The organism is Ruegeria sp. YTSA072, from assembly GCF_059610285.1.
The window spans coordinates 1-55,631 of sequence record NZ_JBXWNI010000005.1; the positions used below are offsets into that span (position 1 = coordinate 1).

Annotated in this window: 57 protein-coding genes, 1 tRNA gene, 2 pseudogenes and 1 riboswitch (1 of these 61 running past the window's edge); of the genes and pseudogenes, 28 read left to right on the forward strand and 32 right to left on the reverse strand. The window is 57.3% G+C overall.

From position 1 onward, the window contains the following. Both AC2FIB_RS10345 and AC2FIB_RS10350 read right to left on the reverse strand, forming a co-directional pair. Positions 1–134: pseudogene (locus tag AC2FIB_RS10345) on the reverse strand (Phasin); the annotation flags it as partial. A gap of 131 nt (positions 135–265) precedes the next feature. Continuing rightward, positions 266–2,068, reverse strand: a complete 1,803-nt coding sequence (locus AC2FIB_RS10350) for a PHA/PHB synthase family protein (RefSeq protein WP_496736364.1) — start codon at positions 2,066–2,068, stop codon at positions 266–268. A gap of 110 nt (positions 2,069–2,178) precedes the next feature. Here AC2FIB_RS10350 and phaZ point away from each other — a divergent pair, with 110 nt between their 5' ends. Next, entirely contained in the window at positions 2,179–3,450 is a 1,272-nt protein-coding gene (gene phaZ / locus AC2FIB_RS10355) for a polyhydroxyalkanoate depolymerase (RefSeq protein ID WP_496736362.1), read from the forward strand. Between the two features lie 5 nt (positions 3,451–3,455). Next, positions 3,456–4,040, forward strand: a complete 585-nt coding sequence (locus tag AC2FIB_RS10360; RefSeq protein WP_496736360.1) for a DUF6151 family protein — start codon at positions 3,456–3,458, stop codon at positions 4,038–4,040. Here the strand turns inward: AC2FIB_RS10360 and AC2FIB_RS10365 are convergent. From AC2FIB_RS10365 to AC2FIB_RS10385, 5 genes are all read right to left on the reverse strand, one after another. Continuing rightward, on the reverse strand, positions 4,031–4,747 hold the full coding sequence (locus AC2FIB_RS10365) for an alpha/beta fold hydrolase (RefSeq protein WP_496736358.1): 717 nt from the start codon (positions 4,745–4,747) through the stop codon (positions 4,031–4,033). The two genes, AC2FIB_RS10360 and AC2FIB_RS10365, sit on opposite strands and share 10 nt — an antisense overlap. Before the next feature lie 84 nt (positions 4,748–4,831). Beyond that, positions 4,832–5,446 (reverse strand): hypothetical protein, encoded by a 615-nt coding sequence (locus tag AC2FIB_RS10370; protein WP_496736369.1) that lies wholly within the window; start codon positions 5,444–5,446, stop codon positions 4,832–4,834. A 17-nt stretch (positions 5,447–5,463) separates the two neighbouring features. Beyond that, complete coding sequence (locus AC2FIB_RS10375) at positions 5,464–5,892, reverse strand: VOC family protein (RefSeq protein ID WP_282120052.1); 429 nt, start codon at positions 5,890–5,892, stop codon at positions 5,464–5,466. After that, positions 5,892–6,887, reverse strand: a complete 996-nt coding sequence (locus tag AC2FIB_RS10380; protein WP_496736357.1) for an alpha/beta hydrolase — start codon at positions 6,885–6,887, stop codon at positions 5,892–5,894. The genes AC2FIB_RS10375 and AC2FIB_RS10380 overlap by 1 nt, the downstream gene beginning before the upstream one ends. Then, on the reverse strand, positions 6,884–7,633 hold the full coding sequence (locus AC2FIB_RS10385; RefSeq protein WP_496736368.1) for an alpha/beta fold hydrolase: 750 nt from the start codon (positions 7,631–7,633) through the stop codon (positions 6,884–6,886). Before AC2FIB_RS10385 ends, AC2FIB_RS10380 begins: the two co-directional genes overlap by 4 nt. A 195-nt stretch (positions 7,634–7,828) precedes the next feature. Here AC2FIB_RS10385 and thrS point away from each other — a divergent pair, with 195 nt between their 5' ends. From thrS to AC2FIB_RS10410, 5 genes are all read left to right on the forward strand, one after another. Further along, positions 7,829–9,787, forward strand: coding sequence for a threonine--tRNA ligase (thrS, locus tag AC2FIB_RS10390; RefSeq protein ID WP_496736355.1), 1,959 nt, complete (start codon positions 7,829–7,831; stop codon positions 9,785–9,787). 222 nt (positions 9,788–10,009) lie between these two features. After that, positions 10,010–10,312, forward strand: a complete 303-nt coding sequence (locus AC2FIB_RS10395) for a BufA1 family periplasmic bufferin-type metallophore (protein ID WP_058275886.1) — start codon at positions 10,010–10,012, stop codon at positions 10,310–10,312. Positions 10,313–10,382: 70 nt separating this feature from the next. Continuing rightward, positions 10,383–11,240: an MNIO family bufferin maturase gene (bufB, locus tag AC2FIB_RS10400; protein ID WP_496736353.1), complete on the forward strand. Its 858-nt coding sequence runs from the start codon at positions 10,383–10,385 to the stop codon at positions 11,238–11,240. Next, complete coding sequence (locus tag AC2FIB_RS10405) at positions 11,237–11,998, forward strand: HvfC/BufC family peptide modification chaperone (protein ID WP_496736352.1); 762 nt, start codon at positions 11,237–11,239, stop codon at positions 11,996–11,998. Before bufB ends, AC2FIB_RS10405 begins: the two co-directional genes overlap by 4 nt. Beyond that, complete coding sequence (locus tag AC2FIB_RS10410) at positions 11,995–12,513, forward strand: DoxX family membrane protein (RefSeq protein WP_282169248.1); 519 nt, start codon at positions 11,995–11,997, stop codon at positions 12,511–12,513. Before AC2FIB_RS10405 ends, AC2FIB_RS10410 begins: the two co-directional genes overlap by 4 nt. Before the next feature lies 1 nt (position 12,514). Here the strand turns inward: AC2FIB_RS10410 and AC2FIB_RS10415 are convergent, their stop codons facing one another. Together AC2FIB_RS10415 and AC2FIB_RS10420 are read right to left on the reverse strand one after the other, a co-directional pair. Beyond that, positions 12,515–12,883 (reverse strand): hypothetical protein, encoded by a 369-nt coding sequence (locus tag AC2FIB_RS10415; RefSeq protein WP_496723624.1) that lies wholly within the window; start codon positions 12,881–12,883, stop codon positions 12,515–12,517. Positions 12,884–12,922: 39 nt separating this feature from the next. After that, positions 12,923–13,240 carry an ArsC/Spx/MgsR family protein gene (locus AC2FIB_RS10420; protein WP_496842006.1) on the reverse strand — a complete coding sequence of 106 codons (318 nt, stop codon included), beginning with the start codon at positions 13,238–13,240 and terminating at the stop codon, positions 12,923–12,925. 215 nt (positions 13,241–13,455) lie between these two features. Between AC2FIB_RS10420 and AC2FIB_RS10425 the strand changes: the two genes are divergently transcribed. Next, the gene (locus AC2FIB_RS10425; protein ID WP_010439113.1) at positions 13,456–13,662 is read left to right on the forward strand and encodes a cold-shock protein; all 207 of its coding nucleotides are present in this window, start codon (positions 13,456–13,458) and stop codon (positions 13,660–13,662) included. A 230-nt stretch (positions 13,663–13,892) separates the two neighbouring features. Here AC2FIB_RS10425 and thyX read toward each other — a convergent pair whose 3' ends face one another. After that, positions 13,893–14,804: an FAD-dependent thymidylate synthase gene (thyX, locus tag AC2FIB_RS10430; protein WP_496736348.1), complete on the reverse strand. Its 912-nt coding sequence runs from the start codon at positions 14,802–14,804 to the stop codon at positions 13,893–13,895. A 175-nt stretch (positions 14,805–14,979) separates the two neighbouring features. Between thyX and AC2FIB_RS10435 the strand changes: the two genes are divergently transcribed. Genes AC2FIB_RS10435 through AC2FIB_RS10445 form a run of 3 tightly spaced genes read left to right on the forward strand, consistent with a single transcriptional unit; the run spans position 14,980 to position 16,828 of the window. Continuing rightward, the gene (locus AC2FIB_RS10435; protein ID WP_282169246.1) at positions 14,980–15,408 is read left to right on the forward strand and encodes a VOC family protein; all 429 of its coding nucleotides are present in this window, start codon (positions 14,980–14,982) and stop codon (positions 15,406–15,408) included. Further along, the gene (locus AC2FIB_RS10440; protein ID WP_496736346.1) at positions 15,405–16,109 is read left to right on the forward strand and encodes a DUF1194 domain-containing protein; all 705 of its coding nucleotides are present in this window, start codon (positions 15,405–15,407) and stop codon (positions 16,107–16,109) included. The genes AC2FIB_RS10435 and AC2FIB_RS10440 overlap by 4 nt, the downstream gene beginning before the upstream one ends. Beyond that, the gene (locus AC2FIB_RS10445) at positions 16,106–16,828 is read left to right on the forward strand and encodes a DUF1194 domain-containing protein (protein ID WP_496736344.1); all 723 of its coding nucleotides are present in this window, start codon (positions 16,106–16,108) and stop codon (positions 16,826–16,828) included. The genes AC2FIB_RS10440 and AC2FIB_RS10445 overlap by 4 nt, the downstream gene beginning before the upstream one ends. Here the strand turns inward: AC2FIB_RS10445 and AC2FIB_RS10450 are convergent, their stop codons facing one another. The 3 genes from AC2FIB_RS10450 to AC2FIB_RS10460 form a co-directional block, all read right to left on the reverse strand. Continuing rightward, positions 16,829–17,326, reverse strand: coding sequence for a MarR family winged helix-turn-helix transcriptional regulator (locus tag AC2FIB_RS10450; RefSeq protein WP_496842007.1), 498 nt, complete (start codon positions 17,324–17,326; stop codon positions 16,829–16,831). Positions 17,327–17,404: 78 nt separating this feature from the next. Then, positions 17,405–17,623 carry a succinate dehydrogenase assembly factor 2 gene (locus tag AC2FIB_RS10455; protein ID WP_108860430.1) on the reverse strand — a complete coding sequence of 73 codons (219 nt, stop codon included), beginning with the start codon at positions 17,621–17,623 and terminating at the stop codon, positions 17,405–17,407. Positions 17,624–17,658: 35 nt separating this feature from the next. Next, complete coding sequence (locus tag AC2FIB_RS10460) at positions 17,659–18,051, reverse strand: helix-turn-helix domain-containing protein (protein WP_058274142.1); 393 nt, start codon at positions 18,049–18,051, stop codon at positions 17,659–17,661. A 91-nt stretch (positions 18,052–18,142) separates the two neighbouring features. Here AC2FIB_RS10460 and AC2FIB_RS10465 point away from each other — a divergent pair, with 91 nt between their 5' ends. Both AC2FIB_RS10465 and AC2FIB_RS10470 read left to right on the forward strand, forming a co-directional pair. Further along, complete coding sequence (locus AC2FIB_RS10465) at positions 18,143–19,345, forward strand: pyridoxal phosphate-dependent aminotransferase (RefSeq protein WP_496842008.1); 1,203 nt, start codon at positions 18,143–18,145, stop codon at positions 19,343–19,345. A 10-nt stretch (positions 19,346–19,355) separates the two neighbouring features. Further along, a complete protein-coding gene (locus AC2FIB_RS10470; protein WP_282119881.1) occupies positions 19,356–19,757 on the forward strand; it encodes a hypothetical protein in 402 nt (133 codons plus the stop codon). A gap of 11 nt (positions 19,758–19,768) precedes the next feature. On the opposite strand, the gene AC2FIB_RS10475 is transcribed toward AC2FIB_RS10470, so the two are convergent. Together AC2FIB_RS10475 and ppk2 are read right to left on the reverse strand one after the other, a co-directional pair. After that, entirely contained in the window at positions 19,769–21,133 is a 1,365-nt protein-coding gene (locus AC2FIB_RS10475) for an MATE family efflux transporter (protein WP_282169240.1), read from the reverse strand. Between the two features lie 105 nt (positions 21,134–21,238). After that, positions 21,239–22,162: a polyphosphate kinase 2 gene (gene ppk2 / locus AC2FIB_RS10480; protein WP_496736338.1), complete on the reverse strand. Its 924-nt coding sequence runs from the start codon at positions 22,160–22,162 to the stop codon at positions 21,239–21,241. A gap of 126 nt (positions 22,163–22,288) precedes the next feature. Between ppk2 and AC2FIB_RS10485 the strand changes: the two genes are divergently transcribed. Next, positions 22,289–23,164, forward strand: coding sequence for an alpha/beta fold hydrolase (locus AC2FIB_RS10485; protein ID WP_496736336.1), 876 nt, complete (start codon positions 22,289–22,291; stop codon positions 23,162–23,164). Positions 23,165–23,170: 6 nt separating this feature from the next. On the opposite strand, the gene AC2FIB_RS10490 is transcribed toward AC2FIB_RS10485, so the two are convergent. After that, a complete protein-coding gene (locus tag AC2FIB_RS10490) occupies positions 23,171–23,779 on the reverse strand; it encodes a carboxymuconolactone decarboxylase family protein (RefSeq protein WP_496736335.1) in 609 nt (202 codons plus the stop codon). Positions 23,780–24,110: 331 nt separating this feature from the next. Here AC2FIB_RS10490 and AC2FIB_RS10495 point away from each other — a divergent pair, with 331 nt between their 5' ends. The 4 genes from AC2FIB_RS10495 (at position 24,111) to AC2FIB_RS10510 (ending at position 27,951) form a co-directional block, all read left to right on the forward strand. After that, positions 24,111–24,692 (forward strand): 2OG-Fe(II) oxygenase, encoded by a 582-nt coding sequence (locus AC2FIB_RS10495; protein WP_496736333.1) that lies wholly within the window; start codon positions 24,111–24,113, stop codon positions 24,690–24,692. A gap of 120 nt (positions 24,693–24,812) precedes the next feature. Continuing rightward, positions 24,813–26,771 (forward strand): DNA topoisomerase IV subunit B, encoded by a 1,959-nt coding sequence (gene parE, locus AC2FIB_RS10500; protein ID WP_496723650.1) that lies wholly within the window; start codon positions 24,813–24,815, stop codon positions 26,769–26,771. Positions 26,772–26,804: 33 nt separating this feature from the next. Next, positions 26,805–27,389 carry a hypothetical protein gene (locus AC2FIB_RS10505; protein WP_496736332.1) on the forward strand — a complete coding sequence of 195 codons (585 nt, stop codon included), beginning with the start codon at positions 26,805–26,807 and terminating at the stop codon, positions 27,387–27,389. A 280-nt stretch (positions 27,390–27,669) separates the two neighbouring features. Then, positions 27,670–27,951, forward strand: a complete 282-nt coding sequence (locus AC2FIB_RS10510; RefSeq protein ID WP_496736330.1) for a hypothetical protein — start codon at positions 27,670–27,672, stop codon at positions 27,949–27,951. Between the two features lie 18 nt (positions 27,952–27,969). Here the strand turns inward: AC2FIB_RS10510 and AC2FIB_RS10515 are convergent, their stop codons facing one another. From AC2FIB_RS10515 to AC2FIB_RS10560, 10 genes are all read right to left on the reverse strand, one after another. Further along, a complete protein-coding gene (locus tag AC2FIB_RS10515) occupies positions 27,970–28,740 on the reverse strand; it encodes an alpha/beta hydrolase (RefSeq protein WP_496723656.1) in 771 nt (256 codons plus the stop codon). Between the two features lie 68 nt (positions 28,741–28,808). After that, complete coding sequence (locus AC2FIB_RS10520; RefSeq protein WP_496723667.1) at positions 28,809–29,648, reverse strand: EamA family transporter; 840 nt, start codon at positions 29,646–29,648, stop codon at positions 28,809–28,811. A 74-nt stretch (positions 29,649–29,722) separates the two neighbouring features. Then, a complete protein-coding gene (locus AC2FIB_RS10525) occupies positions 29,723–30,868 on the reverse strand; it encodes an iron-containing alcohol dehydrogenase (protein WP_496736328.1) in 1,146 nt (381 codons plus the stop codon). Between the two features lie 67 nt (positions 30,869–30,935). After that, positions 30,936–32,318: an aldehyde dehydrogenase family protein gene (locus tag AC2FIB_RS10530; protein ID WP_496736327.1), complete on the reverse strand. Its 1,383-nt coding sequence runs from the start codon at positions 32,316–32,318 to the stop codon at positions 30,936–30,938. Positions 32,319–32,412: 94 nt separating this feature from the next. Beyond that, on the reverse strand, positions 32,413–33,774 hold the full coding sequence (locus AC2FIB_RS10535) for a glutamine synthetase family protein (RefSeq protein ID WP_496736325.1): 1,362 nt from the start codon (positions 33,772–33,774) through the stop codon (positions 32,413–32,415). Between the two features lie 50 nt (positions 33,775–33,824). Beyond that, complete coding sequence (locus AC2FIB_RS10540; protein WP_496842010.1) at positions 33,825–35,510, reverse strand: Na/Pi cotransporter family protein; 1,686 nt, start codon at positions 35,508–35,510, stop codon at positions 33,825–33,827. A gap of 148 nt (positions 35,511–35,658) precedes the next feature. Further along, positions 35,659–36,693 (reverse strand): TRAP transporter substrate-binding protein, encoded by a 1,035-nt coding sequence (locus AC2FIB_RS10545; protein ID WP_170417601.1) that lies wholly within the window; start codon positions 36,691–36,693, stop codon positions 35,659–35,661. 50 nt (positions 36,694–36,743) lie between these two features. Then, a complete protein-coding gene (locus AC2FIB_RS10550; protein WP_496736321.1) occupies positions 36,744–38,063 on the reverse strand; it encodes a TRAP transporter large permease in 1,320 nt (439 codons plus the stop codon). Continuing rightward, a complete protein-coding gene (locus tag AC2FIB_RS10555; RefSeq protein ID WP_496736319.1) occupies positions 38,060–38,644 on the reverse strand; it encodes a TRAP transporter small permease subunit in 585 nt (194 codons plus the stop codon). Before AC2FIB_RS10555 ends, AC2FIB_RS10550 begins: the two co-directional genes overlap by 4 nt. Further along, positions 38,641–39,396 carry an N-formylglutamate amidohydrolase gene (locus AC2FIB_RS10560; protein ID WP_496736317.1) on the reverse strand — a complete coding sequence of 252 codons (756 nt, stop codon included), beginning with the start codon at positions 39,394–39,396 and terminating at the stop codon, positions 38,641–38,643. Before AC2FIB_RS10560 ends, AC2FIB_RS10555 begins: the two co-directional genes overlap by 4 nt. 136 nt (positions 39,397–39,532) lie before the next feature. Between AC2FIB_RS10560 and AC2FIB_RS10565 the strand changes: the two genes are divergently transcribed. Then, a complete protein-coding gene (locus AC2FIB_RS10565) occupies positions 39,533–40,420 on the forward strand; it encodes a MurR/RpiR family transcriptional regulator (RefSeq protein WP_496736315.1) in 888 nt (295 codons plus the stop codon). Between the two features lie 78 nt (positions 40,421–40,498). Next, a pseudogene (locus tag AC2FIB_RS10570) lies at positions 40,499–41,254 on the forward strand (hypothetical protein); the annotation flags it as partial. Positions 41,255–41,261: 7 nt separating this feature from the next. On the opposite strand, the gene AC2FIB_RS10575 reads toward AC2FIB_RS10570, so the two are convergent. Next, a complete protein-coding gene (locus tag AC2FIB_RS10575; RefSeq protein WP_496736313.1) occupies positions 41,262–41,936 on the reverse strand; it encodes a TIGR04283 family arsenosugar biosynthesis glycosyltransferase in 675 nt (224 codons plus the stop codon). Positions 41,937–42,010: 74 nt separating this feature from the next. On the opposite strand from AC2FIB_RS10575, the gene ygfZ reads away from it, so the two are divergent. Further along, positions 42,011–42,748, forward strand: coding sequence for a CAF17-like 4Fe-4S cluster assembly/insertion protein YgfZ (ygfZ, locus tag AC2FIB_RS10580; protein ID WP_496736311.1), 738 nt, complete (start codon positions 42,011–42,013; stop codon positions 42,746–42,748). A gap of 106 nt (positions 42,749–42,854) precedes the next feature. Beyond that, a complete protein-coding gene (locus AC2FIB_RS10585; protein ID WP_496736310.1) occupies positions 42,855–43,799 on the forward strand; it encodes an ABC transporter transmembrane domain-containing protein in 945 nt (314 codons plus the stop codon). Between the two features lie 58 nt (positions 43,800–43,857). Here the strand turns inward: AC2FIB_RS10585 and efp are convergent, their stop codons facing one another. Then, a complete protein-coding gene (efp, locus tag AC2FIB_RS10590; protein WP_058274164.1) occupies positions 43,858–44,421 on the reverse strand; it encodes an elongation factor P in 564 nt (187 codons plus the stop codon). 218 nt (positions 44,422–44,639) lie between these two features. On the opposite strand from efp, the gene AC2FIB_RS10595 reads away from it, so the two are divergent. Then, complete coding sequence (locus tag AC2FIB_RS10595) at positions 44,640–44,960, forward strand: DUF6280 family protein (RefSeq protein ID WP_008757056.1); 321 nt, start codon at positions 44,640–44,642, stop codon at positions 44,958–44,960. A 67-nt stretch (positions 44,961–45,027) separates the two neighbouring features. On the opposite strand, the gene AC2FIB_RS10600 is transcribed toward AC2FIB_RS10595, so the two are convergent. After that, positions 45,028–45,597: a cobalamin biosynthesis protein CobQ gene (locus AC2FIB_RS10600; RefSeq protein WP_496736308.1), complete on the reverse strand. Its 570-nt coding sequence runs from the start codon at positions 45,595–45,597 to the stop codon at positions 45,028–45,030. Positions 45,598–45,657: 60 nt separating this feature from the next. Between AC2FIB_RS10600 and AC2FIB_RS10605 the strand changes: the two genes are divergently transcribed. Next, positions 45,658–47,115: a cobyric acid synthase gene (locus AC2FIB_RS10605; RefSeq protein WP_496736306.1), complete on the forward strand. Its 1,458-nt coding sequence runs from the start codon at positions 45,658–45,660 to the stop codon at positions 47,113–47,115. Positions 47,116–47,118: 3 nt separating this feature from the next. On the opposite strand, the gene AC2FIB_RS10610 is transcribed toward AC2FIB_RS10605, so the two are convergent. From AC2FIB_RS10610 to AC2FIB_RS10620, 3 genes are all read right to left on the reverse strand, one after another. Further along, complete coding sequence (locus AC2FIB_RS10610) at positions 47,119–47,883, reverse strand: hypothetical protein (protein ID WP_496736305.1); 765 nt, start codon at positions 47,881–47,883, stop codon at positions 47,119–47,121. A gap of 74 nt (positions 47,884–47,957) precedes the next feature. After that, the gene (locus tag AC2FIB_RS10615; RefSeq protein WP_109313935.1) at positions 47,958–49,376 is read right to left on the reverse strand and encodes a TolC family outer membrane protein; all 1,419 of its coding nucleotides are present in this window, start codon (positions 49,374–49,376) and stop codon (positions 47,958–47,960) included. 95 nt (positions 49,377–49,471) lie between these two features. Further along, positions 49,472–50,125 (reverse strand): protein-L-isoaspartate O-methyltransferase family protein, encoded by a 654-nt coding sequence (locus AC2FIB_RS10620; RefSeq protein WP_496736304.1) that lies wholly within the window; start codon positions 50,123–50,125, stop codon positions 49,472–49,474. Between the two features lie 227 nt (positions 50,126–50,352). On the opposite strand from AC2FIB_RS10620, the gene AC2FIB_RS10625 reads away from it, so the two are divergent. From AC2FIB_RS10625 to cobN, 4 genes are all read left to right on the forward strand, one after another. Continuing rightward, positions 50,353–50,426: transfer RNA gene (locus AC2FIB_RS10625), tRNA-Cys, on the forward strand. 287 nt (positions 50,427–50,713) lie between these two features. Next, a riboswitch (cobalamin riboswitch) is annotated at positions 50,714–50,923 on the forward strand. 84 nt (positions 50,924–51,007) lie between these two features. Further along, positions 51,008–51,397, forward strand: a complete 390-nt coding sequence (locus AC2FIB_RS10630; protein WP_496736300.1) for a DUF1636 family protein — start codon at positions 51,008–51,010, stop codon at positions 51,395–51,397. Next, positions 51,394–52,449, forward strand: a complete 1,056-nt coding sequence (cobW, locus tag AC2FIB_RS10635) for a cobalamin biosynthesis protein CobW (protein WP_496736299.1) — start codon at positions 51,394–51,396, stop codon at positions 52,447–52,449. The genes AC2FIB_RS10630 and cobW overlap by 4 nt, the downstream gene beginning before the upstream one ends. Before the next feature lie 3 nt (positions 52,450–52,452). Then, positions 52,453–55,631 carry the 5' portion of a cobaltochelatase subunit CobN gene (gene cobN, locus AC2FIB_RS10640; RefSeq protein WP_496842011.1) on the forward strand. It continues 115 nt past the right edge of the window, so the window shows 3,179 of its 3,294 coding nt (coding positions 1–3,179); it begins with the start codon at positions 52,453–52,455; its stop codon lies off the right edge, out of view.

Sequence of the window (55,631 nt, forward strand, 5' to 3'; positions counted from 1 at the left end):
TCCAGCGCAACACCCGACAGCTTTTCGTTCAGCGTCGCGGTCGATTTGAAAGCACCTTCCAGAGCGGTGGTGTCAACAGGGAACGCGCCCATAACGTCTTTCAGGGTCGCGGTGAAGTCTTGCGTCTTTGCCATGTCTAAAATCCTTTTGCCGAACCGAGCCCACCCCGGTTTTCATCAGCTTGAGGACAATATGGATGCCGCAATGCAGCATTGCAAGATTTTTTTTGCTGCATTGCGGCATAATTCTGCAAGGCGCATTGAAATCAAATAGTTGCCTTGACCCGCACATAGGTCCCAGGCGCCGGGGCCAGGACAGGATGGGCCGAATCGCCAGTCGCACGCGCGGGCACCTGTTTACCCGACCGCTTCTTTAACCAAGCCTCCCACCGGGGCCACCAGGAGCCTTCGTGATACGTGGCCTCTTTCAACCAGGTCTCCGGATCTGCCTTCAGGTCGGTGTTGGTATAGTGACCGTATTTCTTTTTGCTGGGCGGGTTCACGATGCCCGCAATATGCCCCGACTCCGAGACGATGAAGGTCTTCGACCGCGACCCCATCTGCTGCACACCGCGATAACACGCCTTCCACGCCGCGATGTGATCGGTCTCGCAGGTGATCGCCATCAGAGGCACGTCTACGTCGTGCACGTGCAGCTTATGCCCCAGCAACTCGAACCCGTCGGTGACGAAGTCATTGCGCTGACACAGGCCGCGCAAGTACTGCACCGCCATGCGGCCCGGCAGATTGGCCCCGTCCCCGTTCCAGAACAGCAGATCAAACGCGGGCGGCGTTTCGCCCATCATATAGCTGCGGATCGCAGGCCCATAAATCAGGTCCTTGGAGCGCAGAAATGACATCGTGCGCCCGATGATCCACGCTTTTAGTACACCGTCATCCGAGATCTGATCCTCGATCCCGTCCACAAAGTCGTTCTGCAGGAAGGGCGTGAACTCTCCCTGGTCTCCAAAGTCGGTCAGGGCCGTGAAGAACGTGGCCGACTTAATCGACTTGTCGCCGCGTTGCTTGAGCAGCGACAGCGTCAGGCTGAGCGTGGTGCCCGCGATGCAGTAACCGACAGCGTTGACCTGTTTGACCTTGCAGATCGATTTGACCTCTTCGATCGCGGTCAGGAATCCGTCCTGGATATAATCCTCCATGCCGATATCGGCATGGGATTCATCGGCGTTCACCCAGCTGACCACAAACAGGGTATAACCCTGCTCGGTCACCCATTTGATCAGGCTATTCTGCGCCTTAAGATCCAGAATGTAGAACTTGTTGATCCACGGCGGGAACAGCACCAGCGGCGTTTCATGCACCGTCTCGGTCGCCGGTTTGTATTGGATCAGCTCCATCAACCGGTTGCGATAGACCACATCCCCGGGCGTCGTCGCGATATTGCCGCCCACCTCAAAGGCGCTGTCATCGGCCAGCTTCACAACCATCTCGCCATCATTGGCCTCGAGATCGGCCACCAGGTTTTCCAGACCCTGGATCAGTGACTGACCTTCCGTCTCAACCGCCTTTTCCAGCGCATCCGGGTTGGTCGCCAGAAAGTTAGTCGGAGACATCATGTCGATGATCTGCTGCGAGAAGAACGCCAGCCGTTGCTTGTCCTTCAATTCCAGATCCTCGACCGAGGCAACCGCCTGCGAAATCGCTTCGGCATTTGTCTGATACTGCTGACGGATGAATTTAAAATACGGGTTGGTCTCCCACAAGGGGTTGGAAAACCGCTTGTCCCGGGGTCCGGATGCGGCCTCTTCTGCCTCGCTGCCCACCAGCGCCTGCTGCGCCTCGGCAAAGTTCATAACAGACTGACCCCAGAACTCGATCTGCTGCTCCATAAGCCGCGCAGGATTTTGCATCGCTTCAGCCCAATACGCCGATGCTGCCTTTGCATAAAGCTCTTGATTCGGACCGTCCAAAGCAGGGTTATGACCCTTCTTTCCCGACATCGCATCAACAAGCCGCTTCGAAAGCTCCTCCACCTTGTCCATATTTTCTTTAAGCCTCTCAAGGTGTTCCGGGGATAGCTCCGGTGTCTGGTGTTCACTTGTTGTCATTTTAACAATTCCCCCTTAACCTCGCTGCTACGCAGAATAATCGTCGTGGGCTTGGGGAGCAAAGCGACGAATGGTCCGACACTCACACCGGCAGCCAGGAGGCCCCCTATATGCGCTACATGATGACCTACGACCTTATGGAAACCATGCGCAACACGAACCAATGGATGGGGGCAACAGCCAGTGCTATGGCGTCTTACCCACTGTTCTCCATGATCCCCAACCCAGCGTTCAGCATGATGGCCGCATGGGGCGAAGTGACCGAGCGCACGTTTCAGCGCATGATCGCAAAGCCGGACTGGGGTATTCGAACGTTCACGTGTGAGGATGGCAAAGACCACCTTGTTGATATTGTTCCCGTAATGGAGCGCCCATTTGGCGACCTGATACATATTCGCGTCAACGGACGGGAAGAACAACCCCGTAAGGTACTGTTGGTTGCACCTATGTCGGGGCACTACGCGACTTTGTTGCGCTCGACAGTCAAGAGCCTGCTGGTCAATTGCGAGGTTTACGTAACCGATTGGCATAATGCGCGTGATATTCCCGTTTCCGAAGGCAAGTTCGATGTCGAGGATTACACGCTGTATCTTGTCGATTTTATGAAGGAACTGGGCTCGGACACTCATGTTGTTGCCGTTTGCCAGCCCGCTCCTCTGACGCTTGCCGCAACCGCTTATCTGGCCGAGGTCGAGCCCAAGGCCCAGCCCAACACATTGACCCTGATCGGTGGTCCGGTTGACCCTGATGCAACCCCGACCGACGTAACCGATTTCGGCCGTCGTGTGACCATGGGACAGCTGGAAGAAACCATGATCCAGCGCGTCGGCTTCAAATACAAAGGCGTCGGCCGCATGGTATACCCAGGCTTGCTGCAATTGGCGTCTTTCATGTCGATGAACGGAGATCGCCACTCCAAAGCGTTCACCGATCAGATCCAGCGCGTGATGCGAGGCGAAGCGTCCGATCACGATGCGCATAACCGCTTTTACGATGAATACCTGGCGGTCATGGACATGCCCGCCGAGTTTTACCTTTCCACGGTCGAGCGCGTGTTCAAAGACCGCGAGATCGCCCGCAATGAGTTCGTTGTCGCAGGCCACAAGGTCGATATCGGGAAAATCACCGATGTTGCGGTCAAAACGGTTGAAGGCGCAAATGATGATATCTCGGCGCCCGGCCAGTGTATTGCCGCGCTTGAACTCTGCACCGGTTTGCCGGATGCAAAAAAGGCAAGCCACGTCGAACCCGGCGCGGGTCACTATGGCATTTTTGCAGGCCGCAGCTGGCGGGATAACATCCGGCCGCTTGTGATTGACTTCATGAATGCAAATACGCGCAAACCAAAGCGTCGCGCCGCAAACAAAAACAAAGTGGCTTAAAAATCATGAGCGGGAAAGTGGCGAAAGACATCCCATTTTCCTGCTCTTGCGGTTCCCTACATGGACGGATCAGCGCCGCAGGCGTGAAACACGGCACACATGTCGTGTGCTACTGTCACGATTGCCGCGCGGCTCAGTTGTATTTTGGGCAACCCGATCCTGCCCCCGGTCCTGTTGAAATCCTGCAGATGCTTCCGGAAGAGATCCTTTTCGACGGCGGTGCCGAGCATCTCGCGCTGATGCAACTGAGCCCCAAAGGGATGATGCGCTGGTATGCCAGTTGCTGCAATGCGCCACTGGCGACCACACCAACAACGCCGAAGTTCCCATTCGCAGGTTTTATCGTTAAACGTATCCCCGACCCAAGTGGTTTGGGGCCGATCACCACGCGCGGGTTTATTCCCAAAGGCCACGGCAAACAGACCCATGAAAAGATTGGGTCGGCCGTTTACGGGCTGGCGATCCGCGTCGCGAAATCGCGGATGTCAGGCAGTTGGAAGAACACACCCTTCTTCGACCCAGGTACCTTCGACCCGGTTGTCGAGCCTGTGATCCTCAGCAAATCCGACCGTGCAGCCCTTTACCCATAAGTGGTTCGCGCAGGCATGTTTAACCAGTTCTCAAGTGCTTCATTGACAACCTGAGGCGCTTCGAGCGTTGGCAAATGCCCCGCGTCCTCAACCACATTTAGTTCCGAATTTGGGATCAGATCTGCCATAAATGCGTGCTTTCTTACTGGTGTCAGCAGGTCATGCGCCCCACACAAGACCAGCGTGGGAACCTTGATCATTCGCAGCACACCTTGCTGATCCGGACGCCGCTGCAAAGCGCGCATCTGGCGTTCGAACACATCTGCCCCCTGATCCAATGCCATGGCAGTCACGTCACTCAGAATGGGAACGCGCCTTGGCCCAGGGGCCAACGTATCTGACCCAAGGATCTTTCGCATAACCTCTTCAAGCCGCCCGGCCTTGGCACCAACCATATACTCTTCTCGTGTCGCCGCGATCTGCGGCGTGTCGGACTGCGCATCGGTGGCCATAAGGCACAGGCGCGAAATCCGATCGGGTGCGCGACGAATAAGTTCAAGAGCCACCACACCACCCATACTAAACCCCGAAAGCGCAAAGCGGTGTGGCAGTTGATCCAAAAGGCCCGAGGCGATCTCTTCAATCCGCTCGCCCAGCGAAACCGGCGCAACCGTGACCGCACGCTGACGGGAAAAGTGCGCGATCTGAGGGGCGAATACCCTAGAATCGCACATCAATCCGGGCAATAGAACCAGCGGCTCGATCAATCGCGGCCTCCTTCGTCTCAGCTTCTTGAGTGGCTTTGTTTTTTAACAGGATGAGAGTTTTTTTCGGCCTGAGCAAGTTAAACTTCACGGATAGGCAATACCGCGAAACGTGGGGAAATCCGCATAGCGCTTTTGACGAGTCTTCAGGTCTTCGCCCGGATTTTCGCCCGCACGCAACAGGCTCCCGCGCGGGGCGATGTAGCTGTCGATACGCCTTAGGGGAATTGGCCGCCACACCAGATTGAAAGCACAGAGTTTTGGGAAAAACCAAATCTCGGAATATTCCAGATGATCGTGCATCCACCACGCCAGATCGCGCCAATCCCGGCCTTCCGCGTAACGATCCGCGAACCACGGAATGACAATCGACGCCCCGGCAATCCGATCATCGCCGGTGCCCCAATCCCAGATATGGCACTCCAGTGGATTATCGTTTCGGGCGCAGTTCAGCCGGTTTTCATTGCCAAATTGATTCAACGACGGCGATCGGTAACCGGAACGGACTGCCACGCGTCCGAACGTCTCTTCTAAAGGGTCCAGCAACGTCTGGCAAAAGGCTCGGCCGGTTTCGATGGCAAGATCAGGATTGTCGGGAAGATTTTGTTTTTCATGGAAATTTCCAATCTCGGAATACAAGAAATCACGCATGAAAAAATGCCGGGACAGGCGCACGCGGCCAAGGTTTTCAAGGCTCCACATGCTACCCGGCTTACGCATCACCCGTACCCGTTCCAACGAAACGCCCCATCAGGCGCCAGAGGTGAGAACGGGTTGAAAGCGACCTCCCATATCGTCCCCTCGGGTGCGCGGAAATAACCGTGATGCCCGCCCCAGAACACATCCGAGGCCGGTTTAAGAACCTCGGCACCAGCGGCTTGAACCTTGCTTAAAACCAGCGCGACATCTTCCTTTGACCGGCAGTTATAGCTAAGCGTCAGCGCCCCACGGCCCAAGGTGCCCACGTCAACACCAATCTCATCGGCAAGTGCCGGCAGAGGATACAGCCCCAGCGTCTGCCCGATCAGATCAAAGGCAATCACACCGTCCGGGCTGTCGACACGTTTCCAGCCGATCTTTTCATAGAATGCAGCGGCGGTTTCAGGGTCTTCCACCCCGACAGTGATTAGGCTGACGCGCTGTTCCATCATTCGATCCCTTGCTCTTTCAACCATGCCAGAATTCCAGCGACGGCGGCATCGGTCTGTCCCGGAGACATCAAACGTCCGGCAATGACATGGGACGATGGGTCATCGCCCGGCCCCATCGTAACCGTCTGAACACTAGCAGGTCCGCCCCAAGCTTCGGCCACCTTGTGGGTCAGGTCCGGGCGCACAACCTGATCATCGTCCGAGAACCAAAACAACGCCGGGACACGCGCCTGCGAGAAGTCCATGGCATAAACAGTCTCAACCAAGGCGGTCATAGGCACAACTGCCTCCCACGGATAAACCGACGACCAGTACTTGTTCTTCTCGGGATCCGGGCCAGAGACGTCCCGCTCTTCCCCCATGATCAATGGCAACCAGCTCCGCGCCCATGGAAGGCCCGGTATCCAGGCGCCGGGCGTGTTCACACCGAAATTCGGAGAGACAAAGACCAGCCCTGCAACGTTTTTCATCAGCGCGTCGTCCAAAGCCGCTGCTGCAGCCAATGTTCCTCCGGTCGAGGTTGAAATCACGACGACCTGATCGCCCACTGCACGAGCGGCGGCCAACCCTTCGGCCATATCCTGCATCCAGCCCGAGGCGGTGCCTTCGGCCATCGCCTCCCCGCCGCGCCCATGACCCTGCAAGCGGGTGTAGACCAGATTGGCCCCCAGCGCATCGGCGACCATGTCCGGGACAGGGCGAATTTCCTCCAACGAGGCGGAAAACCCATGCAAATACAATATGGAAACCGGGGTGCGCTGCTCCTTGAACCCGTCTTGCCAGACAACCCGTTTCTCGACACCGGGTGTGATGTCATTGAAAGTGGACTCAACACTTTCGAAATATACCTGCACCCCCTCACCAAACTTGCGTGGCTCGAACGTCGGGTTCAGGTTCACCTCTTCGCGCGGACCGAACCAATAGATCAATGCTCCGGCTGCAATCAGCACAAAAAGAACGCGACCGATGACTTTGCCGAACACCCGGATCATTGCACGCCCATCACTTCAAGCACGGCGTTTTCGATGATCTCAAGGCATGCCCCGTCCGAGAACCTGTGGTCAGCGTCCTTGACCAAAAGCAGGCGCATGTCAGGTCCCGTGGCGTGGTCCAATAGACGCATTGCGGTTGCACGGGAAACCGCCGTATCTGCAGTCCCCTGCAGAAAACGAACCGGAAAAGGAAGGTTCATTCCATCCCGCAAAACCAGCTGTTGTCTTCCATCCTCGATCATACGCTTTGTGATGATGTAGGGCTCCATATAGTCCGAGGGTAACTCGACATAGCCTTCAGTCTCCAACACCTGTTTTTGCGTGTCAGTGAATGATGCCCAATACCCGTCCTCGGTAAAGTCCGGGGCCGCGGCGATTGTAACCATGCCCGCAATCCGGTCCGGTATCGCTTTTGCCAGCAAAAGCGCCTGCCAGCCGCCCATCGACGATCCGACAACAAGCAGCGGCCCCACAGTCAGTTCCTCCACGGCAGCCAAGGTATCCTCATGCCAGTCACTGATGCAGCCGCCTTCGAACTTGCCAGAACTTTCGCCGTGGCCGGAATAGTCGAACCGCAGGAACGCCTGACCACGCGCCTTGGCCCAGGCCTCAAGATGGACGGCCTTGGTACCTTCCATGTCGGACTTGAGCCCGCCGAGAAACACAATGGTCGGCCCCGTGCCCTCACTCTTGTGATACGCCAACCGCCGCCCCTGCGCGGTGTTCAGAAAATCCGTCGCTGCCATGTCGCCCTCTTTCTCTTTGCCGATCATCATGCACGGCTGTCTCCGGGCCGCAATTGTCGAATTTCGACCTCTCGCAGCGTCAGGTCGGGTACAGTTCCGCGCTTGACAGGTCATGCTGCACCTGCCAAATGGATCGAACAAACATAACCCGCAACCGGGCGTTCAGTGGGCGCCAAACCGACGAGGAGAGCCGATATGGCCCTGGACTCACAGTCAGTCTCCCTTACTTTTCCCGATGGCAATGCACGATCCTATGACGCAGGCGTAACGCCAGCTCAGGTCGCTGCTGATATCTCGAACTCATTGGCCAAAAAGGCCATCTCGGCCACCGTGAACGGCCAACACTGGGACCTGCAGTGGCCCATCGAAGCGGACGCACAGATCGCCATCCACACCATGAAGGATGAGGAACAAGCCAACGAGCTGATCCGTCACGATCTGGCACATGTGATGGCGCGCGCGGTGCAGGAAATCTGGCCCGCAACCAAGGTCACCATCGGCCCCGTTATCGACAACGGCTGGTACTATGATTTCGACCGGGAAGAACCGTTCACGCCCGAAGATCTCGGCCTCATCGAGAAAAAGATGAAGGAGATCATCAACAAGCGCGATCCCGTCACCACCGAAATCTGGGACCGTCAGCGCGCAATCGAATTCTACAAGGCCAATAACGAGCCTTACAAAGTCGAGCTGATCGAGGCCATCCCGGGTAACGAACCGCTTCGCATGTACTGGCATGGTCACTGGCAGGATCTGTGCCGCGGCCCGCATTTGCAGCACACCGGCCAGTTGCCGGGCGACGCCTTCAAGCTGATGAGCATTGCTGGCGCATATTGGCGCGGTGATAGCGACCGCGCGATGCTGCAGCGCATTTACGGCGTGGCCTTCACCGGTAAGGAAAAGCTCAAAGCGCACCTGCATATGCTGGAAGAGGCTGCCAAGCGTGACCACCGCAAGCTGGGCCGCGAGATGAACCTGTTCCACATGCAGGAAGAAGCGCCGGGCCAGATCTTCTGGCACCCGAACGGCTGGAAAATCTACACCACCCTGCAGGACTATATGCGCCGGATGCAGGAACGCGATGGTTATGTCGAGGTGAACACGCCGCAGGTCGTAGACCGCAAACTGTGGGAAGCGTCTGGCCATTGGGACAAGTACCAGGAAAACATGTTCATCGTCGAAGTCGACGAAGAACACGCCCGCGAAAAGGCGATCAATGCGCTGAAACCGATGAATTGCCCGTGCCACGTGCAAGTGTTCAATCAGGGCCTGAAGTCCTATCGCGACCTGCCCCTGCGTATGGCGGAGTTTGGATCATGCGCCCGGTACGAACCCTCGGGCGCTTTGCATGGGATCATGCGGGTCCGCGGTTTCACGCAGGACGATGGCCATATCTTCTGCGCCGAGGAACAGATCGAATCTGAGACCGCCAAGTTTATCGCGTTCCTGTCCAAGGTCTATGCCGACTTAGGGTTTCATGACTGGACCATCAAACTGTCGACTCGCCCGGAAAAGCGGATCGGATCGGATGAAAGCTGGGATCTGGTCGAAAAGGCGCTGGGTGATGCCTGTAAGGCAGCGGGCTATGAGTATGAGGTTCTGGAAGGCGAAGGCGCGTTCTATGGCCCCAAGCTGGAATTCACTCTGACTGACGCGATCGGTCGGACATGGCAGTGCGGCACCCTGCAAGTTGATCCCAACTTGCCCGAACGTTTGGATGCCAACTTTATCGGAGCCGATGGCGCAAAGCATCGTCCGTTCATGCTGCACCGGGCAACCCTGGGCTCGTTCGAACGCTTCATCGGTATCCTGATCGAGGAACACGCTGGTAAGCTGCCGTTCTGGCTGGCACCGCGTCAGGTGGTTGTCGCCTCGATCACGTCCGAGGCGGATGACTATGTTTTGGAAGTTGTCGAAACGCTCAAGGCCGCTGGCGTGCGGGCCGAGGCGGATATTCGCAACGAAAAGATCAACTACAAGGTTCGTGAGCACTCGGTCGGCAAGGTGCCGATCATTCTGGCGGTCGGGCACCGCGAAGTTGAAGAGCGTACCGTAAGTGTGCGCCGCCTTGGCGAAAAACAGACACAAGTTCAATCTCTTGAGGCTGTAACAAAAGAGCTGTCATTGGCCGCGACGCCGCCTGATCTTCTGTAACATTCGGCGACAAATTGCCCGAAATCCGACCCCAATTTCGGGGTCGGATTGAAACATTTTCCATTTTTCATTTCAAAAACAGTTTGTTAACCTTCAAGAGGGCATTACGCTCTTTGACGGGGTTGTGAGACACGGGCTCGTGAATTCACCTGCTCCGATTTAGCTACTACCTTTGTCATTGTCACAAGAAGACATACGCAGTCATCAAAAGGGATTACCGAGATGTCGAACACAGCAAAAACCCTGGTTATCGCAAGCGCAGTTGCAGCAGCCGTATCCGGCGTCGCCACAACCGCCTCCGCACAAGCCAAAGAGAAATGCTATGGCGTTTCGCTGGCCGGTCAGAACGACTGTGCCGCTGGCCCCGGCACCACCTGCGCGGGCACCTCGACCGTTGACTATCAGGGCAATGCCTGGACTCTGGTCGACGCTGGAACCTGCGCCGATATCGAACTGCCCAAGTCGGCAGATGGTGCAGCGCGAGAAGGTTCGCTGGAACCGCTGGAGCGCGACCTGCCGGCATAAGCCCAAGCATCTGAGAATCGGAGGGGCGGGCCCTATCGCCCGCCTCTTTTCGTGACCGGAGGATTTGCACATGCTGGATAGTTCACTTCGATCGAACAGGCTGCCCGCGGCACCGGGCGTCGGGTATAAACCCCAGCATTACGACCAGATTCTGGACCATGCGCATCCGGTCAGCTGGCTTGAGATCCATGCCGAAAACTACATGGGTGATGGCGGCAGGCCGCTGGCTCAATTGCGCCACCTCTCTGAAAAATTCCCCATTTCCGTACACGGCGTCGGCCTCTCGATCGGTGGAGAAGGCCCCTTGGACCCCGATCACCTGGCGCGCCTGAAACACTTGGTGGGGTGGCTGAATCCGGCCAGCTTTTCCGAGCATCTGGCCTGGTCGACCCATGACAGTCATTTCCTGAACGATCTACTGCCCCTGCCCTACACGGACGAAACGCTGGAGCAAATCTGCGCACATATAGACCAGGTTCAGGAAACCGTGGGGCGGCAAATGCTACTGGAAAACCCGTCCAGCTATTTGGCTTTTGAAGAAAGTACATGGTCCGAGCCTGACTTCCTGCGGGAAATCGCACGTCGGACTGGATGTGGTCTTTTACTGGACGTGAACAATGTCTTCGTGTCGGCCACCAACCTGGACTTCTCGCCGCAGGGCTACATCGACGCCTACCCGCTGGGCAACGTCCACGAGATACACCTAGGCGGTCATGACGAAGATGAAGACGACCATGGTCGTCCCTTGCTGATCGACAGCCACGGTCGCGAAGTCGTTGATCCCGTGTGGACTTTGCTGGACTACGCGTTGGACCGTTCCGGTCCGAAACCCGTACTGATTGAATGGGATACGGACGTACCCGACTGGTCCGTTCTTCGGGCTGAAGCAGATCGGGCGCAGGCGGCACTGGACCGCATCCCAGCATGAGCGTTTCGCAAACCACGTTCCGCGCAGCCCTGCTTGACCCGTCGGCGGCCGTTCCGGACGGTTTGTGGGATGCCGCAGAACGCCCTGCCGGGCGACGGTTCAGCGTTTACCGCAACAACGTGGCTGTTTCGCTGACCGAAGCGATGCATCAAGCCTTTCCCGTGATCGCACGGCTGTTAGGCGCGCAGAACATGGATGGGCTTGCCGGGCTTTTCCTGCGCAAACACCCCCCGTCTTCACCGCTGATGATGTTTTACGGTGAGGATTTTCCGGAGTTCCTTGCCGGGATGGAGCAGCTGTCGCACCTTGGCTACCTTGCCGACGTCGCGCGTCTGGAACTGGCGCTGCGCCGGTCCTACCACTCTGCTGACAGCCAACCGGCACCGCCTGATGCGCTGGCCATCCCACCGGAAGAGATCGTTCTGGCGAAGCTGGAATTTGCGCCATCCATGAAGGTTCTTCGGTCAGATTGGCCGCTGTTTTCGATCTGGCGCTTCAATTCAGAAGACGGTGCACCAAAACCTGCCCCCGGGTCCGAAGATATCCTTATCACCCGGCCCGAATTCGACCCGGCCCCGCATTTTCTGCCCAAAGGCGGAGCGGACTGGATCGCGCACGTTCAGGCCGGACTTACCATTGGCGAGGCATTTGAACAAACCTCTGCCGAATTCCCCGAATTTGACCTTGGGGCCACTCTGGCGCTGCTTTTGCAGGGCGGCGCAATAACCTCTGTGACTATCGAAAGGCTGGCAACATGACTGCCCTGATCTCATTGCACAACAATACCCTGGGAAGGTTGGAATTGACCTCTGGCTGGTTGACACCGACCCTGGCGCGGGTCGTGTTCATCGCGGTTCTGCTGTTCTATTTCTGGAATTCAGCAATGACAAAAATCGACGGTTCGATATTCTCGCCGTCTGCAGGCGCGTTTGGTCAGATCTTTCCAAAAGCGGCTGAAGCCGCCTTGTACGATATTTCTCAGCTGACCATTGTCCAGCGTATCGTGATTTTCCTGGGTACCGTTGCAGAGTTCGTTCTGCCCGCGCTGCTGCTGGTTGGCCTGCTTACACGCCTGGCAGCATTGGGCATGATCGGTTTTATCTGGGTTCAGACCGCCACTGACGTTACCGGGCACGGCGTGAAACTTGGCAGCCTGTTCGACAATGCGATCTCATTGATAGACCAACGCATGATGTGGACTTTCCTGTTCCTCGTCATCGTCATTAATGGCGCAGGTCCGCTCTCGGCCGACCGAATCCTGCGCATTAAGTGAACTAGAAATGTGCCTTGGGCTCGTCCGGCTTTCCCGCGGCCAGCCCAAGGATGCCCGCCACGGCGGCAAAGGCCACCGGGAACATCGTAAAGACGTTGAAACCAAACGCGAAATACATCCCGACGGCTGAGATCAGCAGCAATATTCCACCAATCAGAGCCCGCGCATGGGCCATTGCGCCCCCCGCGATGGCCAGCAAAGGTGCAATAATGGAAGCAGTCTGGATGAACTGTGCGTTGTCCACTTGTTCAGCAAGGCCTTCGATCTCACCGTAATGGTCTATGAATTCGATATAGCCATAGCCAAAAAAGCCAACAATCATTCCGATCAAACCGGCAATGACGCCCAAAATCATTGATGCGTTGCGCATTTAAACCCTCATAATTACGTCAGACACATAAGCGCCCAATCAGGCAACGCCAAGACTTGCCTTGGTTTTTGCGGTCCAGCCCAACAACAACGTACCGTCATCTTCAATCAAGGGGCGCTTCATCAAAGTCGGGTGTTCCTTCAGTAGCTCCAAAGGTGGTCGCGTGCGTTGTTCCGCGTCCAATCCACGCCAAGTTGTTGACCGGGTATTGAGCAAAGCTTCGCCCAACGTATCAAACGCCTCTGTCAGGACAGAATCGGGAACACCTTGCGTCCGAATGTCTACAAATTCTATATTTTCGATTTCTTTCAATGCCTTACGGCACGTATCGCAATTTTTCAGGCCATATAGACGCATTTTGGGACCGTTCCTGTACTAGTATGAATTTTGGGCATTTTTGCCTGCTGCTTCCAGTAATTCTTGATTTTTTACTTCACCGTGCAATGTTGAAAAAGACGAAACACACAATTCGGGCCGCGTCGTGTGGGCGAAGCGGTGATGTGTTGTGGTTACGTCAACCACTGCCCCCACCAATTTGTGGGACAACGTGTAAGTAGAAGGAGACACGGGAAATGCCAACTGGCACCGTGAAATGGTTTAATACCACGAAAGGCTATGGGTTTATTGCCCCTGACGAAGGTGGCAAGGACGTTTTTGTTCATATCTCGGCCGTAGAACGGTCCGGTCTGACCGGACTCGCTGACAATCAGAAAGTCTCGTATGAGTTGGAAGACGGACGCGACGGCCGCCAAATGGCCTCTGATTTGAAGCCGTTATAAAACACCCCGTCATCTGCGGGTACTAAAAGCAGGCCAACGGCCAATTTCCGGCCGTTGTCCATTCTCAAGGGTTTGAAACCTTAACCTTGCGTCGGTTTGGAATCGGCATGAGTGTTTTCGTTTTCGCCGAAAACCACGATTTCCGAGCGTTCACAACATCACACTGATGACTGATGTCATGAGCCGCTCGAAATGGCATCATGACATCAAAAGAAAGAATCTTGTCGGTTTTAACCCTCGCGAATGACTGCCTCGAACTCGCGCCATTCCCGTGTTGTCATGCCCGAGTTTTCCTGCGTCACGGCTTCGCCGGCCAACATGCGACGCAGGCTATCAACCATCTGCGCCGAAAGGTTGACCGCGCCCAAACGGTAATCTTCGAACGCTTTATACGCGAAGGGCACCCAGTCGGCGACGATCTTGCACATCATGTCGGCGTAAACGCGGATTTCGTACTGAGCATGTGGATCGGCCCGCAAGCGCAGGAAATGGAACAGGTTGTGCAGATCCACCTTCCAGTACCACTGCGTGTAGATATTCGCAGGCAGGTTCATGCGCGCCAGTTCTCGCGCCAGCCCCTGCTGACCATCCTGGTTGATCATCGCTTCATAATTGTCGTAGCACCGCGCGCTATCGGCCTTGAGCATCTCAAGAACGCGGGCCGCCTCTTCCCCTTGCAGAGCGTCTCCCCGGCCCTGATTGTTCACTTCAGACTGCGCGGCCACGTGGTCCGGCGCGGGGATATAGAACTCGCGGTCCAGAATCGAATAGCGGGCCGAGTATTCGTTCACGTTCGCGGTGCGGTGACGAATCCACTGACGGGCTACAAAGACCGGCAATTTGACGTGCAGCTTGATTTCGCACATCTCGAACGGGGTCGAGTGCCAGTGCCGCATCAGATAGCGGATCAGCCCCTCGTCATTCTGCACCGATTTGGTGCCTTTGCCGTAAGATACGCGTGCCGCCTGACAAATTGCTGCGTCATCCCCCATGTAGTCAATGACGCGCACAAATCCGTGGTCCAGTACTTGATGCGCGGTATAGAGGTGGTCTTCCATCCCCTCAGCCACAACGCGGCGTGTTGGATGCGATTGCGCCCGTTGCGCTTCGATCTCGGCCAGTTGGTCAGAGGACAGCGGCATGAAAGTTCCTTTCCAGCAATGAGTCGCTCACCACTATATATCGGCAATTCACAGACAGGAACCGCGACATGTGCACCAAGCGTCGCAATTTCCAAATTGTGTCCACCCTGCCCCTCGACACGCTTGGTCCGCGCGTTAAGCTGCAGCGCATCACCTGAATAGAAAGGAAGCCACAATGGGGCTGACATATCTTCACACCATGGTCCGCGTGAAGGATCTGGAGAAGTCGATGGCGTTCTATGAACTGCTGGGCCTGAAGGAAACCCGCCGTTATGACAGCGAAGCGGGCCGGTTTTCGCTGATCTTCATGGCCCCTCCGGGACAAGAGGATCGGCCGATCGAGCTGACCCACAATTGGGATGGGGATGACACTTTGCCCAGCGACAGCCGACATTTCGGGCACCTCGCTTATGGGGTCGACAACATTTATGAGGTTTGCCAGCACCTGCAGGACAACGGCATTGTGATCAATCGCCCACCGCGTGACGGGCGCATGGCGTTTGTGCGCTCACCCGACAATATCTCGGTCGAGCTGCTGCAAAATGGTGACGCGCTGGAACCGGCCGAGCCCTGGGCCAGCATGGAAAGTGCCGGTCACTGGTGATCCGCTGGCTGATAGCATTGGGACTGGCCGTTCTGGCCAGCCCCGTTCGGGCCGAGACCTGTCGCCTTGCCCTGGCGCTCGCCATGGATATTTCGACCTCGGTGGATGAGAATGAAGACGTTTTGCAGCGGCAGGGCCTGGCCGCTGCATTGATCGCGCCAGAAGTGGTAGAGGCGTTTTTTTCCTCGCCCGCACCGGTCGCGCTGGCCGTGTATGAGTGGAGCGGCCGCACCACCCAACGCGTTATTCTGAACTGGACCATGATCAACACCGAAGCCGACCTGCTGGTTGCCGCCTCAACGGTGCAGCAATCTGTTCGCTCGGACAGCGCCTCGGCCACGGCAATGGGTTATGCCTTGGCATTTGGCGCGACTTTGATGCAGCAAGCGCCACCCTGCCTTTTTAACACCATCGATTTGTCCGGCGATGGCTCAAACAATGACGGCTATGGGCCGGACTCGGCATACCGGCACTTTCCTTTTCAAAACGTCGTGGTCAACGGGTTGGTGATCAACGCTGCGGACTTTGAAGGAGAATTGTTCCTCATCCCGTTCTTCGAGAACAACGTTCTGCACGGCCCCGGTGCGTTTCTGGAAATCGCGCAAGGGTTCGAAGATTTTGAGCGCGCGATGCGTCGCAAGCTGGAACGAGAATTGAAAGGGTTGCAGATCGGTGCTTTGCAGGAGGGTGCACATCAATGATCCGCCTCCTGGCCGCGATATTTGTCATGTTCGCCAGCGCCGCCGCGTCGGAATGCAGGCAAGCACTGGCGTTGGGGCTGGACGTGTCCGGTTCGGTCGACAGCGCCGAGTATAGGATGCAAACCGGCGGTCTGGCTGCGGCCTTGCAACGCCCTGAAGTTGTTCAACTGATCCTGTCCGACATCGGCGCGCCTGTACGATTGGCAATCTACGAATGGAGCGAGACCCGCCATCAACGCATGTTGGTAACCTGGACTGAGATCCGAACTGCACAAGATCTTGCGCGGATCAGCGACCAATTGAAGACCGTCGCGCGGGGTAACGCACCACAGGGCACGGCTGTTGGGTCGGCAATGCGGTTCGGCGCTAATCTACTGTCACAACAACCGAATTGCTGGAAACGCACATTGGATCTGTCAGGGGACGGCAAGCACAATCTGGGCCCTCATCCACGCAGCGTGAAGGCCGAACTGGAAAACACCGGCATCACGATCAACGGGCTCGTGATCGGAGCAGACGATCCCAGTCATGGCGACAAACGCTATGTCCAGGTCGGTGAGCTTTCCGCCTATTACAACACATGGGTAATACTGGGGCCCGGAGCCTTCGTCGAAGTCGCTTTGGGCTTTGAGGCCTATGAGGACGCGATGACCCGAAAACTGATACGCGAGCTGGAGGGGCTAACCCTGTCCGACGCCACAGATTCCCTGCGCCCATGATCAATAGATGTACCGGATTTGGTCCGTCCAATACCGCTCGACCCGACGCAGGGATGTGGTGATGTCGTCGATGCCTTCCAGCCCCAACACGCCGTGATTTTGCAGCCCCTCAGCGTGGCGCGAAAACAGCTCGGATACGACATCGCGTATTTCACGACCGCGTGGGGTCAATCGAACCCTTACGGAACGGCGGTCGATCTCGCATCTTTGATGGTGCATGTACCCCATTTCGACCAGTTTCTTCAGGTTGTAGCTGACGTTGCTGCCCTGATAATACCCACGACTTTTCAGTTCACCCGCGGTGACTTCATGGTCGCCGATATTGAACAAAAGCAAGGCCTGTACGGCGTTGATCTCCAATACGCCAACACGCTCAAACTCATCCTTGATGACGTCCAATAGCAACCGGTGCAGCCGTTCCACCAAGGCAAGTGCCTCAAGATAGCTGGTCATGAACCCTTTGGTTCCCGGCGCGGAGACCTGCATTTCCATACTCATCCGATCCTCCGATTCAGTCGCGCTGTTTCAGGCAGGATGAATGGAAATCCCGAAAAATCGGTTAAGCCGGATTTTCTTTTATTTTTGAAAGGTCTGCGCGATGTCCGATATCAATTCGGAATAGGTTTCGGGCGGCTGCACCTGCCCTGTGACCCACTGATAAAGATCCTGGTCGTTTTCGTGCAGCAACGCATCATAATTATCCAGATCCGACGGCTCCATGGCCGTCAGATTTCGGTCAGCATAGGCCGACAGGATCAGATCCATTTCCTTGATCCCACGCCGCATGGATCGCATCTTCAGCCGCTTTATACGAACGTCCTGTGGTTCGTTCACCGACCCTGCTCCAGCATCAGACGCACCCTTTTCTCCAGCTTCGCGGCCCGCTCGGCGCTGGCGCGCATTTCACCGCGAATGGAACGCAGCTCAGCCACGACATCCGCAAGCTCGGGTGCGCCTTCTTCCGCTTCGACGGGGGCATCCATTCCTTCGCCTTCGCCGGTCAGCAGCCACATGATCGACACGTTGACCATGCCTGCCATCATGGAAAGACGGTTCGCGCGTGGCTCGGACAGATCATTTTCCCAGGCTGCAATTGTTGTCTTTTTTACGCCAAGCCGGCGGGCCATCTGGGCCTGGGTCATACCAGCCGCTTCGCGTGCCCCTGCCAGCCTGTCCCCGAATGTCGCAGAGTCCGGTCCGTACCAGTCATTCTCGTCGTTCATCGGGCTCTCCAATTCCATTATTCATATCGCTTGATCGTCATTCGAGCGCACCCTATGACAGTCAAGCTGAACATACAAATCGAGGCCGACCATGAGTTTCCTTTCTGCGACACTGTCACGCGTGAAGCCATCGCCCACCATTGCGATAACCGCTAAAGCGGCCGAGTTGAAAGCTGCCGGGCGCGATGTCATCGGCCTAAGCGCGGGCGAGCCCGATTTCGACACTCCGCAGAACATCAAGGACGCAGCAGTAGCGGCCATCGCAGCCGGGAAGACCAAATATACTGCGCCTGACGGCATCCCAGAATTGAAACAAGCTGCCTGCGCCAAGATGAAGCGTGACCATGGGTTGGACTATACGCCAGCACAAATTTCAGTCGGCACCGGCGGCAAGCAAACCTTGTACAATGCGCTGATGGCCACGATGAACGAGGGTGATGAGGTTGTGATCCCAGCGCCGTATTGGGTTTCCTATCCTGACATGGTGCTGTTGGCGGGGGGCACTCCGGTCATTGCGGAAACGTCGATCCAGACCAATTTCAAACTGACTGCAGATCAGCTTGAGGCCGCGATCACACCAAAAACCAAATGGCTTATCTTCAACTCACCGTCGAACCCCACTGGTGCAGGCTACAGCCGTGAAGAGCTGAAAGAACTGACCGATGTTCTGATGCGTCATCCGCATGTTTGGGTCATGTCCGACGACATGTATGAACATCTGGCGTATGACGGGTTCGAATTCTGCACACCGGCGGAAATTGAACCCCGCTTGTATGACCGGACGCTGACCTGCAACGGTGTCTCCAAGGCCTACGCCATGACTGGGTGGCGCATAGGTTACGCGGCAGGACCGGTCGAGGTCATCGCCGCCATGCGCAAGATCCAATCGCAATCAACTTCGAACCCCTGCTCGGTCAGCCAATGGGCGGCGGTTGAAGCACTGAACGGCACTCAGTCCTTCCTGGCCCCCAACAACGAAACGTTCAAACGCCGCCGTGATCTGGTTGTTCGCATGCTGAACGAAATCGACGGCATCAGCTGCCCGACGCCCGAGGGGGCGTTCTACGTCTATCCATCCATTGCCGGGCTAATTGGCAAAACCACCCCCGCAGGCACTGTGATCGACTCGGATGAGGCTTTTGCGACCGCATTGCTGGAAGAGGTGGACGTGGCCGTCGTGTTCGGTGCGGCCTTTGGCCTGTCGCCAAACTTTCGGGTCAGCTATGCGACCTCCGACGAGGCGCTGACCGAAGCCTGCACCCGCATCCAGCGCTTTTGCGCATCATTGACTTGAGTAAGCGCAAATGACGTCGGAACTGCCCGAATATTATTTCCGCGTTCGCGAGAATGGTGCGGCGGTTTTCAGGATCGACACTGAAAACCGCCAGCGCCGGATCGAGATGGATCAGATCGCGGTCATCAACATCCGCAATGGCGAGGTGAAACCGCAAGGCCAACGCACGTTGTCCGACGCCGACAAGGCCGAGATTGCCCGTTGGATGGAGGCGCGAAAAACGTTGCTTGCCCAGCGCGATATCGACGACATTCATCGGGCTGTCGATTATCTGAACCTCACCACGCAATGGGCGCAATCCAAGGCGACACCAGAGCAGCTTGAGGACGTAACCGACCGGTTGCTGCTGGCCATGCATGACCTACGCTCTGTCCTTGTGCGAAAAAAGGCAGACCGCTTCGGCAAAGACTGACCCGCCGAATTTTACTCGGCGGGTACACCGACCTCGCGGACCGAGCGCATCCAGAACCGCGCCATCAGCATAACCGCTGCGCAGGCCAGACCCAGAACAAGGCCCAGCCAGACTCCGATTCCGTCCATGCCCAACACGAAGCCAAAGTAGTACGAGGACGTAATCCCCACGCCCCAATAGCTGAGCGCGGCCATGACCATCGGGACCTTTGCGTCCTGCAAACCACGCAGGAGGCCAAGCGCAATGACCTGTGCCCCGTCCACCAATTGGAACAAAGCCGCCATGGCCAGCAGGCCTGTACCGATCATCAGGATTTCCGGACGCTGCGGGTCATCCGGTTCCATGAACAGGGAAATCAAAGGCTCGGCATAGGCTAGGAACAGGATGACAGTCAGGACCGAGATCACCAAAGACATCCCCGTCACCGCAATCGCGCCGCGTTCCAGATGTGGCCTATCTTTCCGGCCCAACGCATTCCCGGCCCGGATCGTCGCAGCGTTTGACAGCCCCAGATGCACCATGAACGTCGCGGATGCCAAATTCAGTGCAATGCCATGTGCCGCCAGCGGAACCTGACCCAGCCAGCCCATCATGATCGCTGACATTGCGAACAGGCTGACCTCGGACAGGGTCGTCAGGCCAATCGGGACGCCCAGGCGGAGAACGCTCAGAAACATCTCCCAGTCCGGACGCCAGAACCTTTGGAACAGGCTATGTTCGGGCAAAACGCGCATGGCGTAGATCACCACGCAGACCAACGATACGACCTGAGTGACAACCGACGCGATGGCTGCGCCCATCACACCCAGCTCAGGGGCTCCCCAATTCCCGAAGATCAGGGCATAGTTGGTGATCGCGTTGACCACTGCAGCGGCCACGGTGATCCACAAAACGATCTGGGTCCGCTCCAACGCGGCCAGATAGGATTTCAGCACCATCACCAAAAGCGCCGGAATTAGGCCCCACCCAGCAACCCTGAGGTACTGGGACGCAGTTTCAGCGACTTGCGGGTCCTGCTTCAACGCAAGGAAAATAGGGTACGACCACCAGAGCATTGGCATCATGACGGCCGCGTAGATAAGCGACAACCACAACCCCATACGCGTTGTACGGCGAATACTTGTTTCGTCTTCTTCAGCCGCAGCCGTCGCCACCATTGGCATGACGGCCAAACCGAATCCGGCCCCAAACAGGAACAGCACAAAGAAATAACTGCTGGCCAAGGTCACGGCGGCCAGTGCCTCGACACCATACCAACCCAGCATGACCGTATCCGTCAGCCCAATAGCAAATTGGGCCAAGTGCCCGCCGATCAGCGGCAGGCCCAGCACAGAAATGGCCCGGAAGTGGCCACCATATGTCATCACCTTACTCATCCGAACAGCCTTATGCCCGGCCCGAGGCCGGGACAAGAGGCGAACGACGAAATTTCACCTTGAGACTACATCCTCAGGTTCTAATGTTACCTGAGAGGACTCTTGTCACACCGTTTCAGGATGCAGTGAATTGCCCAGAATATGTTCCGAATGCTGGATCACGTGATGTGCCTGCCCGACGATCAAAGGATCAGGGCTGTCGACGATTTCATGGTTCTTGTCCGGATACTCCAGCGTGGACAGAAAGTGGCGCATGCAGTTCAGGCGCGCGCGCTTTTTGTCGTTCGATTTCACGATGGTCCACGGGGCGTCGGCGGTATCGGTATAGAAGAACATCGCCTCTTTGGCCTCGGTATAATCGTCCCATTTATCAAGGCTCGCTTTGTCGATCGGTGACAGTTTCCACTGTTTCAGAGGATCGGTTTCGCGGCTTTTGAACCGGCGTTGCTGTTCGGGTTGCGTGACCGAGAACCAGTATTTGTAAAGTTGGATGCCCGAGCGCACCAGCATCCGCTCCAGCTCGGGCGTTTGACGCATGAACTCGAGATATTCGTTGGGCGAACAGAAACCCATCACCCGTTCAACCCCGGCGCGGTTGTACCAGGATCGGTCGTAGAAAACCATTTCACCCACAGTGGGCAATTCCTGAACATAACGCTGATAGTACCACTGCCCCTTCTCTTCCCAAGTGGGCTTGTTCAGGGCAACGACACGCGCTTGGCGTGGGTTCAGGTGCTCCATAAAGCGTTTGATCGTTCCACCTTTGCCTGCGGCGTCCCTGCCCTCGAACAGCAGGACAAATCGCTGCCCGGTTTCCTGCGCCCACAGCTGCACCTTCAGCAATTCTGCCTGCAGCTTCGCCTTTTCCGCCTCATACGCTTTGCGCGCCATCTTGCGGTCATAAGGATATTTGCCGCTTTCAAAGGCCTGACGAATTTTCTCGGGGCTAGGCTCGGTCGGTGAGGTTTTGGCTATCGCCGACAGGTTGGCAGGGTCTTGCACATTATCGATCTGCGTCACTACTTCCATCTAGGTTCTCCTTGTCTCACTGTCCGGGAAAACGCCTAGCAGTCGGGTGAAAAACACGCTTTGATTGGTGTCAAACTTTTACATCTTTCTGGGCGTGTGCTTCAGGTACAACACAGGGCTTCGGCTATGAAAAACAAGTTCATTGATCTTAACGGCCAGAGGTTCCTTCTGCGCAGCTGGGGGGACCCCGACCTTCCGCCCTTGTTGATGCTTCACGGGTTTCCCGAATATGGCGGCGCGTGGCAGGACCTGGCCCCGCATCTGTCTTCCCACTTCTATTGCATCGCCCCCGATCAACGCGGTTACGGGCAAAGCTGGGCGCCAGAGGGCGTCGGCCATTATGCCCTGTCGCGACTGGTCTCGGACATGGTGACGCTGATCGAGGGGCTCGCCCGTCCGGTTTGTGTTCTTGGCCACGATTGGGGAGCGTCTGTGGCCTATGGTTTGGCCATGTTCCGCCCGGATCTGGTGGACCGGTTGATCATCGCCAACGGCGTGCACCCAGTGCCCTTCCAACGGGCCATGGCCGCAGGGGGCGCGCAATCCGAGGCTTCGCAATACATCAATGCCCTGCGCGCACCAGACGCGGAGGAGCGTTTGTCGGCGGACAATTTTGCCAAGCTTGAACAGTTCTTTCGTTTCGGGATGGGAACAGACTGGCTGACGGACCAGCAAATGCAGGTCTATCGTACAGAATGGGCCCGGCCCGGGCGACTGGAGACTATGCTGAACTGGTACCGCGCGTCACCGCTGGTGGTTGCGAAACCCGGCGCACCGCGCACGGATCTGCCAGAGCTGCCGAAGGAACGGTTGATGGTTCGCTGCCCCCACCTGTTGCTGTGGGGGCGTGAGGACAAGGCGTTGCTGCCAGAATCGACTGAGGGGCTGGAAGGCTACGCACCGGACCTGACGCGCGTCGACATTCAGAACGCTGATCACTGGCTGCATCACCAACAAACCAAAGCGGTGGCGCAGGCAATCCTTGGTTGGATGGCGCGCTAAATCCGGTTACCGGTGCCCCCAATCCGCCGGGTCATCCGAGTTGTTGGGCGACAGGCCCAATATGTCACCATCTGTGGAACACCCCAGCCCCAAAACGGTCCGGTTCGCATAAGAGAAATACGCGCAGACCTGATTGATTTCGAGGATCTCGCCATCGTCCCATCCGGCCGTGCGCAGGGCTTCCACGTCTTGCCGTTTCAACTCCGCCGGGGTCTCGGTCAGTCTGCGCGCGTAACGCATGGCCTCAATCTGAGCCGCATCCAACGGGGCCTCCTCTGGTGTGCCAGCCTCAATCGCCGCGCGAATTGCCTGGCTACGCTCCGGATCGCCCAACAAACGCTGCAAACCGCTGTAATGGTGCTCGACACAATAACTACATTTGTTCAGAGCGCTGACCCACACGCCCAAAACCTCAAGAAACCATTTCGGGATCGTGTTGGCGGAATGGTGCAGCACGTTCTTGTACATGGCCATGTGACCTTCCATCGAATGTGGCCGCAAAGAATGCACCATCATGATGTTGTCGACATTGTTGCCCGGGCCGGTAACACGGTCATAAAGTTTCCTGAGTTTTCCCGTTGCCTCATCAAAAGGGATGGTTCTGATCCAGCTCATTTATGTCTGCCTTGCTGCTAATGGTTTCCGCGTCAACTTGGCCGCGCCTCGAACCGCACGCAAGGCTATACACTTGCCGCATCCGCATGAAAACCTTTGACAATACGGACAAATTACTCGTATCACTCAAGTCCGTCACAATCCCCAGAAGTAAGAAGGAGGTTCGATCAATGATAGATTTGTATCTGACCACAGCTTCCTTCTGTGACCCGCACGCGATCTTTGCCTGACACTTCAGACTAACCGCGACGCCTTTCGCTGGCGAAATATTTCCCCGTTTTAACTCGCTGCCCTCTGCCTTTTTGGCGGGGTCAAATGCAAGGTGGCTTCCATGCAGATGAACGAACTTCTGAAAGGTTATGTATTTGAACTTGAGGGCTTTCTGTCCGCCGATATCTGTGATCGCTGGATTGACGATATCGAAACTTCGGGATTTGAACCCGCTTTGATCAACGGTGTGAACGGAGCCACCCATCGCCCGGACATTCGAAACAATGACCGCCTGATCCGGGACGACGCCGAAACGGCTCACGACTTGTGGCAAAGCGTGTTGCCTTTTGCACCGCAACGCTTTGGCAAGCGAACAGCGGTTGGCCTAAACGAACGCCTCCGTTTTTACCGCTATGGTGTCGGGCAAATGTTTGACTGGCATCAGGATGGCTATTTTGAGCGCCCCAATGGTGAGCGCAGCCTGTACACCCTCATGGTCTATCTGAATGACGGATTCGAAGGTGGCGGCACATCGTTCTGCGACATTTATGCGGGCCGGTCTTTTCCCGATTTCTGTGTTACGCCGAAAAAGGGGGCAGCCTTGCTGTTCTATCACCCTGTCATGCATCGCGGCGATCCGGTTTTGGACGGACAAAAATATGTAATGCGCACGGACATTATGTACTCGCCGGAGAAGCCTTAAAAAAACGGGTGGGAGGACACCTGTTCGGGTCTCAATTGACCACAACACTTCGCGCGCCCCTTCCCCCGGACCACATCACCTGCCATAATGGGACCAAACCCAAAAACAAGAGCAGCACCCATGCCCGACGATCTGTTGACGCCAGAAGCGACCAATACCTATGACGCCTCCTCAATCGAGGTGCTTGAAGGTCTGGAACCAGTCCGCAAACGCCCCGGCATGTATATTGGCGGCACCGATGAACGTGCTTTGCACCATATGGTGGCCGAAATCCTCGACAACTCGATGGACGAAGCGGTCGCGGGCCACGCCAACCGGATCGAGGTCGAGCTGCACGCCGATTACGCCCTGACCGTGCGCGACAACGGGCGCGGTATTCCGATCGACCCGCATCCGAAATTCCCCGACAAGTCGGCGCTAGAGGTCATTCTGTGCACCCTGCACGCGGGTGGTAAGTTCTCGGGCAAGGCCTATCAGACCTCGGGCGGTCTGCACGGTGTGGGTGCGTCCGTGGTCAACGCGCTGTCGGATTCGATGGTCGTTCAGGTGGCGCGTGACAAACAGCTGTTCGAACAGCGCTTTTCACGCGGGATCCCTCTGGGCCCTGTCGAAAAAGTCGGCGCGGCGCCCAACCGGCGCGGCACCACTGTGACCTTCCACGCAGACGAAGAAATCTTCGGCCATCACAAGTTCAAACCGGCGCGGCTGTTCAAATCCATCCGCTCCAAGGCCTACCTGTTCTCGGGCGTCGAAATTCGCTGGAAATCCCATATCGACGACGGCGAAACGCCAACCGAGGCCAGCTTCCACTTTCCCGGCGGTCTGTCGGACTACCTGAAAGAAACGATGAACGGCTCGTCCACCTATGCCGAGCAACCTTTTGCAGGCACCGTGGACTTTCGGGAAAAGTTCGGCACCCCTGGCAAGGTCGAATGGGCGATCAACTGGACGCCCTCGCGCGACGGGTTCATCCAGTCCTACTGTAACACCGTCCCCACCCCCGAAGGCGGCACCCATGTGGCAGGTTTCTGGGCTGCGGTCCTCAAAGGGATTAAGGCGTACGGAGAGCTGATCAACAACAAGAAGGCCGCGCAAATCACCCGCGACGACCTAATCACCGGTGGCTGTGCGCTGGTATCCTGCTTTATCAGTGAACCGGAATTCGTGGGCCAGACCAAAGACCGCCTTGCGACAGTCGAGGCGCAGCGACTGGTAGAGAATTCGGTCCGCGACCATTTCGATAACTGGCTGGCCGCGGACACGAAATCCGCCGGTGCTATTCTCGATTTCCTCATTCTGAGGTCCGAAGAACGTCTGCGCCGACGCGCCGAGAAAGAAACACAACGTAAGTCCGCCACTAAAAAACTTCGTCTTCCCGGCAAGTTGGTGGACTGTTCTAGTTCAACACGCGACGGAACAGAATTATTCATCGTCGAAGGAGATTCTGCGGGCGGTTCTGCAAAAATGGGCCGAAATCGCAAAACGCAGGCCCTGCTGCCCCTGCGCGGCAAAATCCTGAACGTGTTGGGCGCAGCCAGTTCCAAGCTGGGCACCAATGCCGAGATCAACGACCTGACGCAGGCGCTGGGTGTCGGTCTTGGCACCAAGTTCAATGTCGATGACCTGCGCTATGACAAGATCATCATCATGACCGACGCGGACGTGGACGGCGCGCATATCGCGGCGCTGCTAATGACGTTCTTCTTTACCCAGATGCGCCCGATGATCGACACGGGCCACCTGTATCTGGCCTGCCCGCCCCTGTATCGCCTGACCCAAGGCGCGAAACGCGTCTACTGTCTGGACGAGGCCGAGCGCGACGAGTGGCTTGAGAAAGGTCTGGGCGGCAAGGGCAAGATCGACGTCTCACGCTTCAAGGGTCTGGGTGAGATGGACGCCAAGGACCTGAAAGAGACCACTATGGACCCCGCGTCCCGCAAACTGATCCGTGTCACCATCGACGAGGACGAACCCGGCGAGACTGGCGACCTGGTCGAGCGCCTGATGGGCAAAAAACCCGAACTGCGGTTCCAATACATTCAGGAAAACGCGCGGTTTGTGGAGGAGTTGGATGTTTGAGTTAAAACTCCAGACTTGTTTTTGGACTTATTAATGTCGGTAAAGATTTCGTTTTTCGCGGTTATTGCTTCTTTATTGATGACCTTACCCAATGCTCATGCTGAAATGTCAGTTGAGCATTCTTCGCTGAAAACCCAACGTGTTACTTACGACAAGGTACACTTCCACGGCATTCCGAGCATTTCTGATGATGGCAAGTTGGCGTTTGAGTTTTCTGACAAACGTCCCGGTCCCAAGACCGCGTCATTTCGTTTCTGGGGTATCGAGATCACTCAACCTGAAGAAGTGCGTTTGCTGTTGGAGAATCGCGCGCTGAGTTGTTGGCAAGTTTATGAATTCGACGGAATTGGCTATGTAGACTGCACAGCATCTCCATCTCGCGGAACGGAGCAATTGCTCAGGGCTTCAGCACCGAACTGGCTGGATCTATTTACATGGTTCCCAGAATTGGGGCTGGCCAGAAAACACTGTAATCTACCTAGGGATCTTCAAGTACTAACAAGCGACCCCGTAAGAATCTATTTCTGTGACGCAAGAATTGGCGAGAAAGTCGATTCAACCCAGAACCTAGTCATCCCCATAAGAGCGTTGCCCGGTCCACCTACTGCTCCATTGTAAATAGGCGTTCACCTCGACAGGAAAACTCGCGCCCGCGCCGGGGGTGGGTGCAGATAACTCCCGCCGATTGAGGCGAGAGGGGTGCATGATAGATGCCTCGGGTCATGCATTAGATGGATAACGCGAGCCCCCCCCACATATGCACCCCAAAACACCCCCCTTGCCTAACCCGTTGATCCCGTTCACACTTGCGCGCAATTGTCATCAAAGAACAAATTTTGAGGATCCGAGCGTCCAAGACCCAATTTGAACGAACATAAATTTCGAACGGGAGGACAATATGAAATCACTAACCCTCGGGCTGGCCTTTGCCTTGTTGGCCAGTCAGGCAAGCGCGCAGCAGTCGCTGATCGGCGCATCGCCTATTCCGGTCGGGGCAGAGTTACGGTTCTGTTACTACAACGGCCTCGCTTATTCGGTGGACGCCTATGTTGTGATCTCTGGCAACAACACCGTGACCGAAACGTCCAGTACGCGCGAAGAACACCTTCTGCGTTGTATCAAAGGCGGCGACGGTGCCATGAAGTGGAAACCAGAGAGCGGTATTCAGGTCAATCGCTGAACTGAAAGGTCGGGCCTTCTAGCCCACCTTCCCCTCCAGCCAGTCCGCGATCTGGCCGGCGGGGTGTTCCCAGCCGGGTTCCATGAACAGGAAATGCGCGTGGTTTTCCACTGGCATAAACGTCGCGCGATCCCCGTACAGATTGGCCAGAGCACGGCAGGTGTCGGGGTTGACGGCGCGGTCCTCGGTTCCCGAGACGATCAGCACCGGGCAATCGACCTTGTCGATATCGACCTTCATCGCGTGGTGATCGTCGAACATCCAAAAGAACATCTCGAACATCACCCGCCCGCTTTCTGCACCCAGCTGGTCGAACACTTCACGCTGCTGCGCCTCGGGCATCTTGTTCAGCGCAAAAGGGGCCATCAGGTCGAACTCGACATGCATGGGCTGTTTCCAGAACGCCCCGCCCTCCATCAGCGCGCGCGGGATGGCGCGCTCATCGTCGGTTTCGGGCAAGGTGCCCCACGGCGCGTTCGGGTTGATCAAGACAATGGCACTGGCCAACCCACGCTCGGCCACCTGCTGCGCCACCACGCCCGCGATGGCATGGCCGAGGATGACAGGCTTGCTGTCCAAGCCCTGTACGAACTCGGCAATATCATTGGTATAATCCGCGACACTGGTATCCGTAAGCCCGGGGTCAGGTTCGGCCTTGGGGTCCCCGCCATGAAAGCGCAGTGCAGGGGTGTGCACCGTCCAGCCGCGCGCGCGGAAGAAACCCGCGTAGTCCGCCATGCACCAAGGTCCGGCAAAGGCCCCGTGGATCAGAACAATCTCTTTGGTCATCAAAACGCCCTCTCGTCACTTGCCCCCACTATGCGAGACGACCGGCGCGCGCGGCAAGGCCGCCGGGGTCAGACGGACATACCGATCAGGGCAACGCCAACGGCCATCAGTAAGGCCGCACCAAGGCGACGCATCCAGTTGCCCTCATGCAGGAAGATAAACCCGATCAACGCAGCGAAGATCACCGAAGTCTCACGCAGTGCTGAAACCGCACCGAGTGGTGCGAAATTCTTGGCGTAAAGCACCAGACCATAGGCCGTCATCGACACCAGCCCGCCCAGGATTCCGATCATCCAGACCTTGGCAGGAAGGCTGGCCAGTGTGTCCCGCTTTTTGATGCCGACGAACCCGGCGATGAACAGATGCAGAAACGCGCCCCAGGCCCAGTAGCTAAGCGTATTGCCCGACAACCGCACGCCGATGCCGTCCACAACTGAATAGATCGAGATGCAAAACCCCGTACCCAGTGCAAACCACAGCGCCCAGCGCCCGACACCGGACCGCAAGGCACTCCAACTGCTGAGCTGAATACCAAGCGCGATCAGTGCAATCCCGCCCCATGCCTGCAATGGCAGCACCTCGCCCACCAGTATCATCGCCCAGAGCGAGACCAACGCAGGCACAATACCACGGGCAATCGGGTAGACGACGCTCAGATCCCCATGCTGATAGGCTTTGCCCAGCATGTAGTAGTACCCAAAATGCACGACGGTCGAGATCAGGATATAGGGAAAGCTTTCAGCACTGGGCAACGGCAGCAGCAGGACCATGGCCGTTGCAGGGATGACATGCCCAAATGCGACAAGACCCAAAGTGGTCGTTCGGTCGGCGGCTGTTTTGACGATGGCGTTCCACACCGCATGCAGCAACGCAGCCGTCAAAATGATGGCGATGACAAACAGAGTCACGTCCGAACCTTTCGCGCAGAGAGAACCGGCCCAAGATACGGGCCGGTTTCGTTACTTGCACAGAGCAAGACCGATCACAATGCAGCCTTGAACAGAGCGGTCAGATTGTCCTCAGTCAATTCGATTGGATTACCACCACAAGACGGATCGATGATCGCGCCTTGCACCAGTTCCGGGATCGCAGCTTCGGTCACACCCAGTTCGGACAGTCTGGTTGGGATACCCAGCGAGTCGTTGAACGACTGGACAAAGCCGCGGACGCCGTCAAAGCCGCCATCAATTCCCAGATAGGCTGCCGCCGACTGAAACCGATCAGCGATTGCTGGGGCATTGAATTCCAGCACTGTGGGCATGCAAACCGCGTTGGTGGTGCCGTGGTGAGTGTTGAAAACAGCGCCAATCGGGTGGCTCATGGCGTGGATCGCGCCTAGGCCTTTCTGGAAGGCGGTCGCCCCCATCGCTGCCGCGCTCATCATCTGCGCGCGGGCCTCAATATCCGTACCATCTGCATAGGCGCGTGGCAGGTGCTCCTTGACCAGCCGCATACCTTCCAGCGCAATGCCGTGGCTCATCGGATGATAATGCGGGCTGGAATACGCCTCGACACAATGCGCAAATGCATCAAGACCGGTGCCCGCCGTGATGAATTTGGGCATGCCAACTGTTAGCTCGGGGTCGCAGATCACCACGGTCGGCAGAACCTTGGGATGGAATATGATCTTTTTCGCGTGGGTTTCGGAATTCGTGATGACACTGGCGCGCCCGACCTCAGACCCGGTCCCGGCTGTGGTCGGCACAGCGATAATCGGCGCAATGACATCCGAATCCGCGCGTGTCCACCAATCGCCGATATCCTCGAAATCCCAAACCGGTCGTGTCTGGCCCGCCATAAAGGCAACCATCTTGCCCAGATCCAATCCGGAACCGCCGCCAAAAGCGATCACACCATCATGGCCGCCCGCGTTATAGGCCGCGACCCCTGCCTCAAGGTTTTTTTCGTTCGGGTTCGGGTCCACATCGCTGAACAGCCCGCGCCCCAGCCCTGCGGCCTCCATGATATCCAGCGTCGCTGCGGTGATCGGTAGATCGGCCAACCCTTTGTCGGTGACCAGCAACGGCTTTTGTATACCAGCGGCGGCACATGCCTCAGGCAGTTCTTTGATGCGCCCTGCGCCGAATTTGATTGCGGTCGGATAAGACCAGTTTCCAACAAGTGACATGTCAGGATTCCTTTGTGATTTGAGACCTGCTCGGCCGAGGGGGTCAGTACCGGGCAGGCCGGTGCCCTTAGCCCGTGACCTTTTTCAGGTGGTAGGATTTAGGACGTGTCAGGTTGTTATAGCCAATGACGGACAAACCGCCGCCGCGGCCGGTATTCTTACAGCCGGTCCAGCAAAGGCCCGGATCCAGATAATCGGCACGGTTCATGAACACGGTTCCGGTTTCGATCGCATCGCCCACGCGTGCGGCCCGTTCTACATCGCGGGTCCACAGGCTGGCGGTCAGACCAAATTCACTGTCATTCATCAAGGCGATGGCTTCGTCGTCCGAAGACACTTTCATAATGCCGACCACAGGGCCGAAACTCTCGTCCCGCATCACCCGCATGTCATGGGTGACGTTGGTCAGGATCTGCGGTGTCAGATAGGCCCCGCCATCGTCTTCGGGGAACGTGCCGATATGAGCCACCGCCCCGGCCGCAACAGCCTCGGCGATCTGCGCGCGCACCTCTTTGGCAAAGCGCACATTGGCCATCGGACCAATCGTTGTATCGCTGTCCAGAGGATTGCCCAGCTTATAGCCTTTCACAACCTCAACCGCCTTGGCGACGAAGGCATCATACAGGCTTTCGTGGACGTAAATCCGCTCGATCCCGCAGCAGCATTGGCCCGAGTTGAACATCGCGCCGTCAATCAACGTATCCACGGCAACATCCAGATCGGCATCGTCCATGACATAGCCCGGATCTTTGCCACCCAGCTCGGTGCCAACACCGGTGAATGTCCCTGCAGCCGCGCGCTCCATCGCTTGGCCACCACCTACTGAACCGGTGAAGTTCACAAAGTCGAACGCATTGCCTGCAATCAGGTCATTGGTCACGTCATGGCTCAGGAAGACATTCTGAAACACATCTTCGGGTATACCTACGGAATGAAACGCTTGCGCCATGCGCTCGCCCACCAGCAGCGTCTGCGTGGCGTGTTTCAGGATCACAGTGTTCCCCGCGATCAGCGCCGGGGCCACAGTGTTGATTGCGGTCATGTAGGGATAGTTCCAGGGCGCCACTACAAAGACCACGCCGTGTGGAACGCGCTTGATATAGCGTTTGAAGGTTTCATCCTCGCCCACTGCGATATCAGCCAGAGACGCCTCGGCAATCTGAGCCATATGGCTCGCACGCTCGTTAAAGCCGCCAAACTCACCGCCATAACGTACCGGACGCCCCATCATATGCGCCAACTCGGGCACAATCTCGTCATTCACCGCCCCAACCGCAGCCACACCGGCCATGACAAGATCGATACGTTCCTGCAACGGCCGCGCCGCCCATTCTGCCTGTGCCGCCCGCGATCGCGCTGCCGCTTCAAACGCTGCATCCCGTGACAACACCTCACGTTCAGCAAAAACCGATCCATCAATCGGCGAGACACATTTCAACATCTGCCCCATAACAACTCCATTTCCGAAAAAAACAGGATCACTGTTTCGTCTGGCTAAAAATATCCCGGGGGCGTGGGGGCAGCGCCCCCAGCCTGACCCGATCTCAAGCCCGCTCAAACCCGCGGGCAACTTCCCAATCAGTCACGACGCGCTCGAATTCCTCAATCTCGACTTCCGCGGCACGGGCATAGTGATCGACCACATCATCACCCATAGCCGCGCGTAGCATCGATGACCCGTGCAACGCATCGCGTGCTGCACGCAGATTGCCGGGGATCATACCGGTGTCTCCCTGATAGACATCACCGGTGGTGGGCGATTGCAGTTCCAGGCCTTCTTCGATACCGGCAATCCCGGCGGCCAACATGCCAGCCATCGCCAGATACGGGTTCATATCTGAGCCCGGAATACGACACTCAACCCGCACGGCCTTAGTCCCATCGCTGCACAGACGGAAGCCAGCCGTACGGTTGTCTACCGACCAGATAATCCGCGTCGGCGCAAAGGTGCCCTTCATGAACCGCTTGTAGCTGTTGATGTAGGGGGCCATGAAATAGGTATAGTCAGCGGCATATCTGAGCAGACCCGCCATATAGCTTTTCATCAGCGCCGACATACCCAACGCGTCATCCGCATCAAAAAACGCAGGCTTGCCATCTGCCCAAAGCGACTGATGCACGTGGGACGAGCTGCCCACCTTGTCATGGTGCCACTTCGGCAGGAATGTCGCCGCGTGACCGTGTTGCCAGGCGATCTCTTTCACCGCGTTCTTGGCGATCGAGTGGTATTCGGCCGTGTCCATCGCCGGTGCATATTTGATGTTCAGCTCTTCCTGCCCGGTCTCGGCCTCGCCTTTCGAATTCTCAACCGGTATCCCCGCGTTCCACAAATGGTTGCGGATTGGGCGCATCACATGCTCTTCCTTGGTGGTCTGCAGGATGTGATAATCTTCGTTATAGCCCGAGATCGGCTCCAGATCGCGGAAGCCTTCCTTGCGGATCTGGTCAAAGCTTTTTTCGAACAGGAAAAACTCCAGTTCGGTGGCGCACATCGCGTCATAACCCATGGCTTCGAGGCGATTGACCTGTTTCTTCAGGATCGAGCGCGGCGCATGCGGCACTTCCTCATGCGTGTGGTGATCCAGCACATCGCACATCACCATCGCCGTGCCTTCCAGCCACGGCACCGGGCGCAGCGTGCTCAAGTCCGGCTTCATGACATAATCGCCATAACCCCGCTCCCAACTGGTCGAGGCATAGCCGTCCGGCGTGCCCATCTCCAGATCCGTGGCCAGCAGGTAATTGCAACAATGGGTTTCTTCCCACGCACCTGCTACGAAATGACCTGCGTGAAACCGCTTGCCCATCAGCCGGCCCTGCATGTCCACCATGCAAACCAGTACGGTGTCGACCTCGCCCGTTTCGAATTTGGCTTTCAGATCGGCCAAAATCGCTTCATTGCCCATCATTGGTTTCCTTTGTCACTCAGAAAGATCTCGGTTTCGATTACCTGCCTTCAGTCATCGTTGGCTTCTTTTTCCATTTCCATCACCAGGCGCGTTTCCAGAACCTGACCGCTTTTGTAGAGGATCGGATAGGCGACGGCGGCGATGTGCCCGTGCAGGTCCCGCATGGACCGCAGCGTTTCCAGATGCAGGTCGGAGGACTGGAAACTCTCGGTCTGACCGCGCTCCAACCGTTTGAGGTGCGCCTTGCGGCTATTGCGGGACATCCGCTTGACTTCGGCCTTGTCCAACACCAGCCGGCGGGCACAATCCATGTCGTCCACCAACAGCACGTGACGTGCCAGCGAGAAGCTTTCCAGAATGGCCGAATGCAAATCCGTCAGCTCTTTCCAGCCCTGCGCCGAAAACTCGGAACGTTCCGTGTGCTTGATCTGGGCAGTCCGGGTCATCCGGTTTGAAACGACATCGCCCGCAGCCTCAAGTCGGATGGCATATTCGACCAACCCTCGTGCGGCCTTTATCTGTGCCTTGCTCATGTTCTGACGCGGCAAGCGGGCGACGAAACGACGTATTTCGGTAAGTTGCGTATTGACCCGCTCATCCTGCTGCCAAAGCGCAGAAATCGCGTCGCTGTCATCCTTTTCGTAAATATCCAGCACCGGTCGGAACATACGTTCGACCTGCGTAATCATCTGCAACAGCTCGTGGCGTACCGAAGACATCGCAACGCTGGCCCTTTCGCCGCTGGGATTCCCTAGTGGGGTCAGTGCATCCGAAAACTGATCCAGTGCATTGGTCTCGACCTTGAGTTCCGCCAGAAGAACCGCCATTGGCTGTTCCAACTGGTTCACAAAGCCTGTGGCGAGCAGGAATACCGCCAGATTAAATCCGATATGTGCAAAAATCAGTGACTGCGCCGGGCCTGTCACCATCAGGGCGTCTTGCAATCCGCCGACATTGACAAAGATCAGCATCACCAGCGCCGCACTGCCTCTCAATAGCAGGTTGGCCAGTGGGATACGCCGCGCAGTCACGGTCATATCGCGGGTCAGCCACATCGGAATAAAGGCCGAACCGAGATTTGCCCCCAGCACAAGCGACAACCCGGCCGCAAAGGGAATTGCGCCGATTTGGACCAGAGCAACGCACATCAGGATCGTCGCGACCGAGCTGTGCATCACAAAGGCCAGCACCGCACCGACGATAAAGGCGCTGAAATAGTCAGTCTCCAAATACCCCGCGATTGCAGGCAGAAATGCGCTTTCGCGGATCGGCTCAACTGCTTCGCGCAGGAATTGAAGCGAGATCAGGATAAAGGCGACGCCCAGAACGATCCGCCCCATAAGCCGAATATTCGACCGTTCGGATTTGAGGTACAGCCAGCCCCCCAATGCCAGCAAGGCGGGCTGAAGCCAGCCCAAGTCATATGACAGAACCTGAATGACAAGCGCCGCGCCCAAATCCGCGCCCAGAACACCCGCCAGCGCCATCCCAAACGTCACCATCCCCGCCGCAGCGAAACCGGTCAGCAAAACCGTAACGGCGGCCGAGCTTTGCAGGATCGTGGCCAAAACCATGCCAGCCCCCCCTGCAACAAAGCTGTTGGAGTGGCGTGTCAGGATCGACTGGAACAGCGCACCAAAGCGCCGTTCAATACCCGTGCGCACCAGACGCACAGCAAATAGCAGCAACATCGTTGCGGCAAAAATCTCAATCAAAAAGCCCGCGATAGCCATATGTTCACACCTCTTTCGACCGGTGCGCACAAATGTGCTTCCGGTTTCGTTTTTCTATTCTTGGAACAGAGGTGAGCATAAATGGTGTCGCTTATTGATGTCCAATCCCGACGCAAGGGAGGCCCCTCGCGTCGGGAGGACGGGTTTCTTAGCCGTAACGATAAGGACGGCCGGCTTTCAGCATCTCGGCGTTATAACGTTTGAAGATGTCGACAACTTTCGCCTTAGTCTCGGACTCGGCAGCGATTTCGTCCCAGAACTTGACGGCGGCTTCCTCGACGGTTGCCCATTCTTCGTCCGGGATAGAGGTCAGCTGCATCTTGGTGCCGTTGACGCGCAGGTTCGCTTCACCGCCCCAATACCACCACTGACGATAGTAATGCGACTGATCACAGCACACCTTGAACAGCGTCTGCAGATCCTCGGGCAGCTCGTTCCACCGGTCCATATTGGCAAAGAAGTGACCTGCCCATGCGCCTGACACGTTGTTCGTCAGGAAATAGTTGGTCACGTCGGCCCAGCCAACAGTGTAGTCTTCGGTGATGCCCGACCACGCGATGCCGTCCAGCTCGCCGGTCTGAACAGCAACTTCGATGTCTTCCCATGGCAGAGTCACCGGCACGACGCCGAATTGGCTCAGGAAGCGACCCGCTGTCGGGAAGGTAAAGATGCGCTTACCCTTCATGTCTGCCAGCGAGTTAATCGGGTCTTTGGTCGCAAAGTGGCACGGATCCCATGCACCGGCGCTGATGTGTTTAACGCCGACCTTCGAGTATTCCTCGTCCCAGATCTCGTTCAGGCCCCACTGATTGAACAGCACCGGCACGTCCAGAGAATAGCGTGAGGCGAACGGGAAGTAGCCGCCAAACACGGTGACTTCGGTCGGCGACGCCATCGAGTCATCGTCCGACTGCACCGCGTCGATGGTGCCTTTCTGCATCGCACGGAACAACTCGCCCGTCGGGACCAGCTGATCAGCATAGAACAGCTCGATCTGCATCCGGTCACCGGCGATCTGGTTGAACATCTTGATCGCGGGATCAATCACGTGCTCGGCCAGAGCAGGACCGGCATAGGTCTGCATCCGCCATGTAATCGTGTTCTGCGCCAAGGCAGGCGTCGCCAGTGGTGCGGCAGCAACGCCAACCCCAGCGGTTTTCAGAAACTTACGTCTTGTCGTCATGTCAATTCCTCTCCGTTAAAGTTTCTGTGCCCGTTCACCGAGCATTCTTATTAGTTTCCATAGACATACCCGGGCAACCAAAGCGCGATTTCCGGGAAAATCATGATGATTGTCAGCGCCAGCACCATCACCGCGACAAAAGGAAAGATCGAACCATAGATGTCCCGCAGGGTGATCTCGGGCGGAGCCATCGCGCGCATCAGGAACAGGTTATAGCCGAAGGGCGGCGTCATATAGGCGATCTGTGTCGTGATCGTATAAAGCACCCCGTACCAGATCAGATCAAAGCCCAGTTCACCGACCAGCGGCACATAAAGTGGCGCCACGATGACCAACATGGCCGTGTCGTCCAAAAATGTGCCCATGACAATAAAGCTCAGCTGCATAAGGATGAGGATCATCCACGGCGACAGGCCCAGTTGATCGGTGAACAGGTTGTCGATGGCTTTCACGGCACCCAGCCCGTCAAACACGGCCCCAAAGCCCAGCGCGGCCAGAATGATCCACATGAACATGCAGGAAATGGCCAGCGTCTGCTTGGTGCAGTCCTCGAATATCTTCCAAGTCATCCGCCGTTTGATTACGGACACAGCCAAAGCGGTGAGCGCTCCGATGGCCGAGCTTTCGACCAGTGACGTCCAGCCATTCACAAACGGCACCATCATGGCCGCAAAGATGATCAGCGGCAGCGCCCCTGCCCCCAGAAGCCGGATCTTCTCGGCCCGCGGCACTTCATGCGCTTCTTCCATCGCCGGACCAAGCTCAGGCTGAATGCGGCATCGGATCCAGATATACAGGATGAACATCGCGGCCATCAGCAAGCCCGGAATGATCCCCGCCAGCCAGAGCTGTCCGACCGGCTGCCGCGCGATCATCGCATAGAGAACCAGAACGACCGACGGTGGAACGAGGATGCCCAGGCTCGACCCGGCCTGAATGACGCCGGTCACCATCGTCTTGTCGTAGCCGCGCCGCAGCAGTTCGGGCAGTGCAATAGTCGCACCGATGGCCATGCCGGCTACGCTGAGGCCATTCATGGCCGAGACCAGCACCATCAATCCAATCGTGCCAATAGCCAGACCGCCATTCACCGGCCCCATCCAGACGTGGAACATCCGATAAAGGTCATCGGCCAAACGGCTTTCGCTGAGAACGTACCCCATGAAAATAAACATCGGCAGCGTCAGCAGTGGATACCATTTCATCAGCTTCATCGCGGCCGAAAACGTGATGTCCTGCCCGCCTGTTCCCCACAGCGCCAAAGCGGCAATTGTTGCCACCGCGCCAATCGCGCCAAAGACACGCTGACCTGTAAACAGCATCAGCATCATCAAGGCGAACATGAAGATGGCGATATATTCCTGACTCATGCCCGTGAGACCCCGATTTCCTGCCCGTTGATCCGGGCTATGTCCTTGAAGAATTCCGATATCGCCTGCAGCAGCATCAGGAAAAAGCCGAACACCATGATAGCTTTGACCGGCCAGATATACGGCCGCCACGCCGTTGATGAGCGTTCAAGCCGCCCGATTTCCTCGCTGCCCGTCAGAAGACCAATGAAGTAGGAAACCGGTTCATCGCCCCAATAGCCAAGGCTGTAGGCCGTTGACCCGAGCCCACCGTAAAACAAGACGCCCAGGTAGAAGATCAGCAACAGCACGGTGAAGGCATCGAACCACGCTTTCCGATGTGGGCTCCAGTTGTGATAAAACAGGTCCATACGTACGTTCGATCCCAACTGGATCGAGTACGGCCCACCCATGATATAATAGGTCACCATCGCAAACTGCGCCATTTCTAGCGTCCAGAGCGATGGCAGAAAGAAGGTTTTGGAAATCGAGGACCACAACAGGATGCCCATCATCACGAACAGGCCCCACATCATGACCCGTCCGATCCGGTAGTTGACCGCATCGACGATCCGGACATATGAGGCCATCGCCTTGATCACGCCGCGCCCCCTTTCTGAAAATTTGCAAGGGTCCGCGCGGTCCATGACGCCAGGCAATCGGCCATCGCCTCTTGCTGCTTGGGCGTTTGTATCAAGTCATTGCGGATCTCGATCATGACGTTCAACAGCCCGTTCGGCAGCGCTTGCGCGTCAAGGGTATGGGCGACCCCGTCCGCCGCCGAATACGGCTCATTCATCCGAGTCTCATAGGTTTGGTCGGCGGGTGCTGTCGTCATCATTGCCCGGGCGAACCGGTCATCCGTCCCGTGTAATATGCCCAGTTCCACCTCACGCGTCTGACCATGGTAGACTGGTGTAAAGCTGTGGACCGTCACCATAAGTTCAAGCGTATCCCCGTTTTGAGAGATCAGTTCAGACAGCGCCCTGCTGAAGGGTCGGTAGATGCTCTCAATCCTGCTTTCGCGCTCTTTCTCGGACAGATCGACATTAGCTGGGATTTGATAGTCCTCGCTGCGCGCCGGCATGGCCCCTGCGGCTTCGGGCGGGCGATTGCAGTCATAGACCAGCCGGGACACGCCGCCATACACCAGCGGTGCCGACAGGCGTGCCGCCATCAGCTTGGCCACAGCCAATGCCCCCGGATCCCACGCGATGTGGCTTTGCAGCGCGTCCACGGGCAATCCCATATCACCCAAAAACGCGGGAATGCGGCTGGACGCGTGTTCGCAGACCAGCATTACCGAATAGGGACCATCCACTGTGTCCGTGTGAACGACTGTTCCGAAGTCCAAAATACCGCCTTGCGATTCCAATTAAGATGCGTGTGGAAAAATTTCCACAAGAGACCTTAACCTGTCAATATTTTTCCTGTATAAATTTCACCACTCTTGATCTTGCTGAAAAATTATTCACACTAAGATCGAAAAGATGCAGGAGGAACGCCGCGTGCGGGTGACGGACAGGCTGCTGGCCCACAAAGACAAGATGACCCCATCCGAGCGGCAGCTGGTCAGTGTATTGCTGGACGACTACCCCATGGCCGGTCTGGGCAGCATCACCGAACTGGCCAGCGCGGCCTCGGTGTCCACCACGACAGTCGCGCGGATGCTGCAAAAGACCGGGTTTCAAGGTTATCCGCAGTTTCAGGCCGCCCTGCGGGGCGAAGTGAAAGAAATGATCTCGGGGCCGGTCGCCAAACGTGACTTGTGGCAAAACGACCTGCCTGAAGAGCATATCCTGAACCGGTATTCCCAACAGACACTCGCCAATCAGAAACGCACGATTGATGAGGTTGATCCAGACGAATTCGACAGTTTCTGCAACTTGTTATGTGACCCCAACCGACGCATTTTCATAACCGGTGGCCGCATTACCGGCACGTTGGCCCAATACTTGTACCTGCACCTGCAGATGATCCGCCCCGACGTGCGGCTGCTTCCCGTTGCGGCATCGTGGACACACGATTTGCTGGACGTACGCAAAGACGATGTGCTGGTCGCATTGGATGTTCGCCGATATGAAAACGCGTCCCTACTGATCGGCCAGCTGTGCCATGAACGCGAGGCTGAAATTATTCTGTTCACCGATCAGTGGCGCTCACCCATTCATCGGCTGGCCAAACACACCTTTGCGGCGCGTATTGCCGTGCCGTCGGCGTGGGATTCAATGGCAGCCATTCTGGTTTTGATGGAATGCGTCATCGCCGAAGTACAGGAAAGGCTGTGGGATTCGGTTAAAGAGCGCACGGATGAGTTGGAACAAGCTTTTGACCGCACCAAACTGTTCCGGAAGTTCGGTCAAAGCTCGGGCTCATAAAGGCTTTTTACCACCCAAACTGAACAACTGAGCGTGAGGAGTGTTGCCAGCCGCATGGCAGGCCGTCACTTTGAAGGCATGAGTTTCGTGACCCAAAACCAACTGCCGCTTTTGATCCTGTTCTTTCTGATTGGATCGATTGGCACCGCCTTTCTTTTCCGTAAACCCGCCGGGCATCGTGCCTGGAAACTCGCGGACCTAGTCTGGGTCGTGCTGGGTGGCGTTGGCGCGCTGGTCGCGGTTTTGGCCGGGCTTTACACTTCGGATAGCTCGCGACTGGATCGCCAGATAGACGTGGCTTACGCCGCCGGGCTGGCCTTTGACCGTGATGCCGCGCGGTTCCGCCTGCGGTTCTGCGACCCGGCTTTTGATCCGGATACTGCAGTGCTGTGCGAAAAGGTCGAATTCCTGTCGGCCTCAACCGCCAGCAATGCCGACCTGCCATTGTTCATCGCAGTCACAAATGAGGTCGCGCCACTGCAGGGGCTGCATTTTTTGTTTGGCAGTCAGGCAAAAGACGAACAGGACGAAATGCGCGCAATGGCCGACAAGGCTGATGCGTTCAACATCGATCAGTTCCTAGTCTTTACCACTCTGGACGACATAACACAGGCCGCGATCGACAACATGCGCCGCAAGGTTCCCGCGATTGCCGGAGACTATCTGATCCTGGCGCAAAGCTATGATGATCTGGTGGAACAGGTCGGCAAGTTGAAGGACGAATGGGAATACCTGCAAGACAATGCCCATATACTTGTGCTGCAGATCATCGCGTTGTGTCTGGTCAGTTTCGCGGCGCCGTTCCGGCTGGGCAAATCCGTGGTCGAGCTGCGCGCGTCGCTCAGCGCCGATAGTCCTGCGCCAGCTTCGCAGGATCTGCGCCCAGAAAATACCGCGTCAGAGTCCACAGGTTCCGCCCTCCCCGACGCAACCAGCCCGCACGCTCATAGCGATCCGCGCTCGTAACTGCCCGGCTGGGCAGCAAAGTGATGCCGCGCAAACTGCGGACCAAAGCGACGTCCTCCATCAAGGGTTGATCGGGAAAGCCCCCCGCCTTTCGATACATCTCACTCGGGACCAACAGGCCCTGATCGCCATACGGCAGGCCAAACAGGCGACTGCGTAAATTGGCCCAACCCGCCACCCATACTGGCGCAAAGCCTGATGCCCGAAACGCCAGACGAAACGCCGCCGGGGTTCCGGTGCCAAGGTGGTCGCCTACAACCTTGCTCCACCCCGCTTGCAAAACCGTGTCGGCATGCAAAACAAGCAGCCAGTCCCCTTTGGCTGCGGTGCATCCTCTGGCCAATTGCCCCCCGCGCGAAGGTGGCCCGGTCACGATCTCAGCCCCGGCCTCATCTGCAATCTTTAAAGTCTGATCAGTCGACCCACCGTCCGAGACGATCAATTCGCGGATCAGCCCCGCATGCAGGCCTTCCATCAAGGCCGCAAGGGTCGCGGGAAGGCTCCCGTCCGAATTCAGGGTCGGGATAACGATGCTAATCTGCGCAGGCACGGCGGAAACCCTCTGGTCATGGCAGCGGAAACCCCTATATCACGAGGTCCGAGGAAAAGACGAGGACAACCCAGATGCCCAACCGCCGTATATTGCGCCTGAGCGGCTCGGACACCGACAGCTTTCTTCAAGGGTTGATCACCAACGACATCGCAGGGTTGGACAATGGGCTGGTCTACGCCGCCCTGCTGACCCCCCAAGGCAAATATCTGGCGGACTTCTTCCTGAAACGGGACGGTGACACGGTTTTGCTGGATGTTTCTGAAGGTCTGGCCGATGGATTTGCCAAACGGTTGAGCATGTACAAACTGCGTGCAGATGTCAGCATCGAAGACAGTGGCCTGAACCTGCAGCGCGGTACTGGCCCTGCCCCCGAAGGTGCCCTGCCCGACCCGCGCCATCCAGACATGGGGTGGCGGGCCTATACTGCGGGTGCGGAAAACGACGACGATACAGATTGGGATGCAATCCGCGTGCGACACTGCATTCCGGAAACCGGCATCGAACTGACCCCCGACAGCTATATCCTTGAGGCCGGGTTCGAGGCGCTGAATGGCTTGGACTTCAAGAAAGGCTGTTACGTCGGGCAAGAGGTCACCGCGCGGATGAAACACAAGACTGAACTGCGCAAGGGTCTGCGCAGCGTTAGCGTCGCGGGGTCTGCAGCGGTTGGAACTGCAATTACTTCTGGCGGAAAACCGGCCGGTACATTGTTCACCCAATCCAATGGCCGCGGGATCGCCTATTTGCGATTAGACCGCGTGGGTAACGACATGCAGGCCGGTGACGCCACCGTACAGTTGGACACTTAACGTGTTGCCGAACCGGCACGGCTGAGCGACCGACTGAATTGGTGTGGTTTGAACATAGCCAAGTGCGCTGTCACACTGGTTTGAATTCAGCAATCCGGATGCACGTATGTTTCAGCTATACAGGGCAATCTGGCGCGCCAGCGCCGGACGGCAGATCATCCTCATCGTTCTGTCCATTGCGATCGCGGGTCTGGCTGCAGTTCCGCTGGAGTTTCAGCGCGACATCATCAACCACCTGACCTCTGCCGACGTAACTACGGACAAGCTGATCTACCTGGGTGCAGGAATGATGTCCGTCATCCTACTCAGCCTCGCCCTAAAGTGGCTTTTGAGCTATCGCGCAGGAACGTTGGGCGAAGATCTGATCCGCATGATCCGCCAAAGGCTGCTGCTGCGTGCCTCAGATATCAATGTCTCGGGCGAAACGATGCGCAAGGGCACGATGACCACGGCGATTTCAGCCGAGGCAGAAGAGCTGGGGAAATTCGCGGGCGGCGCCTTCTCGGACCCGGTCGTTCAGATCGGCACGTTGGTCAGTGTGATCGGCTATATCTCGTCAACACAGCCGGGGCTGGGCATGATCGCCTTTTCGATGATCGTGCCGCAGATCATCATCGTGCTGGTATCCCAACGCAAGGTGAACGTGTTTGTCGCCGAACGTGTCCGGATATTACGCGGAGCCAACGATAAGCTGAATGTCGAGCGGATCAACGAAATCGCGCGCGAGGTTGAGGCGCAGTTCGACGAGATCTACGAAACACGGCGCAAGATGTTCATCTGGAAGCTTTCGGCCAAGTTTCTACTGAGCGTCATAAACGGAGCCGGAACGGTCGGCGTTCTGATGTTGGGTGGCTATTTGGTTCTGAACGGGAAAACGGATGTCGGCACTGTGGTCGCCGCCACAAGCGGCCTCAGCCGCATTCAGGGCCCCACGGCATTCCTGATCGCCTTTTACCGGCAGGTCAGCGCCAATCGCATTAAGTATGAACTGATGCTTGAACTGTTTGGCCCCAACCCCGAACGGTATCGCCAAATCAGACGGGGCAGCTGACAAATAAACCGCGCGGCACGGGTCCACGCGGTTTTTCTTTGCTCTGGCAAACGCGTGGTTAGGCGCGTTCGGAATAATCCATGGTTTCGGTGTTCACCACGATCATCTCATCCTGACCGACGAATGGCGGCACCATGACTTTTACACCGTTGTCCAGAATGGCCGGCTTGAACGAATTCGCGGCGGTCTGACCTTTGACCACAGGCTCGGTCTCTACGATCTTGCAGGTCACTTTCTGAGGCACCGTGGCGTTCAGAGCCTCGCTTTCATAAAATTCGACGACAATTGTCATGCCGTCCTGCAGAAACGGGCGGCGTTCGCCCAGCAGTTCCGCAGGCAATTCGATCTGCTCATATGTCTCGGAATCCATGAAAACCAGCATGCCGTCAGATTCGTACAGAAACTGCTGATCTTTCTGCTCAAGACGCACGCGTTCCACTTTGTCAGCCGAGCGGAACCGCTCGTTCAATTTCGAACCATTGCGCAGATTGCGCAGTTCGACCTGTGCAAAAGCGCCGCCTTTACCTGGCTTTACGTGGTCAACTTTGACTGCGGCCCATAGCCCGCCATTATGCTCAAGCACATTTCCGGGGCGAATTTCGTTCCCATTTATCTTGGGCATGACTTAAATCCTTCACAAACGGTTGATGCGTCAGTTCCCGCTCCTATATCTGGCGGGAACACACCTGACAAGATGACGAGACTTAGTGCTGCACCTGCAGCAAGCTATGCAAATGACGCAACGCAACTATGCATTTTAAGTGTATCCGAATCGCACTTAATCGGTCATAAGAACCGTCACGCCGAAAATGCAAGAGCAAGAACAACAAGGAAGACGAGATGAGAGATTTCGTTGACGGCACTGCCTTTAACAACGAGCAAGGCAATCGTGCACGCAAACTTTTCGCGGCTGTCGTACTGGCTGCGCTGGATGACGCTATTGCCGATGACAAAAAATATGGCAATGGTCCGGAACAAATTGCCCGGTGGGCGCGCTCTCGTGATGGTCGCGAGGTCCTGTCCTGCGCGGGTATCGACCCGAATGAGCGCGTTGTTGGCGGACTGATGGAGTTCGTTGGACGTGGTGTGCGCACCTCGGTTGCGCTGTCGCGTGAAGAAAGCGAACGTCGCAACGCGGCCCAACAAGCAGAAGCCGCCTGATCCAAGGTGACTTTCGCATGAAAAAGCGCGCTCCCTAGCTGGGAGCGCGCTTTTCTTATGCCATCATTCAAAAGAACAACAGCCACTGCCGCGCGACCCACAGTTCGGCCATCAGCAGCACGGCAAAGAACGCTTTCGCCCAGATGGGCATGCCGCGACGCCACAAAACGGCGTAACACGCGACACAAAGCACGGCCGAAATTGGTGCCACCCACAAAGCGTGATGCGTGCTGTCCCAATAGCTGATGGGGCTGTGATACACCCAATTGCTGAATGGCCAGAACTGCGGCCGCCCATCCCCGGCATGCAGCAGAAAATCCATCGAAAGGTGCAGCAACCCGGCGGACGCCCCAACGGTCCAGACCTTCCAGCGCATCCATACCCCGACAAGCAAGGCACCCCCCCAAAGGACAAAGGAATTGTCGATCGCAAACACGGTCTGCCAGCCGTCGGAAAAATAAAGCTGGTCGAAGACCACGCTTGCGGGAACCCCAAGTACATAAAGGGACGTGCCCGCCATCAGGTAAAGCGAAAGGTCCGGCAATAGCGAACCCAACAGAGCGGCCCACAGGAAACGTCCCTGGGCTGGGCGGGCAAAGGCGGCAGCTCCGATCAAAAGATGCGCTGGCGTGTTCAACTTTGGCTTTTCCTTTGCCCGCAAATCAGGTCATCTGCGCGTCAACATAGGAGACAGGCCATGGTTCGGTCCATCATGATTCAGGGCACCGGCAGCAATGTCGGGAAATCGGTTCTAGTGGCCGGTCTGGCGCGGGCTTTCACCCGGCGCGGGCTGCGCGTTGCACCGTTCAAACCGCAGAACATGTCGAACAATGCCGCCGTCACCGAAAATGGCGGAGAGATCGGGCGCGCACAGGCTTTGCAAGCGCTGGCGGCGGGGCGTGCGACGCATACAGACATGAACCCGATTCTGCTGAAGCCGGAAACCGACACTGGTGCTCAGATTATCGTACAAGGCCAACGCGCAGGCACGATGAAAGCGGGCGATTACCGCAAGGATAAATCCAAACTGCTGGGCGCAGCGCTTGAAAGCTTTGACCGCTTGTGCAGCGACGCGGATCTTGTCCTGATCGAAGGCGCGGGTAGCCCGGCCGAAACCAACCTGCGCAAGGGTGACATCGCCAATATGGGATTTGCGCGCGCTGCAGGCGTACCCGTTATTCTGGTAGGTGACATTCACCGCGGGGGTGTCATTGCCCAGATCGTAGGCACCCAGGCGGTTTTGGATGCAGGTGATCTTGAGATGATCCGGGGTTTTGCCGTCAATCGGTTCAAAGGCGACGTATCTCTTTTCGATGAAGGTCGCGATGAAATCGCTGCACGTACCGGATGGCCCTGTCTGGGCGTCGTTCCCTGGTTCCATGATGCGTGGAAACTGCCAGCCGAGGATATGATGGATATCCGGTCCCACTCTGGCGGGGCCTGCAAGGTGGTTGTTCCGCAGTTGGAACGCATGGCAAATTTTGACGACCTCGACCCTTTGTCTGCCGAACCCGGTGTCTCGGTCGAGATCGTGCCAGCAGGACGCCCCCTGCCCGGTGATGCCGATTTGGTACTGCTGCCCGGCAGCAAATCCACCATCGGCGATCTGGCTTATTTCCGGGCTCAGGACTGGGATATCGACCTATACGCCCATGTCCGCCGGGGCGGCCATGTTCTGGGCCTGTGCGGCGGCTATCAAATGCTGGGCAAGACAATCGCTGATCCGGATGGCGTCGACGGACAACCGGGGACTGTTGAAGCGTTGGGCCTGCTGGATGTTGAGACCGTGATGGCAGGGAAGAAACAGGTAACGCTCACTTCGGCCCGCGCCCTTGGCGGAGGAGAACCGGTGTCGGGCTACGAAATCCACATGGGCCGTACCGAAGGATCTGATTGCGCCCGCGCTTGGTTAGAGGTCGAGGGGCGGCCAGAAGGTGCTGCAAACGCCTCTGGTCGTATCCGCGGTAGTTATCTGCACGGTATCTTCAGCTCGGACGCATTCCGCGCGTCTTACCTGTCGCAATTGGGCGTGACCTCGGACCTGGCCTATGAAGATGGGGTCGAAGATACGTTGAACGCGCTGGCCGACCACCTTGAACAGAATATGGATCTGGACCGCCTGCTGGCGCTTGCAGAAACGCCCAAAAGCGTCTGAGTGTTACTCGAGGTCCTGCTCGGCCAGGGCTTTGTAGATTTCGCGCCGGACCATCTTACGGACGTTGCGGGTGATACGTTCGCCCAAAACACCCTGCAATTCTTCACGGACAACCTCAGCGATCATTTTGCGCAATGCGTCTTCGCTAATACCAGCTATCGCTGAATCTTCCGCTGCTGCTTCGACTGGGTGAACAGGTAGTGCGGCGATCACCTCGGGGTCGCGAACGAAAGTTGCCCTGGTCGTCGCCACGGCTTTTTTAGACTTCGCCTCAGTGGGTTCGGCTTTATTTCCCTCGATATCCGAAAATTCTTTGCGCACGCTGAACTCAAGGGCTTTCGCAGGAGTGCCGGAATACTCGTCTTCGCTGTCGCCGTCCGGCTCCCACTGGTCCTCAGTGCGTGCAATCGCCGCCTCTAGGGCTTCGATCTTTGCGCTCAGGCTGTTGGTCGGGTTTTTGGGCGGTTCTGGCGCGGCCTGTTCTTTGTTGGCGGGATCTTCACGATCTATGATGTCACACGCGCGCAGAAGCATCGGCTTGACTGACGCGTCGACCGTGTAACCTTCGTTGGCCTCGGCTTCATTCTCCGGGCCGTCCTGAATGCTGGATGTTCCGCCGACCCGCAATGCATCGGTCAGCACCAATCGCCCGGGCTTGCGGGCGATTAAAGGCGACGGCTCCGAGGTTTGTTCACCTCTTTCACCGACCAGCCGTTTTATCGAGGACAGCACGTCCTCTACTCTGCCGTTCACGACTTTTTCCGTCATTGTTCTCTACCGCTCTATCCTCAGGATTGAGTGTAGCCAAACAAGCCGGGCGTCACAACAGATAGTATTGGCCCTTAGTCGCGACGCAACGCTTTGAGAACGCGATCCAGGTCCTTGCTTTGTCTGCTGACCTGAGCCGGCGCTTTCTTGACCAGGTTGTAATACAGCGTCGGATCATAAATTTGCACCGCCAGTCCCAGACGTTCAGCAGTCAACAGACCCTGTGCCTGCAACAGCTGGTAAGCTGCGCGCGAACGCTCGATCCGCGACGCGACCTCGGCCAGCTGCGCATCCAGCAGATCCTGCTGAGCGTTCAAAACGTCCAGCGTGGTCCGTGCACCCAGAGTGGCCTCTTCGCGGATACCGTCAAACGCCACGTTTGATGCGCGAACTCGTTCGCTCGACGCCCGCAAACTTGCAGATGCCGCTTGGAAACGGGCATAGGCTTCGGTCACACCCTGAGTGATATCTTTTTGCACATTCAAGAGGTTGGCACGCGATGCATCCCGTGTAGCCATGGCGCGGCGCACGCTTGCGGCCAAACGGCCACCAGCGTAAATTGGCTGACTGAAGTTCAGCGACACCGTCCCGTCTTCGATACTATCATCGTTGTCATAGGTCTCGGTGATACCGGCGTCGGCGTTCAGGCTGACGTTCGGGCCCAGATTGGCGCGCTGTTGCGCAACGATCAGATCGAAGGCACGCACCTGGTGCTGTGCCGAAAGAATAGCCGGGTGGTTACGCTGCGCCAGGCTGACGGCCTGCGGTTCCGAATTAGGCAGGTTTGGCAGGCTCGGTTGACCCGCTGTGCGTCCGGGCGATTTGCCAACGGCATTTACATATTCCGCTTGCGCTGTATCGAGATTACCGCGCGCAACGGCCAGATCAGCCTGCGAGCTTGCAAGCTGGGCTTGTGACAGTGCAACGTCCGTGCGTGTAACTTCGCCTACATCGAACCGGTCCTGCGATGCGCGCAGTTCTTCAGCCGATACATCGACGTTGTTCAAGCGAATCTGTACGGTTTCTTCCTGCAGAAGCACTTCGAGATACGCATTGGCACCGCGGAACAGAACCTGCTGTTCGATATCAACAAGGGTCTGCCTGGTCGACAGCACCGTTTCTTGCGCTGACTGTTTGCCCAGAACGGCAGCCCCACCATCGTAGAGCAGTTGGCTGAGGGTCAGCCCCGTAAAGAAGTTGTTCGGGTCGGTTCTTGTCACCACATTGTTGATGTTGCGACGTGTGTAGTCGCTGCTGATCGCAACCGTCCAGTTGATGATCGGACGAAGCGCCGACAATGCGATTGCCACGTCTTCGTCGGCCGCGCGCAACAATGCGCGGTTCTGTTCAAGCAACCCGCTGGTATTGTAGGCGCCAATGAATGCGTCAGTTATGTTGTCGGCCCAAACGGCCCGTCCTGGTACAAAGCTAAGTGCGACCCCCGCAGTCAGCGCCAGCGCTTTGACCAGCTTCCCTCCCGCCATAGAACCCATAACGAAATCCTCTCAAATCGAAATTACTCTGCTCTGCCGATAGTTTGCGCGTTTGCGTTAAACTAATCAAGGCGGCAGAAAAATCAGCTATCAAACTATAGCGAAAATACACGGTCCGTGGAAAATGCCTGCAAAATCGGTGCATTGGCATTAAACGCGTCCCGCCAGGTCACTCGACCCCCAGATTTATGGCCGATCCGAACGATCCCCAGTGCACCTTGGACAAAAAGGCACGCAATTCGCCCATGGTCCTTAAGTTGCGCGATCAACGCATCCGGAACCTGTTCCACACCACCCTGGACCATTATCACGTCATAGGGCCCATGTTCGGGGGCACCTTGTTCAAGCGGGCCGACATGGACAATCGCATTGTCTGCCTCCGCCTCCATCAGGATAGACTGAGATTCGGCCGCCAGATTTTCATCTTCCTCTACGGCAACAACCAGCTGTGCCATGCGCGCGGTAACAGCGGTCGAATACCCCAAGGTCGGAGCAATATCCAAAACCGACTCGTCGTTCGAAATGTTCAATATGTCCAGAATCTTAGCCAGGGTCCGCGGCTCCAACATGCAGCGCCCATCACCCAGTTCGATCAATCCCTCGACATATGCCGCTTCGCGCTGCGCGTCCGGCACGAAATTCTCGCGCTTGACGGTCAGCATCGCGTCTATGATGGGAAATTTCGTGACATCAGAAGGACGTATCTGCGTATCGACCATCGTCCGGCGGCGGGCTGCGAAATCTGTCATTGGATCGCTCATCTTGCTCCCTTGGGTGATTGAGTTCTGCCACATCCTTGAAAAACCGGCAACGGCCCAGACACGGAAACTTTCCAATCTTCACAAGATACAACGTCGCAACCAAAGACTAAGTTGGCACCCGGCCCTGAAATTTACGCTCCCCCCTCTGGACGCTCCTGTCGAAAGCTGCTAAAACGCCGATCACACCACGGCAAGTATTTGATTTTACTTGAAAAGGCGAGTTGGCGGAGTGGTGACGCAGCGGATTGCAAATCCGTGTACACCGGTTCGATTCCGGTACTCGCCTCCATTTATTTCCAAGCACTTAGCTTTCTGCGCTGATTTCGCAATTTCGGACGCCTAAAGTTCAGTATCAGATGCATGTTGCGATTGCGGGTCCAGCGATTCCATTTACACAACCGCACTACCTGATTGCCAAACCGAGAAACGCTCAATCATCTGCGACGGCCGGGCTGAATTGCGCCTGGCTCGCGTGAACGGATCGCATCGGATGCCGCTGACTGACTTCGGCAAGTCGCTTTTCTGACGTAGCGGGTTTTCAATCCCCAGTCGTGCTTGACAAGCCCCCTGCCCGTGCCGCATGTCGCATGCGTTGGTGTCCATCCTCGGATGGATGAAAAGGGAATGTGCCAGCGGTTATTCCGCCAAGCACAGCCGCCCCCGCGACCGTGACCGGAGAGGGTGCCCAAAGCCACTGGCCTAATAGGCCGGGAAGGCGGGACATCCGACAGAGGCTCGCCTCTGACATCCGCAAGCCGGGAGACCTGCCAGCACCCGAAGTTGAAACCGGGCGGGGTGTTCCGGTGTCGGGTCCATGTGCAGACGCGTGGCCCGCATGAAACCCCGTCCCCCGTATAAAGGATGAGGGGGATGAGAGACGTGACCGAGACCGCACCAGTCGAGTTGCTGGTCTGTACGACATGCCGCCGTGGGTTACCTATCGAAGATGACGCCCAGCGACCCGGCACTTTGCTGCATAAAGCACTTGAAAAGGCTGGCTTGCCGGACGGCGTCGACCTGAAACCGGTGGAATGTCTGTCGAACTGTGATCAGGGATGCTCGATCGTTTTGCGTGGCGGCCCGTCCCGATGGACCTTCGTTTATGAAAACCTCGACGAGACCAACCATGTCGAGACCATCGTCGAAGGCGTCACCAAGTATCTGGCCGCTGAAGACGGTCTGGTGAAATGGCGCGAACGCCCCGAACATTTCCGCAAAAACTGTGCGGCCCGCATTCCCCCGATTGGAGCCCTGAAATGAGCAACCTTGAAAAACTCCCCGTCACTGTGATCACCGGCTTTCTGGGCTCGGGCAAAACCACGCTGGTAAAGCACCTGATGCAGAACCCGCAGGGCAAGCGCCTGGCCGTTATCGTCAACGAATTCGGCGACGTGGGTGTAGATGGCGATATCCTGAAATCCTGCGCCATTCCGGATTGCCCGGCGGAAAACATCATGGAACTAGCCAATGGCTGCATCTGCTGCACAGTAGCCGATGATTTCATCCCGACCATTGAGGCGCTGATGGCGCTGGAACCGCGCCCCGATCACATCCTGATCGAAACGTCTGGACTGGCGCTACCAAAACCGCTGCTAAAAGCGTTTGATTGGCCAGATATCCGCTCGAAAATTACCGTCGATGGCGTGATCGCTTTGGCCGATGCTGAGGCCGTCGCTGCAGGTCGTTTCGCCCCTAACGTCGAAGCCGTGGACGCCCAGCGCCTGGCTGACGACTCGATCGACCACGAAACGCCTCTGTCCGAGGTGTTTGAGGACCAGATCTCGTGCGCCGACATCATCCTGCTGACAAAACCCGATCTGGCCGGTCCGGAAGGCGTTGCCAAAGCCAAAGAGGTCATCGCGACTGAGGCTCCGCGCCCGCTGCCCGTGGTTGAGGTAGCCGAAGGCGCCGTTGACGTGCGTGTCGTGCTGGGCCTCGAAGCCGCCGCCGAGGATGACATGGACGCGCGCCCGTCGCATCACGACGGCCACCACGACCACGAACACGACGATTTCGAAAGCATCATCGTCGAGCTTCCGGAACAGACCGACCCGGCGGAACTGGTCGCCAATATCGAACGTCTTGCCAATGAGCTGAACATTCTGCGCGTCAAAGGCTATGCCGCCGTTCAGGGCAAACCTATGCGTCTGCTGGTGCAGGCCGTTGGTGCCCGCGTGCGTCATCAGTACGACCGGCCGTGGGAACCGGGTGAAGAGCGCCGCTCGCGCCTGGTGGTCATTGCCGAGCATGACGACATCAATGAGGCCGCAATCCGCGATATCCTCATGAGTGTGACCGAGGCCGCCGAGTAAGCCATGCACGTCGTCTTCCGCGAAAGCCACGGGTTAGAAGAGATCGAAACCCCGACCGATCTGGGCCAGAGCCCAGCGGATCTGGTGATGCTGTCCTTTTCGGACAGTGACCTTGGTGCTTTCGCGGCGGGCTGGCATCGCGGTGGCGGGGCCGAAGGGCGAATGCCGACAATGCGGCTGGCCAACCTGACAGCACTGAAACACCCGTTGTCCGTCGACACTTATGTCGAGCAAACGCTCGAGGGCGCCAAGGGCATTCTGATCCGTTTGATCGGCGGCGTGCCTTACTGGTCCTATGGCTTGCAGCAAGTTCTGGCGCTGGCGCAATCCAAGGGGATCGCACTGGCCGTCCTACCTGCCGATGGGCGTGAGGATACGCGGCTGGATGATTACTCCACCCTGCCCGTCTCAACCCTGCGGCGGCTTGCGCATCTGTGTGACACCGGCGGCGAAGTCGCGGCGCAAGCGGCCTTGGCACAAATGGCGCTGGCGGCTGGGCTTTATGCCGGGCCGGTGATGGGCGCAAAGACCTTGCCAAAGTGCGGCGCGTGGTGCCCGGACCGTGGCGTAATCTCGGTCGAAACAGCATTCTCGAGCGGCGGGAAGCGTATTCTGGTGACTTTCTATCGTGCCTATCTGACATCGGCAGACACTGCCCCGGTCGCAGCCCTGATCCGCCGATTGCGGGAACGCGGGTTCGAAGCTGTAGGCATGTTCGCCCCCTCGCTGAAAGCACCTGCAGCCGCCGATTGGCTGCGCGAGAACATCGCCTCCCTTGAACCGTCGGCCATCATCAACGCCACCGCGTTTTCGGGCAAAGGCGCATCCGGCACCTCTCCACTGGACGCCGCCAATGTGCCGGTGTTTCAGGTTGCTCTCGCAACGTCCCGCCGCAAAGCCTGGGCCGAGGCGGAACGCGGTCTTTCGCCCGCTGATTTGGCTATGCACGTTGTCCTGCCTGAAGTGGACGGGCGAATTTCTGCAGGCATTGCTTCGTTCAAGGAACCGGGCAAGCGTGACCCGCATCTGGAGTATTCACGTTTTGCCCACCGGGCTGAACCGGAACGGATCGAGGCCATCATCGACCGTGTCGTCGGCTGGCTGAATCTGAACGACAAACCCAAAGGGGATCAGGTGCACGCCTTGGTGCTGTCCACCTATCCCGGCAAGGATTGGCAGATGGCCCATGCTGTGGGCCTTGATGCTTTGGCCTCGGCCGAGGCGATGCTTTCTGACCTGCTGGGCGAAGGGTATGACACCGCACCCGCCGAACCGATAGCCGAGATGCTGCCGGACACGCGGCTTTCGTGGTCGCTTGACGCATACCTGACCGCGCTGACGGACTTGCCGGAACAATTGCGCGCAGACCTCGAAGCTGTGTGGGGTAGACCCGAGGACGACCCAACATTCTCAGAAGGCGCGTTCCAGTTCACCGCCCTGTGGCGCGGCAAGGCGCTGGTGGCGCTGCAACCCGAACGCGGCACGCCCGAGATGCGGGAAGACGATTACCACGACCTGTCGCGCACCCCCCGCCACGGCTATGTCGCCTTCTATCTGTGGCTGCGCAAAGGTCTTGGCGCGGATGCGCTAATCCATATCGGCGCGCATGGCACTCTGGAGTGGCTGCCGGGCAAATCGGTCGCCTTGTCCAATGAATGCTGGCCAGAGGCGCTGATCGGCGACCTTCCCGTCATCTATCCCTTCATCGTCAACGATCCTGGCGAGGCCGCTCAGGCCAAGCGCCGGATCGGGGCCGTCACCTTGGGTCACATCCCGCCGCCGATGAAGGAAAGCGGCACCCCCGATCGGATGGTTCGGCTGGAATCGCTGCTGGACGAATTCTCGAACGCAGATGGTCTGGACCCCAAACGTCGCGACCGCCTGCAAGAAGATATCCGGGATGAGGCGCAAGCCATCGGGCTTGAAAGTGACCTGGGTCTCGATCAGGCCACCTGCACGGCCGAGGCGATCACTCGCATCGACCGTTTTGTCTGTGACATCAAAGAAAGCCAGTTCGGCGACGGGTTGCATATCTTTGGACGTGTGCCCGAAGCCGCCGCCAATTTTGACACGTCACCTTCTGCCAATGCCGAACGCAATGCACTGATCGACGCGCTAGCTGGCAAACGGATCGAGGCAGGCCCGTCCGGGTCCCCCTATCGCGGACGGTCAGACGTGCTGCCAACTGGGCGCAATCTGTATACCACCGATCCGCGCTCAGTGCCGACCCGTGCGGCCTATACCCAAGGCGTGAAGCTGGGCGAAGAATTGGTGCGGCGACACCTGCAGGAAGAGGGCGATTATCCCAATGGGCTGATCGTTGATCTCTGGGGTTCAGCCACGATGCGCACGGCGGGTGAAGAGTTTGCCATGGCGCTGCACTTGCTGGGCGTCAAACCCGTTTGGGACAAAGGGTCCGAGCGGGTGTCGGGCATCGAAGTGCTACCTATCACTGATCTCAGTCGCCCACGTCTGGACGTGACCTTGCGCGTCTCAGGCTTGTTCCGCGATGTGTTCCCGACCCTTTCAGCGCTTTATGGTCAAGCTGTTCGCGCGTTGTCGGATCGCGATGAAGCCCCGGACTGGAACCCTTATGCCGGACAGGCCCCGGCGGCGCGCGTCTTTGGCCCGGCCCCGGGCAGCTATGGCGTAAACATGACCCAGCTGTCCGAAATCTATACGGATGAGGCCCGCGCGCAGGCGGGTGAGGCATGGCTTGAGGCCAGCTCTTTCGCTTTGGAAGGCGAACACATCACACAGGATATGGACGGCATTACCCAACGGGTCACGAATGCCGACAGTTTCGTGCACCTGCAGGATCTGACCGAAACCGATCTGCTTTTGGCCAACGACTATGCCACGCACGAGGCTGGTTTCGCCGCCGCCAAGACATTCACCGGTGGTACGGCGCAGCTATACCATCTGGACAACACCAACCCGGATAACCCGCGCGCCCGAACGCTGCCTGAAGAAATCAGCCGTGTGGTTCATGCCCGTGCCGCCAACCCGAACTGGATTGCAGGCATGCAAAGGCATGGCTTCCGGGGCGCTGCCGAAATTGCGGCGACACTGGATCACATGGCCTCTTTCGCCCATCTGTCAGGCACGGTCGCGCCGCATCTGTTCGACCTCTATCATGACGCTACATTGGGCGACGCCGAGGTCGAGGCGTTTTTGCAAGA

What these genes read in the sequence shown, in the direction of transcription:
- AC2FIB_RS10350 (WP_496736364.1), bottom strand. Translation starts at nt 2,068, where the DNA reads ATGACAACAAGTGAACACCAGACACCGGAGCTATCCCCGGAACACCTT.
- phaZ (WP_496736362.1), top strand. Translation starts at nt 2,179, where the DNA reads ATGCGCTACATGATGACCTACGACCTTATGGAAACCATGCGCAACACG.
- AC2FIB_RS10360 (WP_496736360.1), top strand. Translation starts at nt 3,456, where the DNA reads ATGAGCGGGAAAGTGGCGAAAGACATCCCATTTTCCTGCTCTTGCGGT.
- AC2FIB_RS10370 (WP_496736369.1), bottom strand. Translation starts at nt 5,446, where the DNA reads ATGTGGAGCCTTGAAAACCTTGGCCGCGTGCGCCTGTCCCGGCATTTT.
- AC2FIB_RS10375 (WP_282120052.1), bottom strand. Translation starts at nt 5,892, where the DNA reads ATGGAACAGCGCGTCAGCCTAATCACTGTCGGGGTGGAAGACCCTGAA.
- AC2FIB_RS10380 (WP_496736357.1), bottom strand. Translation starts at nt 6,887, where the DNA reads ATGATCCGGGTGTTCGGCAAAGTCATCGGTCGCGTTCTTTTTGTGCTG.
- AC2FIB_RS10385 (WP_496736368.1), bottom strand. Translation starts at nt 7,633, where the DNA reads ATGGCAGCGACGGATTTTCTGAACACCGCGCAGGGGCGGCGGTTGGCG.
- thrS (WP_496736355.1), top strand. Translation starts at nt 7,829, where the DNA reads ATGGCCCTGGACTCACAGTCAGTCTCCCTTACTTTTCCCGATGGCAAT.
- AC2FIB_RS10395 (WP_058275886.1), top strand. Translation starts at nt 10,010, where the DNA reads ATGTCGAACACAGCAAAAACCCTGGTTATCGCAAGCGCAGTTGCAGCA.
- bufB (WP_496736353.1), top strand. Translation starts at nt 10,383, where the DNA reads ATGCTGGATAGTTCACTTCGATCGAACAGGCTGCCCGCGGCACCGGGC.
- AC2FIB_RS10405 (WP_496736352.1), top strand. Translation starts at nt 11,237, where the DNA reads ATGAGCGTTTCGCAAACCACGTTCCGCGCAGCCCTGCTTGACCCGTCG.
- AC2FIB_RS10410 (WP_282169248.1), top strand. Translation starts at nt 11,995, where the DNA reads ATGACTGCCCTGATCTCATTGCACAACAATACCCTGGGAAGGTTGGAA.
- AC2FIB_RS10415 (WP_496723624.1), bottom strand. Translation starts at nt 12,883, where the DNA reads ATGCGCAACGCATCAATGATTTTGGGCGTCATTGCCGGTTTGATCGGA.
- AC2FIB_RS10420 (WP_496842006.1), bottom strand. Translation starts at nt 13,240, where the DNA reads ATGCGTCTATATGGCCTGAAAAATTGCGATACGTGCCGTAAGGCATTG.
- AC2FIB_RS10425 (WP_010439113.1), top strand. Translation starts at nt 13,456, where the DNA reads ATGCCAACTGGCACCGTGAAATGGTTTAATACCACGAAAGGCTATGGG.
- thyX (WP_496736348.1), bottom strand. Translation starts at nt 14,804, where the DNA reads ATGCCGCTGTCCTCTGACCAACTGGCCGAGATCGAAGCGCAACGGGCG.
- AC2FIB_RS10435 (WP_282169246.1), top strand. Translation starts at nt 14,980, where the DNA reads ATGGGGCTGACATATCTTCACACCATGGTCCGCGTGAAGGATCTGGAG.
- AC2FIB_RS10445 (WP_496736344.1), top strand. Translation starts at nt 16,106, where the DNA reads ATGATCCGCCTCCTGGCCGCGATATTTGTCATGTTCGCCAGCGCCGCC.
- AC2FIB_RS10450 (WP_496842007.1), bottom strand. Translation starts at nt 17,326, where the DNA reads ATGAGTATGGAAATGCAGGTCTCCGCGCCGGGAACCAAAGGGTTCATG.
- AC2FIB_RS10455 (WP_108860430.1), bottom strand. Translation starts at nt 17,623, where the DNA reads ATGCGATCCATGCGGCGTGGGATCAAGGAAATGGATCTGATCCTGTCG.
- AC2FIB_RS10460 (WP_058274142.1), bottom strand. Translation starts at nt 18,051, where the DNA reads ATGAACGACGAGAATGACTGGTACGGACCGGACTCTGCGACATTCGGG.
- AC2FIB_RS10465 (WP_496842008.1), top strand. Translation starts at nt 18,143, where the DNA reads ATGAGTTTCCTTTCTGCGACACTGTCACGCGTGAAGCCATCGCCCACC.
- AC2FIB_RS10470 (WP_282119881.1), top strand. Translation starts at nt 19,356, where the DNA reads ATGACGTCGGAACTGCCCGAATATTATTTCCGCGTTCGCGAGAATGGT.
- AC2FIB_RS10475 (WP_282169240.1), bottom strand. Translation starts at nt 21,133, where the DNA reads ATGAGTAAGGTGATGACATATGGTGGCCACTTCCGGGCCATTTCTGTG.
- ppk2 (WP_496736338.1), bottom strand. Translation starts at nt 22,162, where the DNA reads ATGGAAGTAGTGACGCAGATCGATAATGTGCAAGACCCTGCCAACCTG.
- AC2FIB_RS10485 (WP_496736336.1), top strand. Translation starts at nt 22,289, where the DNA reads ATGAAAAACAAGTTCATTGATCTTAACGGCCAGAGGTTCCTTCTGCGC.
- AC2FIB_RS10490 (WP_496736335.1), bottom strand. Translation starts at nt 23,779, where the DNA reads ATGAGCTGGATCAGAACCATCCCTTTTGATGAGGCAACGGGAAAACTC.
- AC2FIB_RS10495 (WP_496736333.1), top strand. Translation starts at nt 24,111, where the DNA reads ATGCAGATGAACGAACTTCTGAAAGGTTATGTATTTGAACTTGAGGGC.
- parE (WP_496723650.1), top strand. Translation starts at nt 24,813, where the DNA reads ATGCCCGACGATCTGTTGACGCCAGAAGCGACCAATACCTATGACGCC.
- AC2FIB_RS10505 (WP_496736332.1), top strand. Translation starts at nt 26,805, where the DNA reads ATGTCGGTAAAGATTTCGTTTTTCGCGGTTATTGCTTCTTTATTGATG.
- AC2FIB_RS10510 (WP_496736330.1), top strand. Translation starts at nt 27,670, where the DNA reads ATGAAATCACTAACCCTCGGGCTGGCCTTTGCCTTGTTGGCCAGTCAG.
- AC2FIB_RS10515 (WP_496723656.1), bottom strand. Translation starts at nt 28,740, where the DNA reads ATGACCAAAGAGATTGTTCTGATCCACGGGGCCTTTGCCGGACCTTGG.
- AC2FIB_RS10525 (WP_496736328.1), bottom strand. Translation starts at nt 30,868, where the DNA reads ATGTCACTTGTTGGAAACTGGTCTTATCCGACCGCAATCAAATTCGGC.
- AC2FIB_RS10530 (WP_496736327.1), bottom strand. Translation starts at nt 32,318, where the DNA reads ATGGGGCAGATGTTGAAATGTGTCTCGCCGATTGATGGATCGGTTTTT.
- AC2FIB_RS10535 (WP_496736325.1), bottom strand. Translation starts at nt 33,774, where the DNA reads ATGGGCAATGAAGCGATTTTGGCCGATCTGAAAGCCAAATTCGAAACG.
- AC2FIB_RS10540 (WP_496842010.1), bottom strand. Translation starts at nt 35,510, where the DNA reads ATGGCTATCGCGGGCTTTTTGATTGAGATTTTTGCCGCAACGATGTTG.
- AC2FIB_RS10545 (WP_170417601.1), bottom strand. Translation starts at nt 36,693, where the DNA reads ATGACGACAAGACGTAAGTTTCTGAAAACCGCTGGGGTTGGCGTTGCT.
- AC2FIB_RS10550 (WP_496736321.1), bottom strand. Translation starts at nt 38,063, where the DNA reads ATGAGTCAGGAATATATCGCCATCTTCATGTTCGCCTTGATGATGCTG.
- AC2FIB_RS10565 (WP_496736315.1), top strand. Translation starts at nt 39,533, where the DNA reads ATGCAGGAGGAACGCCGCGTGCGGGTGACGGACAGGCTGCTGGCCCAC.
- ygfZ (WP_496736311.1), top strand. Translation starts at nt 42,011, where the DNA reads ATGCCCAACCGCCGTATATTGCGCCTGAGCGGCTCGGACACCGACAGC.
- AC2FIB_RS10585 (WP_496736310.1), top strand. Translation starts at nt 42,855, where the DNA reads ATGTTTCAGCTATACAGGGCAATCTGGCGCGCCAGCGCCGGACGGCAG.
- efp (WP_058274164.1), bottom strand. Translation starts at nt 44,421, where the DNA reads ATGCCCAAGATAAATGGGAACGAAATTCGCCCCGGAAATGTGCTTGAG.
- AC2FIB_RS10595 (WP_008757056.1), top strand. Translation starts at nt 44,640, where the DNA reads ATGAGAGATTTCGTTGACGGCACTGCCTTTAACAACGAGCAAGGCAAT.
- AC2FIB_RS10605 (WP_496736306.1), top strand. Translation starts at nt 45,658, where the DNA reads ATGGTTCGGTCCATCATGATTCAGGGCACCGGCAGCAATGTCGGGAAA.
- AC2FIB_RS10610 (WP_496736305.1), bottom strand. Translation starts at nt 47,883, where the DNA reads ATGACGGAAAAAGTCGTGAACGGCAGAGTAGAGGACGTGCTGTCCTCG.
- AC2FIB_RS10615 (WP_109313935.1), bottom strand. Translation starts at nt 49,376, where the DNA reads ATGGGTTCTATGGCGGGAGGGAAGCTGGTCAAAGCGCTGGCGCTGACT.
- AC2FIB_RS10620 (WP_496736304.1), bottom strand. Translation starts at nt 50,125, where the DNA reads ATGACAGATTTCGCAGCCCGCCGCCGGACGATGGTCGATACGCAGATA.
- AC2FIB_RS10630 (WP_496736300.1), top strand. Translation starts at nt 51,008, where the DNA reads ATGAGAGACGTGACCGAGACCGCACCAGTCGAGTTGCTGGTCTGTACG.
- cobW (WP_496736299.1), top strand. Translation starts at nt 51,394, where the DNA reads ATGAGCAACCTTGAAAAACTCCCCGTCACTGTGATCACCGGCTTTCTG.